Below are 43554 nucleotides of genomic sequence, written 5' to 3'. Positions count from 1 at the left end.
GACTTGCATGTGTTAGGCCTGCCGCCAGCGTTCAATCTGAGCCATGATCAAACTCTTCAATTTAAGATTTTGTGACTCAACGAATACTGACTTCAAAACTAATATTTACCGCTCTTTCGAAAAAGAACAGAAACATGTAATTCTAAAGCCATTACCATTCCAACAGAATGGTAATGAATTGACTGTGCCAAATAACCGAAGTTATTTGTATTGGTCACTCAGTTCATTGAAATCATTTTGATTCCGAAGAATCTGTTTTATCTAACGATAAAACGTTTTGATATTCATCAACGAGTGCCCACACAGATTGATAGGTTTAAATTGTTAAAGAGCTTCTCTTCGTTGTGACTTACATCACTTCGGAAGAGGCGGCCATTCTAGCGACTTAATCCTCAGTGTCAAACACTTATTTGGAATTAATTTCTACTTTCTAAAAGTAGGAGCGAATAATCACTCAAAGCTAGTTGCCTTTACTAACATTCTGCGCTGAAGCCTTGTGGCGTCTGCCGTGTCAGTGAGGCGGCATTATAGAGATGCCGCTCTTATTGGCAAGCATTAAATGCGTTTTTTATTGAAAAAAGAGGTTAAGCGAAGACATTTCAACCAAGGGCTTATTTATACCACTTTCACCCCAAGTTTCGAACAAATTACCCACAACACCTTGTGGATAACTACTCTCCGTTATCAAAAAAGTAAGATAAACGAGCTCTTGGGTTTAGATACTCTCTCACTTGTTCCGGTAATTTACTTGGATGAACGGCATTGACGATTTTTATCTCTTTAACAAAGAGGTCAATAATCGGAGCTTGGGTTCTTGGTACGCTCGGATCATAGATAAGAACATTCGGATAAAGCATATGATTGGCATTAACTGATATCACAATCCCAATCGAATCATTTGAAAGCTGCACTACCGTTCCCGGCGGGTACACCCCCATAAACTTGACCAGCAAACTCAAGTTGTCCTGACTATATAGATGCTTGCAACTCTTATATAAGTGAGACAATGCCAGATACGGGATCATTTGTTGAGATTGCGTTTTACCATGGCAAAGGTTATCAAATGCATTAGCCACTGCGATTATCTTGGCAAATTCATCTATCTCATCTTCTTTTAAGCCTTCAGGATAACCAGAACCATCATTCATCTCATGATGTTGAGCAATCACCTTTTTGGCCCTTTCAGGAAAGTCATCAATTGTTGAGACAATATCTGCACCATATTTAGTGTGAAGCTTTAAGTAGTTTTCTTCCGGTACCGTAAGCGCACTTTGTTTTCTTAATATAGCGACTGGTATTTTGATTTTGCCTACATCGTGGAACAACGCTGCGAAGGAAAGGTCTTTTAATTGCTGCGTATTGTAACCTTTCGCTTTACCTATCATCAGCGCGACGACAGAAACATTCAGTGTATGAAAGTAGATGTCTTCAAAATCAGCTTTAGCATTCATAAGGTGCAATGTGACGTTATCATCGCTTACTAATGTTTCGACAATGTCATCGACCAGAGCTTTTACCTCCCCTACTGCATCTAAAGGTCGGTTACGGATCTTGGTCATCACAGAACGCATGCGAGCAAGCGAACGTTCGAACTCTTTCTCGCAATGACTCACTCTGCGACGATAAGAGCTTAGAGTTTCGATACGTTCATGCTTATCTTTCCACATTCTTTCTGCTTCAAGGCTTACTTGTAAATCAGTATCGGCTTCTTGCTCAATCACATGGTTAGCAGGTAGAGGAGATGTATCGCTTTGATTCAAGTTTATATAGACGTGCTTAATCCCAAGATGTCGAATTACCTTTACTTGGGCGTCATCTTTGATTTTAAAACTGTTGAATAAAAATGGGTGTTCATTCCATTTTACGGGGAGTCGTATATGCAGACCGGGCTGAATGCGATCTACGGTAATCTTTATGCTGCCCATTTTTATATATAATATTGATTAATAATCTCTATTTATAATTCTAATAAAACCAAGCAGCAATTTCACTATCCAATTTCACAGGTTCAATTTAAAGAATCGCAATGCACCATCCAGCGTATCCCAAACTTATCTTCGACCTTACCAAACCTAGCCCCCCAAAAAGTATCCGCTAACGGCGTCATTACGCGACCATCTTGCTTTAGCTTTTCAAAGATTTGCTCTTGAGTTGCGGTATCTTCAGTAACAAGAGAGAGCGCAAGGTTGTTCCCTTCTAGTTCTTTTGCCTTTACACCATCAGACATCATGAGCTTCATACCAAATGCTTCGAACTCAGCATGCATAACCCAATCAGGTTGAGCTCCCTCTATTACCTGTGGTGCATCACTAAAGAGTTGCTTAGATAAAACCACACCGCCAAAACACTTATGATAAAAATCCAACGCTTCACTACAACGACCATCAAAAAACAAGTAAGGGGTTACTGTCAGCATATCTCTCTCCTCTGTTATTTATTTAAACATAGACAATAGAAGAAGGAATGACAGGTAACAGTATGATTTAAGATGATTAATTTATTAGGAAATGAAATTACGAAGGGAAACTGCGAGATTTAGGAATGAAACAATAAGATCTGACTGATTAGACAGGTACTGATCTCGTAACCACTAAGGCAACGCTTTCCGAACTCCAGATACAACAAAGCCCCGACATGAGTCGAGGCTTTATCATTTAAATATGGTACCAGTAGGCGACTTGACTGGGCTTGCATCCAAGCCGACACGCTGGGTTTCAAATTCACAAACGCCCAAAACGACGAAAGGCCGCTATAAAAGCGACCTTTCTATATATGGTACCGGTAGGCGGACTTGAACCGCCACGCCCGAAGGCAACGGATTTTGAATCCGTCGTGTATACCAATTTCACCATACCGGCATTATCTTGGGGCATTGCCCTGTCGATGTTTGGCATTATACGTATGCGAACTGATGTGGCAAGTATAAAAACTTGAATTCATGTGTGTTTGCCGATAATTTCGCCACTAAGTCATAAGCTGTGCGTCATGTCTCTTTTCAGGTCAAGCCTTAAACTATATTCTGACGCCTCAATTTTTAAAGAAGTAATAACACCATGACATCAACAAACACTCTGCCACCAGCTGGGATAATGCGCCGATTTGGTGCCTTGTTCTATGACGCTCTTATCGTAATCGCTATTGAGATGATGGCGGCTGGCGTCATTGTTGCTCTGCTACACGCACTCATGGCTCTTGGCGTTTTCAATCATAGTGGATATGCCGATGTTAGTGACTTCTTAACTAACCACCCTATTTGGAGTCCTGCTTACACTTTTTACCTAGTAGTGGTTTGGGTGTACTTCTTTGTGTTCTTCTGGACAAGAGCAGGCCAAACGTTAGGGATGAGAGCTTGGAAGCTACGAGTTCAAAACAAAGATGGCTCTGCGATTACAATCACTCAAGCACTAATTCGCTTAGGTACTTCAGGTTTTGGACTAGCAAACTTGTGTGTTCCATTCGACCCTCAAAAACGTGGCTTCCACGATATCTGGGCAAAGACGGAAGTGGTCGTGTTACCGAAAGCTCGATAACACCATTATTCGAAATCCAAACAAGATCAAAAAAGGAAGGCGTTATACCTTCCTTTTTTCTATCTACAGTTTTCGCCTCAAGAGCATAATGGCAATTCCGAGGAACACCACGCTCGGGGCTATCGCACCAAAGGCCGGTGGTATTTGATAAACCAAACTGACTGGGCCAAAGAACTCACTGGATATATAGAAGGTAAAGCCAGCGATAACACCAGACAAAATCCTAGCTCCCATGGTCACACTTCGCAGCGGACCAAAGATAAACGATAGTGCCATCAACATCATTACTGCTATCGATATAGGTTGAGTTATCTTTCTCCACAATGCCAGTTCATAGCGTGATGCATCTTGCTCTGACGCCTTCAGATAAGACACATAATCATACAACCCACTCAAAGACAGCTCTTCTGGTTTAACCGTTACTATCGCAAGCTTATCTGGAGCTAGTGATGTCTCCCATCTATAAGTGGGTAAACTTTCTTTAGTGATCTGGATTTCATTTTCGAACGACGTAATCTCCACATCGTTCATAGTCCAAACATTGTCTCCAACGTAATCCACTTCTTCAGAGTAGATAGCCGTTTTAAGTGCTTTGTTCTCATCAAAGCGCCACATGTTCATACCGTAAAGCTTCTCATCATCTATTTTAACGATAAAGATGAAGTCATTGGCGTCACGAGCCCAGACACCGCTTTGAGTCGAAATAATATTACCACCAGCAATCGAGATAGTTCTTAAGTCACGAGCCATCTTCTGAGCTTGAGGCGCGCCCCATTGACCAAGAAGAGTCACGACGATCATGAGTGGGATAGCGGTTTTGAGTACCGATAAGCCAATATCTAACTTAGAGAAACCTGCCGCCTGCATAACGACCAGCTCAGAGCTCGCAGCCAGCATACCTAAACCAATCAATGCACCAAGCAATGCCGCCATTGGGAAGAACATTTCAATATCACGAGGAATACTCAGTAAAACGAAATACAGGGCTTGCAATAGATCGTATGTGCCACGACCAACCTTTCTCAGCTGCTCTACATACTTGATGATCCCTGAAAGACCAACAAACGTCACCAAAACCAGCGACGTTGTTGCGATGATGGTTCTGCCTATATATAAATCGAGAATCTTAAACACGGCTTAAGCCAACCTCTTATTCTTGAATTTTTCTTTCAAACGCCTTACTGGCACGCTATCCATAAAGTTTGCACCAATCGCGACAAATAACAATAACGCATTAATTGGCCACATGCCGATTACCGCCGGGATACTGCCCTCTTCAATAGAAGATTTAGTCGCACTGATTGCCAAGAAGTAAGTCAGATAAATGAGAATAGCCGGACCAATCTTTGCAAAGCGCCCTTGTCGAGGGTTTACCGCAGACAGTGGCACAACAAGCATGGTCAACAACGGAATACAAAGTACCAATGAAATACGCCACTGCAATTCCGCTTTCGCACTATTGTTAGGATTACCAATCAGTTCAAGAGTTGAAATCGCTTCCCAATCTCGACCTTTTTTCTCCACTTCACGCTGACCAATCAGCCCTTCGTATTCTTCAAAGTGCGTCACCATATAATCAAGACGTGTAGGTACACCTTCATGACGCGTACCATCGTACATAACGATGACTTGGCGACCATCACTGAGCTCTTTTACATCCCCTGACTTCGAGAACATCACACTCGGCAGAACTGAATCACGTGGGCGCATTTGAGCAACGAACACGTTTTCTAGCTTGTTACCGTCGATATCATCGATGAATACTACAGACGAGCCATCTGGCGTGCCTTCAAACTTACCCTTAGGTAGCAAATCGACACTGTTCTCTGCGGCGACTTCTTCATACATTTGTTCAACTTTGTCTTGCGACCAAGGAGATAACCAAAATGAGTTAAAGGCTGCAACCGATGCAGTAATCAAAGCTAAGTAAAGCGCAGATTGGATCAGGAATTTATTACCGATACCCGTAGCGTTCATCACTACAATTTCACTTTCAGCGTAAAGGCGGCCAAAAGTGAGCAAAATACCAATATAGATACTGAGTGGCAGCATCAACAAACCCATTGCTGGCATATTTAGACCAACAATCGACAATATGAGACTCGCAGGGATATCACCATCAGAGGCGTCCGCTAAAACACTGATGAATTTTTGGCTGAGAAACACGAGAAAGAGAACAAAAAAGATCGCAAATTGGCTCTTGATTGTCTCGCGGATCAAATATCTAACAATAATCACGCTCAAATTACCTATACAAAACTTGTTTTTTTGATTGAATCACTATAATTTCCCGTTGAACCTTTTATTTTTTTAAATTTTTAGCTAAGTGTTAGCGTTCTTCTTTAAGGTTAGTTCCATTATAGGATCCAACAAGTAAGAACCCATTATCTAACATTTAGTTCGATTTGTCTTCAGGATGTAGGAGTACGCATGGAGTTCAGTGTAAAAAGTGGCAGCCCAGAGAAACAGCGCAGCGCATGTATCGTTGTCGGTGTATTCGAACCGCGCCGCCTTTCTCCAGTAGCCGAGCAATTAGATAAGATTAGCGATGGCTACATTAGTTCACTGCTTCGTCGCGGTGATCTAGAGGGTAAACCTGGCCAGATGCTACTACTGCATCAAGTACCTGGTGTACTTTCAGAACGTGTTCTACTGGTAGGCTGTGGTAAAGAACGTGAGCTAGGCGAGCGTCAATACAAAGAAATTATTCAAAAAACCATCAGCACACTAAACGAAACAGGTTCTATGGAAGCAGTATGTTTCCTTACAGAACTTCACGTTAAAGGCCGCGACACTTACTGGAAAGTTCGCCAAGCGGTAGAAGCGACTAAAGATGGTCTTTACACATTCGACCAATTCAAGAGCAACAAGCCAGAGACTCGTCGCCCACTACGTAAATTGGTATTCAACGTACCAACACGTCGCGAGCTAAGCCTTGGTGAAAAAGCGATTTCTCACGGTCTTGCTATTGCTTCTGGTGTGAAAGCGTCTAAAGACCTTGGCAACATGCCACCAAACATTGCTAACCCAGCATACCTTGCCTCTCAAGCTCGTCGCCTAGCTGACGACTTCGAAACCGTAACGACTAAGATCATCGGTGAAGAAGAGATGGAAAAACTGGGCATGACTTCTTACCTAGCGGTAGGTCGTGGCTCTAAGAACGAATCTATGATGTCTATCATGGAGTACAAAGGCGCACCTGATTCAGATGCAAAACCGATTGTACTTGTTGGTAAAGGCCTTACGTTCGATTCAGGCGGTATCTCACTTAAGCCTGGTGAAGGCATGGATGAGATGAAGTACGACATGTGTGGTGCGGCGTCTGTATTCGGTACAATGAAAGCATTGGCGAAACTTAACTTGCCAATCAACGTTGTCGGTATTCTAGCGGGTTGTGAAAACATGCCTGGTAGCAATGCTTACCGCCCAGGTGACATTCTAACGACTATGTCAGGACAAACAGTTGAAGTTCTAAACACTGATGCTGAAGGTCGCTTGGTTCTTTGTGATGCGCTAACTTACGTTGAGCGTTTCGAACCAGATTGTGTGGTTGACGTTGCAACACTAACAGGCGCATGTGTTATTGCTCTAGGTCACCACATCAGTGGCGTTCTATCGAACCACAACCCACTGTCTCACGAACTTGTGAATGCTTCTGAGCAAGCAAGTGACCGTGCATGGCGTCTACCAATGGCAGACGAGTACCATGAGCAGTTAAACAGCCCATTCGCAGATATGGCGAACATCGGCGGCCGCCCAGGCGGTACTATCACTGCTGGTTGCTTCCTGTCTAAGTTCACTAAGAAATATCACTGGGCTCACCTAGATATCGCAGGTACAGCTTGGAAATCTGGCGCAGCGAAAGGCTCGACAGGTCGTCCTGTCTCAATGCTAGTCCAATTCTTATTGAACCGCAGCGGCCATGAGACTGAAGAGCAATCTTCAAAATAATAAAAAGGGCCTACGGGCCCTTTTTTAATAAGCGCTATTTGTCAGAGTCTATTGAGCAAGTAAGATGAATAGCCACGATTTCCAGTTCGAGTATTAAGTATGCAGACAGCTACGTTTTACATAGTGTCATCAGATAGCCCGCAAGCCAGTGAAGAAGGTTTTGCTCACTATGTGCTGTTTCTTGCTCAGCACTTTGCGAAACAAGGCGCTAAACTTTACCTCAACTGTAATGACAAAGAACATGCCGAGCGTATCGCAGAGATTTTCTGGCAAGTTGAACCCAGCGAATTTATTGCGCACAACTTAGTTGGCGAAGGTCCGAAATATTCAACCAACATTGAAATTGGCTACCAAGGTGTAAAACACAATTGGAATCGTCAGCTAGTAATTAATCTGGCCGATAATCATACAACCTTTGCGAACGCCTTTGCTCAGGTGATAGACTTCGTTCCTTGCGAAGAAAAAGCTAAGCAACTCGCTCGAGAAAGGTATAAAATTTACCGCCAGGCTGGATATCAGCTACAAACTATCGAGATTCAACATCCATAGTCAAACCTCATAGTTAAAGCTATCTTTGGATTTAGATTCAAGAAGCTTCACTTATGAAGTTTGACCACGATTAACCATTCACAGTATCCGTTTAAGAGCACTATGGAAAAGACATACAACCCAACATCAATCGAACAAGCTCTGTATCAGACTTGGGAAGAGAAAGGCTACTTTAAGCCACACGGTGACACATCAAAAGAAGCTTACAGCATCATGATCCCGCCACCGAACGTCACTGGCAGCCTACACATGGGTCACGCGTTCCAAGACACGATCATGGATACGCTTATCCGTGCTCAACGTATGAAAGGCAAAAACACGCTTTGGCAAGTGGGTACTGACCACGCTGGAATCGCAACTCAAATGGTTGTTGAGCGTAAGATTGCTGCTGAAGAAGGCAAAACAAAACACGACTACGGCCGTGAAGCTTTCATCGACAAGATCTGGGAATGGAAAGGCGAATCAGGTGGCACGATCACTCAACAACTTCGTCGTCTTGGTGCATCTGTAGACTGGAATCGTGAGCGATTCACTATGGATGACGGCCTATCGGCTGCGACTCAAGAAGTATTTGTTCGTCTATACGAAGAAGACCTAATCTACCGTGGTAAGCGTCTAGTAAACTGGGATCCTAAACTGCACACTGCAATTTCTGATCTTGAAGTTGAAAACAAAGACAAAAAAGGCTTCATGTGGCACTTCCGCTACCCGCTTGCGAACGGTGTTAAAACAGCTGATGGCAAAGACTACATTGTTGTTGCTACTACGCGTCCAGAAACCATGCTTGGTGATACTGGCGTAGCCGTAAACCCAGAAGATCCACGTTACAAAGATCTTATCGGTAAAGAAATCCTGCTTCCTGTTGTGAACCGTCTTATCCCTATCGTAGGCGATGAGCACGCAGACATGGAAAAAGGTACAGGTTGTGTGAAGATCACCCCTGCTCACGACTTTAACGATTACGAAGTTGGTAAGCGCAACAACCTACCAATGATCAACATCCTAACGTTCAACGCTGATATCCGTGATGCTGCTGAAGTATTCACAACCAACGGCGAAGAGAGCGATGTTTACTCAACAGATATCCCTGCTAAATACCAAGGCATGGAGCGCTTTGCTGCTCGTAAAGCTATTGTTGCTGAATTCGAAGAACTTGGTCTTCTTGAAGAGATCAAAGATCACGACCTAACCGTACCTTACGGCGACCGTGGTGGCGTAGTTATCGAACCAATGCTGACTGACCAATGGTACGTACGTACAGCACCTCTTGCTGAGCCTGCAGTTAAAGCCGTTGAAGATGGTCAAATCCAGTTCGTGCCTAAACAGTACGAAAACATGTACTTCGCGTGGATGCGTGACGTTCAAGACTGGTGTATCTCTCGTCAACTTTGGTGGGGCCACCGCATCCCAGCATGGTATGACAACGATGGTAAAGTTTACGTAGGTCGTACTGAAGAAGAAGTTCGTGAAAAGAACAACCTAGCGCCTGTTGTTGTACTTAAGCAAGACGACGACGTACTGGATACTTGGTTCTCTTCTGCACTTTGGACGTTCGGCACACAAGGCTGGCCTGAAGATACTGAAGCACTAAAAACATTCCACCCATCTGAAGTTCTAGTATCTGGTTTTGATATTATCTTCTTCTGGGTTGCTCGTATGATCATGATGACCATGCACTTCGTGAAAGACGAAGATGGCAAGGCTCAAGTACCTTTCAAAACCGTTTACATGACAGGTCTTATCCGTGATGAAAACGGCGACAAGATGTCTAAGTCGAAAGGTAACGTACTTGACCCAATCGACATGATTGACGGCATCGGCCTTGAAGAGCTAGTAGAGAAGCGTTGTGGCAACATGATGCAACCTAAACTGGCTGCTAAGATCGAAAAAGCAACACGTAAAACTTTCGAAAACGGTATCGAACCATACGGTACTGACGCACTGCGTTTCACTCTTGCTGCTATGGCTTCAACGGGCCGTGACATCAACTGGGACATGAAGCGTCTTGAAGGTTACCGTAACTTCTGTAACAAGCTATGGAACGCAAGCCGTTACGTACTGATGAATACAGAAGAGCACGATTGTGGCATGTCACTGTCTGTTGAAGACCGTGCAAACATGGAATTCTCTCTAGCAGATAAGTGGATTGAATCTCAGTTTGAAGTTGCAGCGAAAGAGTTTAATGCTCACCTAGACAACTACCGTCTAGACATGGCAGCAAACACGCTTTACGAATTCATCTGGAACCAATTCTGTGACTGGTACCTAGAGCTAACTAAACCTGTTCTTTGGAAAGGTACTGAAGCTCAACAACAAGCGACTCGTTACACGCTTATCACGGTTCTAGAGAAGACTCTACGTCTTGCTCACCCTGTTCTTCCTTACATCACTGAATCTATCTGGCAGAGTGTTAAGCCGCTAGTAGACGGCGTTGAAGGCGAGACAATCATGACTCAAGCGCTTCCTCAGTTTAACGAAGATAACTTCAATGCTGAGATCGTTGAAGACATCGAATGGGTTAAGACTTTCATTACCGCTATCCGTAACCTACGTGCGGAATACGACATTGCACCAAGCCAAGGCTTAGAAGTAATGATCAAAGTCGCTGATGAGAAAGACGCTGCTCGTATCGAAGCGAACAAGATCGTTCTAAACTCTCTAGCTAAACTAGACGACATTAAAGTTCTAGCAGACGGCGAAGAGACTCCGGCTTGTGCAACTAAACTGGTTGGCAAATCTGAGCTGATGATCCCGATGGCGGGTCTTATCGACAAAGATGCAGAGCTTGCTCGTCTAGATAAAGAAGTCGCTAAGACTCACGGTGAGATTAAGCGTATCGAAGGTAAGCTAGGTAACGAAGGTTTCGTAGCTAAAGCACCAGAAGCGGTTATCGCGAAAGAGCGTGAGAAGCTTGAAGGTTACCAAGAGACTCTTGTTAAGCTTGAAGAGCAAAAAGCGACCATCGCTGCTCTTTAAAACTGAATGAACGAGGAGGTTTCTACCCTCTCGCTCTAGATAAAAAGGTTGGCCTTTATGGTCAGCCTTTTTTTATGCTCCAAGTTCCAGTCTAGTCAAACTCACTCTAGTTAATTGATAGCTTTTGCCTATCAAAACAATCTTAACTACCCATTAGATTTAATGATAATAATTCTCAATAATAGTTCTATCGAAACAACACAACGACTGAGCAATTATCATGAAAAAGACACTAACCTTTGCTGCATTACATTTTACTATCGCATTTAGTGTCGCTTACGTACTAACAGGCGACATCTTAATTGGTAGCTTAATCGCTATGATTGAGCCTTCTGTGAATACCGTCGCCTTCTATTTTCATGAAAAGGCGTGGGCGCAAGTTCCAGCGCTTAAGGCTCGTCAATGGATGACAAAGTTAAAAACAGCAAGCTTTGCAACCATTCACTTTAGTGTTGCCTTTACCGTCGTCTACTTGTTGACTGGCGATGCCTTCATCGGCGGCGTGATGGCTTTGCTTGAGCCAACTTTAAATACAGTTGCTTACTACTTCCATGAGAAAGTGTGGCTACGAAAAGCAGAAAGACAAACAGCCCAACCTCAGTTCTGTTTGCACCAACATGCTTAATTAAGAGAATTTACCATTGACAAAGTTGCGCACCGCAATTAAATTAATTGCGGTGCGCAACTTTACTTAAAGGTGAAAATTATGGATGCTCGAAAGCTAAGACAATACTCCCGCCAAGCCGTGCGCTTACTGGGTATGCTTGATAAACAATGTGGTGAGGTCACGCTCACTCCTGTCCAATCTCATGCATTAGGAGAGATCCAACTCCAACCTTTAACCATCAATCAATTAGCACAACAGCTCAATGTCGATAAATCTAATGCCAGTCGAACGGTGGCTGGCCTCAGCAAACTTGAGTTGGTAGAGACTATCGAAAATCCAAAAGACAAACGCAGCCAATTGGTGACACTGACGTCTCTTGGGCAAAACATGTTGAGTCAATTAGACGTGCAACAAAACACCTTTTTCGAAGACATGCTGCTGACTCTCAATGAAGATGAACAACAACAGCTGAAAGTTGGATTGGAGGCTTACTTAAAAGGGTTAGCGAATGTCTGCCAAACTGACGAATTCATACTTCGCCCACTCACTCAATCAGATAACCCGCAGTTAGCCGAGGTGATTCGTAAAGTTTCAGCGGAACATGGGCTAACCGAAGATAAAGGTTATGGCGTGGCTGATCCTACCCTTGATGACATGTACTCTGTCTATAACAAAGAGAACGCAATGTACTGGGTGATCGAATATCAAGGTGAAGTGGTAGGTGGCGGTGGTTTTGCGCCATTAGCAGGCCGAGCAGATGTGTGTGAGCTGCAGAAAATGTACTTCCTACCACAAACCCGAGGGCAAGGTTTGGCAAAGCGCATCGTAGCTCAAAGCCTAACACTGGCTAAGCAACTTGGTTACCAACACATGTACTTAGAAACAACGGAATGCTTGGGTGCTGCAGTAAAACTCTATGAAAAACTGGAGTTTGAACACCTTGATTCAGCTTGGGGAGAAACAGGCCATGATGCTTGTGAAGTTGTCATGGCCAAAGCGTTATAAGTATCAGACGCTAGTTGCTAGCTTTTAACGTAAAAAGTTACTCACACAAGACGCTGGATTTAAGGCAACGAAAGAGCTCTCTTTTTGCCCATCGAGTTCAACTTCTAACTGGTATAAGTGCTTAGGGTTAGGCTTCTCAAGGTTAAATACCATAGGAGCCTCCACCTGAAACACAACGCCAGTATGCTCAGCTCGCACATCTATCGGCATCACGAGTGTCATGCCGTTGAACTTAATTGATGCAGATACCAAACCTGCTTTTAGCGTCTGATAAATCACATCCACTTTAAACTCACAGCCACCACCGTGGTGCCAGATCTGCTCTGTGACGACTTGTTCTAGTTTGACGTTTCGAACGAACTGTAGGTACGGTGCTTGCCAAATCCCGATGCGTGAATCAGATTTAGCGATAGCCTGCGAAGATATAGACTCATCCATATCTTCCTCGAGTAACAGGCTCTCCTCTTCTTCAAGGAAAAGGATCTCAAAACGGTTTCGGCCAGACTGCATATAAGGGCGGATATCTTTGCGATATTCAGCTTGGCTACCATCGCAATCAAACACAGCCACACCATTAAGTCGTACTTCAGCAAAGTAATCGACACCCGCTACGACTAACTCAACGAATGGGCAGGCCAACATAGCATCATCAACTTCGATGTCATGCATCAGGTGCCACTCTTGCTCTGCGATTTCATCTTCACTTAAGCTATCAGGGAGCTTTGAGCTTAATGGAGCAGGAAAGGTAATGTCATCTTGTGGGATAGAGAGATCCGTCAGTGGCGAAATTTGCCAAAGACCATCGAGAAGTAACCGCATATCATTCCTTGAGCCAGATCAATTTTGACCGCATTATAATGAATGAATGCATTTAAAGACATTTATTTTTCTGAGGATAAAAAAATGCCAACTCTAGGCTGGCATTCTTTCAAACTGGGAAGAAATTACTCTTCGCCTTCATCATCTTCGTCAGGGTAGATAGCATCTTCACCTTCGTAGTAAGTGCCCCAACCGTCGTAGATAATGTCGAATTTCTCTGCAAGGTTCACAAGCTTCTCAACTTGCGCATCGATCGCCTCTGCATCTAAAGCTGACTGCATGGTTGCATCACAACAAAGTAGCTTGTTGCCATCTTCGTCTTCTGTCTCTTCAGCTTCAAGCACTTCAAAGCCCATTTTGAATGCTTCAACAACTGCTTTCTCAAGCACTTCGAAATCTTCAGCAAATAGGTGATGCTCGATATCGTATAGAGCTTCAGGATCGCTACCATCTTCAATTAGTGCTGCAATGATGTCGCGAGTCTCTTCCTTTTGAAATTCAATTAATTCCGCTACTGATAGATATTCATCTTCGTGAGACATGTGTCTGCTCCAGAGTGTTGACTATGAAAAGATCAAATTTGATTGCCACGAAATATGGCACGGATCGTCCAGAAAAGCCACCCAGATCAGGCTTAGAAAGGTAAGTTTATCGCCAGATAGCGGGAGCAATATCAATTCAAAAGTGAAATCAAAATCACAGAAACAAATTTTCAACATTTTATTAACTGACGTCTGTTTTAGCATTTCATCTTTATTGTCGCTTCAAGCGTATTTGAATAGAAATTGCGTGCTTAGTCACCACAGATGCATACGCTCAACCCGTTTCAAGGTGCATAAAATCCCAGCTTGCTATCAAAAAGTGAATAATAGTGAATAAAAAGTCACGAATAATAAGCAAAATAGATTTCTCGCACATGGAAAATTGAGCATAGATCCTCAAAACAGTTGTTCCATGAGATATACGCTCAATTAGTGCTTAACCCCAAAAAACCAAATTAATCCGGTTTTTAATACCGTAAATTCAAAAAATACTTTGTATTTACGCAACCTCCAAAACTTGCATATTACGGCCAAGCTTGTCATAAATAGACGCTGGATTAATAGTAAGGATGCAAAATGAGTAAGCTGTACGTTGGCTCCGAAGTCGGTCAATTAAGACGAGTTCTCCTAAATAGACCTGAAAGAGCACTCACCCACCTCACCCCTTCAAACTGTCATGATCTTCTATTTGATGATGTGCTTGCTGTTGAAGCTGCTGGTGAAGAACATGATGCTTTTGCAGAGACACTGCGTAGTCAAGACGTAGAAGTACTACTGCTACACGACTTGCTTGTCGAAACGCTTGCCGTACCTCAGGCTCGTGAATGGCTGCTGAATACTCAAATCTCAGATTTCCGTTATGGGCCGACTTTTGCCCGTGACTTAAGAAGCTACCTTGCTCAAATGGATAATGAGCATCTAGCAACGATCTTACTCGGTGGCTTGGCTTATTCTGAGCTCCCAATCAAATCGTCGTCGATGCTACCTAAAATGCATCGTCCACTCGATTTCGTTATCGAACCACTGCCGAACCACCTATTTACGCGTGATACCTCGTGCTGGGTTTATGGCGGTGTATCGCTGAACCCTATGATGAAACCAGCTCGTCAACGTGAAACAAACCACTTGCGTGCTATCTACCGCTGGCACCCTGTGTTTGCCAGACAAGACTTCATCAAGTACTTCGGTGATGAAGATCTACACTACGACAACGCCAATATTGAAGGCGGTGACGTACTGGTTATCGGTAAAGGCGCGGTACTGGTTGGTATCTCTGAGCGTACTAAACCACAAGGTGTTGAAAACCTAGCAGCGAGTTTGTTCCGTTCGGGTCAAGCAACCGAAGTGATTGCTATCGATTTACCAAAACACCGCTCTTGTATGCACCTTGATACGGTGATGACCCACATGGATATCGACACTTTCTCAGTCTACCCAGAGATTGTTCGCAAAGATCTAGATACTTGGCGCCTAACACCAAAAGAAAATGGTGAGATGCGTGTAGAGAAAGCGGAAAACTACCTGTCAGCAATTGAAGGGGCTCTAGGCCTTGATCAGCTGAAGATCATCACAACTGGCGGTGACAACTATGAAGCTGAACGCGAGCAGTGGAATGACGCTAACAACGTACTGACAGTGAAACCGGGTACTGTTATCGGCTATGAACGCAATGTTTACACCAACGAGAAGTACGACAAAGCGGGCATCGAAGTTCTGACAATTCCAGGCAACGAGTTAGGTCGTGGCCGTGGTGGCGCTCGTTGTATGAGCTGTCCTATCGAAAGAGACGGCATCTAAGCTGATAGTTCAATAGAGCAAGCACAATAACTTATCTAGGCCAGTACCATCGTACTGGCCTTTTTCATTAAATAAATAAAATAAATATTCACAAATATAGCATTTTTATGTTTAACTGAATTCTTCATTGATTCTATATACACAAGGAGCGAGAGATGGCCTTTAATCTTCGCAATCGTAACTTTCTAAAACTTCTCGACTTTACTCCTAAAGAGATTCAGTTTTTACTCGATCTGTCTGCTGACCTGAAAAAAGCTAAGTATGCAGGTACAGAGCAGAAAAAGCTTAACGGTAAAAACATCGCTTTGATCTTTGAAAAAGCATCAACTCGAACTCGATGTGCTTTTGAGGTAGCGGCCTTTGATCAAGGCGCTCAAGTCTCTTATTTAGGCCCCTCTGGTTCTCAGATTGGTCAGAAAGAATCAATGAAAGATACAGCTCGAGTATTAGGTCGTATGTACGACGGCATTGAATACCGTGGTTTTGGCCAAAGCATTGTCGAAGATCTTGGCGCATACGCTGGTGTGCCGGTTTGGAACGGCTTAACCGATGAATTCCATCCGACTCAGATCTTGGCTGACTTCCTCACCATGATCGAACATGGTCGTGGTAAACACCTACACCAAATCAGCTTTGCTTATCTAGGCGATGCGCGTAACAACATGGGTAACTCACTGTTAGTTGGTGCTGCGAAAATGGGCATGGATATTCGCCTTGTCGCGCCAAAAGCCTTTTGGCCAGAAGAACAACTTGTCGAAGAGTGCCAAGCCATTGCACAAAACACTGGTGCCAAAATCACGCTAACCGAAGACGTTGCTGAAGGCGTGAAAGGTTGTGATTTCCTTTACACCGATGTTTGGGTCTCGATGGGCGAGGCGCCAGAAGCTTGGGACGAACGTGTTGCTGTTATGACGCCTTACCAAGTGAATATGGAAGTTATTAAGCTCACTGGTAACCCTCAAGTGAAATTCATGCACTGCTTACCCGCTTTCCACAACAATGACACTGTGATTGGTCAGCAAGTCGCTGACAAGTATGGAATGAACGGCTTGGAAGTGACGGACGAAGTGTTTGAATCTGACTACTCAATTGTATTTGATGAAGCAGAAAATCGCATGCACACCATCAAGGCGGTTATGGTCGCAACGCTTGGTCAATAGACAATAATGAAAGTAAACAAAAGCTTGATGTAATCGCTTGCGCTCACAAATTGAAAGCGTATAATTCTCGGCAATTTGTCTGAGAGTAGTGAAAATGACGCCAAGCAATGTTGTGATAAAACATAATAAAATTGTGAAAACACCTAATATTGCTCGCAAGCTAGCATGCTTGCCAGGCCGTCTATTCTGCTTTTCAGCACTTTTTTAAAGCCTCCCATTATGGGGGGCTTTTTTATGGCTAATACATTATTGTGGGGAAGAAGATCATGGCGAATTCGCTCTATCAAAAGCACATCATCTCAATTCCAGAGCTTTCTCGTGAAGAGCTAGAATTAATTGTTCAAACGGCAGGTCAACTTAAAGCTGAACCAAACCCAGAACTCATCAAGAACAAAGTTGTTGCCAGCTGCTTCTTCGAACCTTCAACACGAACTCGTCTCTCTTTTGAAACTGCGATTCAACGCATCGGTGGTGATGTGATTGGTTTCGACAGTGGCGGTAATACTTCACTGGCGAAGAAAGGTGAAACGCTAGCAGACTCAGTGCAGGTTATCTCTTCATACGTTGATGCTTACGTAATGCGCCACCCTCAAGAAGGTGCTGCACGCCTAGCTTCTGAATTCTCTAACGGCGTACCTGTGATTAATGCAGGTGACGGTGCAAACCAACACCCGACACAAACACTATTAGACTTGTTCTCTATCGCTGAAACACAAGGCCGCCTAGATAACCTAAACGTGGCATTCGTTGGTGACCTTAAGTACGGTCGTACGGTTCACTCTCTGACTCAAGCACTCGCGAAATTCGACAACATCTGTTTCTACTTTGTAGCCCCAGAAGCGTTGGCGATGCCTGACTACATTTGTGAAGAGCTTGATGAAGCGGGCATCAAGTACCAACTACTAACTGACATGGAAGATGTGATTCCTGAACTGGATGTTCTGTACATGACGCGAGTTCAAAAAGAGCGCTTTGATGAGTCGGAATACGCGCACATCAAATCAGCGTACATCCTAACGGCTGCACTTCTAGAAAACGCACGCGATAACCTGAAGGTTCTACACCCTCTTCCTCGTGTTGACGAAATTACTATCGATGTCGATAAAACACCTTACGCTTACTACTTCCAGCAAGCCGAGAACGGTGTTTACGCACGTGAAGCATTGCTAGCCCTTGTTCTTAACGAAACGCTGTAGAGGAGAGATATCATGTCTAAAGAGACTCAATTAAAAGTTGAAGCAATCAGAAACGGTACTGTTATCGACCATATCCCAGCGAACATCGGGATCAAGGTGCTAAAACTGTTCGACATGCACAACTCTCACCAGCGTGTGACCATTGGCCTAAATCTGCCGTCATCTGCACTAGGTGGAAAAGACCTGCTCAAGATTGAGAATGTGTTTATTACAGAAGAACAGGCAAGCAAGCTAGCGCTTTACGCACCTCACGCAACAGTGAACCAAATCGAAGATTACGAAGTGGTTAAGAAGTTAGCCTTAGAACTTCCAGAGCAAATCAACGATGTGTTCGAGTGTCCAAACACTAACTGCATTACACACAACGAGCCTGTTGAAAGCAGCTTTAAGATCTTTGAAAAGAAAGAAGATATTCGATTGAAGTGTAAGTACTGCGAAAAAGTTTTCTCTCGCGAAATCGTGACAGAAAGATAACATCATACGGCAACCCGTTTGAACGCAAAAACTATCAAATACCTCGCCTGTGCGGGGTATTTTGCGCTTTACCTAGCCTAAGTTTGAAGGCACACTGAAAAACGATTTTTATCTAATAACTGATGGAATAAACCAATGACTAAAGTACTTCACACAGAATCTGCTCCAGCTGCAATCGGCCCATACGTACAAGGTGTTGACCTTGGCAACATGGTACTGACTTCTGGTCAAATCCCAGTAAACCCAGCAACTGGTGAAGTATCTGCGGATATCGCAGTGCAAGCTCGCCAATCTCTAGACAACGTTCAAGCGGTTGTTGAAGCTTCAGGCCTGACTGTAAAAGACATCGTAAAACTAACGGTATTCGTTAAAGACCTAAACGACTTCGGCACAGTAAACGAAGTTTACGGCAAATTCTTTGATGAGCACGGCGTTGCAAACTACCCTGCGCGTTCATGTGTTGAAGTAGCTCGTCTGCCAAAGGATGTCGGTATCGAGATCGAAGCTATTGCGGTTCGTAAATAGTCTTTCTAAATCTAAAATAAACGTCTGAGCATAAAGCTGAGCGTTTAGCAGATACAAAAAAGGTTGCCCTATTGGCAACCTTTTTTATTGTTCAGCGTTTTGCTCAATTACTTCTTGTTGAGCTCAACCACTTCTTTGTCTAATTCTTCAAGTTTCGCAGCCATTTGCTCACGAGCTAAGTTAGCCAGTTCACGAACGTTAGACTTATCAAAACCTTCAGTGCTGATTGGTGGCAGCATCTCAACAATCACATGACCATTGTTCCAACGGTTTAGCTTCACGCCACCGGTTGAGCTACACACGATAGGGATAATCGGTAAACCAGCGCCAATTGCAGCGTGGAAAGCACCCGTTTTGAATGGCAGCAAACCACGGCCACGAGAACGAGTTCCTTCAGGGAACATCCATACAGAAACATCGCTCTCTTTTAGGCTAGTCACTACCTGATCAATGGTACCTACTGCTTTGCTGCGGTTAGCACGGTCAATAAGAATGTTACCCGTCAGCCAGTAAAGCTGACCAAATAGCGGCATCCACACTAGGCTCTTCTTACCAACCGTCACAACTTTAGGCGTTACCGCTGATGAAATCGTGAATAGATCCCAGCTGTTCTGGTGGTTCGCCACATAAACATGTTGGCCGCGAGAGTATGCATCTTCTGGGATACGAAGTTCTAACTTCATACCGAAAATTTTCGACATACGGCCGAAGTAACGGCCAAAGGTAAATACGTGTTTCGGGTTACGTGGGCTCAGTAAACAGTAACCACACCCAAACACAAACATAAGAACCGCAAATATCGCCACTGCGAAAATACGTAATATTGCTATCATTTTGTTCCTCACCAACCGCTAAGCGGATTCATCTATTCGCACAAACACTGGCAATAGATTCACTTGCGGTAAATACAACTATAAAAAAGCCGAAACCAAGGTTCCGACTTTTGTGTTTTCATTTTACTGATTCATGAACTCACTAACCTAAGTTAGCTAGACTCACGAAATCGTGTAATGTTTGCGCCTAGGGCTGACAGTTTATCTTCAATCTTATCGTAGCCACGATCGATGTGATAAATACGGTCAACAATAGTTTCACCTTGAGCGATACAGCCAGCAATAACAAGGCTCGCTGATGCACGAAGATCCGTTGCCATTACTTGAGCGCCGCTCAATTTTTCCGTTTCGCCACAGATAGCCGTGTTGCCTTCGATTTCTGCTTTTGCACCCATTCGCTGTAATTCAGGAATGTGCATGAAGCGGTTTTCAAAGATAGTCTCAGTGATAACACCACTGCCCTTCGCCATCATGTTAAGCAAAGTAAACTGGGCTTGCATGTCGGTTGGGAAACCAGGGTGAGGTGCTGTTACGATTTTCACCGCTTTCAGCTCACGACCTGTCATATCAAGGCTGATCCAGTCTTCGCCCGTTTCAACCTTCGCACCCGCTTCTTCAAGCTTCGCTAATGCAGCTTCAAGAAGATGAGCGTTAGTGTTACGACAAACGACTTTACCGCCAGATACTGCTGCTGCAACAAGGAACGTACCCGTTTCAATACGGTCTGCAACCACAGAGTGTTGACCACCACCAAGGCGTTCAACCCCTTCGATAGTAATCGTGTCTGTACCTGCGCCAGAGATCTTAGCACCTAGCTTGTTTAGGAAGTCTGCGGTATCAACAATCTCAGGCTCACGCGCAGAGTTGTCTAATACTGTTGTACCTTCCGCTAGTGTTGCTGCACACATGATAGTAATCGTAGCGCCAACGCTTACTTTATCCATCACGATGTGCGCGCCTTTCAGACGGCCATCAACGCTTGCTTTAACATAACCATCTTCCAACCTAATCGTTGCACCTAGCTGCTCTAGGCCATGGATATGCAGATCAACTGGACGAGCACCAATCGCACAACCACCAGGAAGTGACACTTGGCCTTCACCAAAACGAGCTACCAGTGGACCTAAAGCCCAGATAGAAGCACGCATTGTTTTTACTAAATCGTAAGGCGCACAAAATTCATTAATTTCGCTGCCATCAACATGAACACTACCGTTACGTGATACTTTAGCGCCAAGACGCTTTAGTAGTTCCATCGTAGTATCGATGTCACGTAGGTGAGGAACATTACTCACTTCCACTGGCTCTTCAGCAAGAATTGAAGCAAATAAGATAGGTAGCGCTGCATTTTTTGCGCCTGAGATCGTCACTTCACCGCTTAGCGGCTTGTCCGATCCAATAACTCGAAACTTTTCCATCATAAACCTTAAAGTGACATCAGTTTCTTATCACGTTCCCACTCTTCTGGCGTGAAAGCCTTAATAGAAAGAGCATGGATGTCATTGCGTTGAATGTATTCCATTAGTGGGCCGTAGATTAGTTGCTGCTTCTTAACTCGATTCATGCCGTCAAAACATGGATCAACTGCAACAACTTCGTAATGACTGCCTTCACCCTTCACGAAAATCTCTTGAAGGTTCAGTGCCTCTGCTAATAATTCTTGTACTTTTGTGCTGTCCACAAATAGCTCCTGCCTAATTTTTTATGTGTTCTGCCATCATTGGCTGGATATTGCTCAATTGGAACAACGTTCGTAATTGTTCTGGCACGAAACTGAGCATTATATGACAGTTTTGATTTTTTGCATGCTCTAATAAGTGAATTAGCATCACCATTCCTGCTGAATCGACTCGATTTATATGGCTAAGGTCAATTTCAACGCTCGATTCCGTTGTTTGCCACTTTTCCAATATACGCCAGATTGCAGGGACACTGTCTCGGTCGATATCACCGAGCAGCTGATACTCTTTAGAGCTTAGTGCTTGCCATTGAGAATGGCTCATTATTTGTTACTCTCAAAACGAATCGGTTGTGCGGCCAGTTTCTCTAGTTCGTCGGCAACTTGTAAGATGCCTTCCTGACGAATCTTAGTATTCCACTCTGACTGCTTGCTCGATAACAGGCTAATACCTTCGGCAACCATATCAAATGCCTTCCACTCGCCCGACTTTTTGTCTTTGCGAAGCTTAAATTCAAGCTTGATGTTTGGTCGCGGCGAATCGATGATGTCTACCTTGATACTGGTAATACGACTATCCGCTTTGATTTTTGGTTCAGGACCAAATTCAATTGTCTGATCGGTATATTGAGTCAGTACCTGAGCGTAAGAAGAAACCAGGTATTTACGGAATGAATCGATAAATACACGCACGTCTTTTCTATCCGCGCCTTTCAGGTTTGGCCCTAGTAACTTAAGTGCTGCATATTGCGCATTCACATAAGGCATCAACTCTTCTTCCACAATGACCTTCAATAATTCTGGGTCTTGGTGGATGTTGTCTTGTTCGCTCTTCAGACGATCAAATGCAACTTCTGCTACTTGAGTCATCATCTGGTACGGCTGAGTACGATCAATCGCTTCTGCAGCAAAAGCTTGAGCCGACACCAGAAAAGCGACGGCTGTCAGAAACCATATCTTCAATAATTTATTCATCTTTAACATATGCCTACTCCTTAGCTTCGCTATCATCAGAACCACCAACGCTATACAGCACTTGGCCAATCAAATCTTCTAGTACCAATGCCGACTTAGTGTCTTCAATCGAGTCACCATCAACCAACATCTCTTCATCATCAAAAATGAAACCCGGCACCAAGCTGATGTACTGCTCACCGATTAAGCCAGATGTTAAGATTTGAGCACTAGAGGTATCTGGAAATTGTGAGTACTTCGAATCAATAGACAATTGAACCACTGGAAGGTAGCTCTCGGTATCAAGTTCAATGCTTTGAACTCGGCCAACAACCACACCACCCACTTTCACAGGAGAACGAACCTTTAGGCTACCAATGTTGTCAAAGGTCGCTTTTAGGTTGTAAGTATGGTTCGAACCTATACCTTTTACGTCAGCGACTTGAAAGATCATGATTAAGATTGCGCAAATTCCGGCAATAACAAAGGTGCCGACCCATAATTCTAATTTTCGAGTTTGTTGCATGATTAATTCCCAAACATCAATGCGGTAAGAACAAAATCTAGCCCTAATACCGCTAGAGAAGAGTGCACTACTGTGCGTGTGGTTGCCTGACTGATACCTTCAGAGGTCGGTACCGCATCATAACCATTGAAAAGTGCGATCCAAGTGACGGTGATAGCGAAGACCATACACTTGATCATGCTGTTACCAATATCTCGGCCTAGCTCAACAGAAGACTGCATCGCAGACCAGAAACTACCGTGGTCAATACCTTTCCAATCAACACCCACTAACTGACCGCCCCAAATACCTACCGCCATAAAGATCATAGCAAGCAATGGCATTGAGATAAGCCCGGCCCAAAGTCGTGGTGCAATAATGCGTTTTAGAGGATCAACGGCCATCATCTCAAGACTTGAGATCTGCTCCGTAGCCTTCATTAGGCCGATCTCAGCCGTTAACGCCGAACCTGCGCGACCTGCAAACAGCAGTGCAGTCACCACAGGGCCAAGCTCACGTAGTAATGAGAGCGCGACCATTTGACCAAGGTTGCCCTCAGCACCGTAGTCAATTAACACAACATAACCCTGCAGGCTAAGTACCATGCCAATGAACAGACCCGAAACTAAAATAATAGCCAATGACTGAACGCCAACGCTATAGAGTTGTTTTACTAATAAAGGGAAGTTTTTTAGTCGCGGGATGCCAAACAAAGCCCCGAATAACATCAGGCTTGCTCGACCAAATGACTCGCAAATCGCAAGTGTGCGTTTACCGACACCCGCAATACTTTTAGCAATCATATTAAAACAAATCCTTTTCTAGACTTTGTGCTGGGAATCTAAACGGCACCGGGCCATCAGCTTCACCTTGCAAGAATTGCTGCACTCTCGGATCGTCGTTGTTGTGCAACTCTTCCGGCGTTCCCGCAGCAATGATTTTGCTATCGGCCATAAGGTAAACCCAATCCGCAATACTCATTACTTCTGGAACATCGTGAGAAACGACAATCGAGGTTAAGCCCAACGCTTGATTGAGGTTACGAATAAGCTCAACCAAAACACCCATAGTGATTGGGTCTTGGCCAACAAACGGTTCATCGTACATGATGAGTTCTGGATCCAAGGCAATAGCACGTGCCAACGCCGCTCTTCTCGCCATGCCACCAGACAATTCACTCGGCATTAACTGTGCCGCCCCTCGTAACCCTACCGCCTCAAGCTTAAGTAATACGATGGTACGAATAAACTTTTCATTCAGTTCAGTGTGTTCACGTAGTGGAAACGCCACATTATCAAAGACATTGAGATCCGTAAAAAGTGCACCCGACTGGAAAAGCATGCTCATTTTTTTTCGTGCTTGATACAGCTTTCGACGTGATAATGCAGGGATATTGTCGCCATCAAACCAGATTTCGCCTTCATCTGGCGGCAATTGACCACCAATCAAACGCAGCAAGGTCGTTTTACCGATCCCTGACGGCCCCATGATTGCGGTTATCTTGCCTTGAGGTACCTCTAAACTTATATCATCAAAGATAACGCGATCACCGCGTGAAAAGCTGAGGTTCTTAACTTTCACAAGCTCAGTGTTCAACATATTTTTGTTGTTTCCTTGCTTTAAAAAACGCCATTTATGGCTGCAATAATAATGAGTCTACTTTAGAATTAAAAGCACTGTTCGATTAATTCATATTAAACAGAAAAGTATGGCAGGGATTTGAAAGCATTGAGAAATTATCCATTCGATTCTATTTCTTTACTACTAACTGGTAATTAATTTGTCGAGTGACTTCCCTTTTAACTAGCAACAAGTCAAAATTAGCGGTTAATTCTCCGTTTTTTATTAATTTTTAGGAATCATCATGCTTGAAGCGATTGCGTTTCTTATTATCGGTCTAGGTTTTTTGGTGTGGAGTGCAGATAAGCTGGTTTACGGTGCCGCTGCTCTTGCTCGAAACTTCGGTATTTCACCACTAGTTATCGGTATGACGATCTTAGCAATGGGGTCTTCGGCTCCTGAAATGATGGTTTCTGCAACTGCAGCCCTTGATGGCAAAACAGATACAGCCGTTGGTAACGTTTTAGGTTCAAACATCGCCAACATCGCCCTGATTTTAGGTATTACAGCGCTGATTAAGCCATTATCTATTAGCTCAGGCGTGATTCGTCGTGAACTCCCATTAATGATCGGTGTCACTCTATTAGCGGGCGCCCTATTGTGGGACAACCACCTAGGCTTCTATGAAGGCGTGTTGTTGTTTGTTCTTTTTGCCGCGTTTCTGTTTGCTATGTTGCAAATCAGTCGCAGCGAGAAAAAGAACGGCGATGCTTTCCTTGATGAACAAGAATCAGAGATCCCTGAAGGCGTAAGTAACCCTAAAGCCGCAATGTGGGTGGTGATTGGTCTAATCGTCTTACCTTTAGCTGCTGATATGCTAGTAGATAACGCTGTGATCATCGCGAAATTCTTCGGCATGAGCGACCTTGTGATTGGTTTAACCATCATTGCCGTTGGTACAAGCCTTCCTGAACTTGCTGCATCACTGGCTGGTGTAATGAAAGGTGAAGATGATATGGCCGTGGGTAATATCATCGGTTCAAACGTATTCAACATCCTTGCCGTTATGGGTATCCCAGGCATCTTGAACCCTTCAATCTTAAGCGAGTTTGCAATGGGCCGTGACTTCTGGGTAATGCTAGGTGTATCACTATTGCTTGTTGTGATGGCGCTAGGAAAATCACGCAGTGTGAATCGTATTGAAGGCGGCGTGTTAATCGTGACGTTCGTGGCCTACCAGAGCTACCTATTAATGAACATGTCAGCTTAATTGTTGATTTAACTTCCCGTACTTGGAGTATTTGATGTCTCAGCCATTTGATTATCGCAGTGTTGCCAAACAAGTTTTGGAAACCGAAGTTGCAGGTCTTACTCAATTAGACCAATATTTTAATGATGATTTTTGCAAGGCTTGTGACCTTATCTTGAACAACAAAGGCAAAGTTGTTGTGATGGGTATGGGCAAATCAGGCCACATTGGCAACAAAATCGCGGCAACTCTGGCAAGTACCGGAACATCGGCTTTCTTCGTACACCCAGGCGAAGCGGCACATGGCGACCTAGGCATGATTGAACCTGGCGATATTGTGATTGCGATATCCAACTCAGGTGAATCAGGAGAGATCCTCAGCCTATTCCCAGTATTAAAGCGCCTGAACATCAAGATTATCAGCATGACAGGTAAGCCAGCATCGAACATGGCGACCTTATCTGATATCCATTTACAAATATCAGTACCAGAAGAAGCGTGTCCTCTGGGCTTAGCACCAACGACTAGTACCACAGCAACGTTGGTTATGGGTGATGCATTAGCCGTTGCACTTTTACAAGCGCGAGGCTTCACCGCTCAAGATTTTGCACTGTCTCACCCAGGTGGCGCTTTAGGTCGTCAATTGTTGTTGAAACTCGACGACATCATGCACACCGGTGATGCTCTTCCTGTTGTAGCACCCGATGCGCTAGTAAGAGACGCTCTACTAGAGATATCTCAGAAAGGCTTGGGCATGACAGCCATCGTTGGTGAAGACGGTCAAATGGCCGGTATTTTTACTGATGGTGATTTACGCCGTATCTTAGATAAACGCGTTGATATTCATAACACTCAGATCGGCGATGTGATGACGCTAAACCCGACGGTAGCAGAACCCAACATGCTTGCGGTTGAGGGCCTTAACTTGATGCAAGCGAAGAGCATCAACGGCTTGATGTTGTGCCAAGAAGGCAAACTGGTTGGAGCGCTAAACATGCATGACTTACTGAAAGCAGGAGTAGTGTAATGACACAGACAGTCGAAACTCTATACGGCACGGTCGATGCTGATGTATTTGCAGTAGCAAAAGAGATCAAACTCCTAATTTGCGATGTCGATGGAGTCTTCTCTGATGGTCGCATCTACATGGGCAACAACGGTGAAGAGCTAAAAACCTTCCACACTCGTGACGGTTATGGCATCAAATCACTGATGAATGCAGGCATTGAAATCGCAATCATCACTGGCCGTAAATCTCAGATTGTTGAAAATAGAATGACGGCGTTGGGCATTAAGCTGATTTACCAAGGTCAAGACGATAAAGTTAAGGCATACAAAGATATTTGCGATAAGCTTTCTGTAAGCCCTGAAAATACAGGTTACATCGGAGACGATCTGATCGACTGGCCTGTAATGGAAAAAGTTGGCTTGAAGGTATGTGTAGCAGATGGTCACCCGCTACTTGCAAAGCGTGCAAACTACGTGACAACCATTAACGGTGGTCATGGTGCGGTACGTGAAGTCTGCGACCTTATTTTACAAGCAAGAAATGAACTCGACGTGCATAAAGGTTTAAGCATATGAGTTTTACTCGTATTATCTATTTAATACTGATATTTATTGCCTCTTGGTCGACCTATTATCTGTACGACAAAGAGCAAACATCGACGATACAAGTGGCTCCAAATTTGGAGCTGCCCGCGTTTAGTGGCAAAAGTCTGAACAACATTAGCTATGACCAATCTGGTATCCGTAGTTATCAAGTTGAATCGACCTATTTAGAACACTACTCAGTGGTTGGCGACACGCACTTTCAAAACCCAGTCCTTTCGGTATTTCGTGAAGGACACACGATTGAATGGCAAGTCACTGCTGATCGCGCGATTATGGATGAGAATCAAGTTGTCACTTTTTATGACAACGTAGTGGCAAAGAACCTGCTGCCAGAAGCGAGCTTCGATACGATGACCACAGATAAAATGGTTGTTGAACTGACTAGCCGAGATTTTTATTCAGAGACTCCGGTCCATATGATCGGTACATTTTTTGAAACTGAGGGACAAGCAATGAAGGGTAACTTCGGTACCAACAATGCAACCCTCTTTAATTCTGTTCAAGGTAGATATGAAACTCTTACACCTTAGTTTATTCGCTTTGACCCTTGCGGCGCCTAATGTCTATGCTCTTTCTTCGGATAGCGAGCAGCCTGTCTACATTGACTCAGACAGCCAGCAATTGGATATGAAAAGTAACCAAGTGACTTTCCTTGGTGATGTAAACCTTAAGCAAGGTAGCATCAACATCAATGCCGATAAGGTTATTGTTACTCGTAACGCAGTAAATGGTGAGATTGAAGAAATTCAAGGCTTTGGTAAGCCAGCAACCTTCTCTCAGCTGACTGACGACGGGAAGACACTCTACGGTGAAGCTGACGACCTGCATTACCAGCTTGTTGCTGACCGATTGATCATGACTAAGAATGCGATGCTATCTCAAGATGGCAGCATCATTCGTGGCTCTAAGATCACTTACCAGATCGGCTCTCAGAAATTAGTCGCTGACAGTGGTGAGAACAAACGTGTGTCAACGGTTTTACAACCAACGGAAGTGAATAAGTAACGATGGCTGTCTTAAAAGCAAAAAACCTAGCGAAAACATACAGCAAGCGTAAGGTAGTAACCGACGTTAGCTTGCAGGTGGAGTCAGGTCAGATTGTTGGCCTGCTTGGACCAAACGGTGCAGGTAAAACCACATCGTTCTACATGATTGTTGGCCTGGTTGCGCGTGATGAAGGCACCATCAGCATTGATGACCGAGACATCAGTATCTTACCAATGCACAGTCGTTCACGTCTTGGCATCGGTTACCTGCCTCAAGAAGCGTCTATTTTCCGTAAGCTGTCTGTAGAGAACAACATCATGGCGGTTTTACAAACCCGTGATGAGATGACCAACGAACAGCGTCAAGATAAGCTAGAAGACCTTCTAGAAGAGTTCCACATCCAACATATCCGCACCAGTAATGGTATGGCTCTTTCGGGTGGTGAGCGTCGTCGTGTTGAGATTGCTCGTGCACTAGCAGCAAACCCTCAGTTTATCTTGTTGGATGAACCGTTTGCCGGTGTTGACCCGATCTCAGTAATCGATATCAAAAAAATCATTGTTCACCTACGCGATCGCGGCTTAGGCGTTTTGATTACCGACCACAACGTTCGTGAAACTTTAGACGTGTGTGAAAAAGCTTACATCGTAAGCCAAGGACACCTGATCGCTGAGGGTACTCCTGAAGATGTTCTCAATAACGAACAAGTTAAACAAGTTTATCTAGGCGAACAATTCCGTCTATGATTATATAGAGAGTATCGAGAGTTCTAAGAATAATAACTAGGTAAGTAACACTGAATGAAACCCTCATTACAACTTAAGCTAGGCCAACAGTTAGCAATGACTCCTCAATTGCAGCAAGCGATTCGTTTGTTGCAATTGTCTACTTTAGATTTGCAACAAGAGATCCAAGAAGCACTTGAATCTAACCCACTACTCGATGTCGAAGAAGGCAATGAAGACACGCCAACATCGGAAGAAAAACCTAGCAGTGACGAGAAAGAAACAGTTGAAGCCACAGAGCAAGACTTACCTGATAGCTCAGACTTAATCGAAAAATCAGAGATTGGCAACGAACTCGAAATCGACACAACTTGGGAAGATGTCTACAGCGCAAACACGGGTAACACTGGCATTGCGATTGATGACGACATGCCTGTTTATCAAGGCGAAACCACACAAAGCCTGCACGATTACCTACTTTGGCAGCTCGATCTAACACCCTTCACTGATACTGACCGAAGCATTGCTTTCGCGCTCATTGACGCCATTGATGACTATGGCTACCTCACCGTGTCTTGTGAAGACATCCTTGAAAACTTCGATAACGAAGAGATTGAGCTTGATGAGATTGAAGCTGTTCGCAAACGAATTCAGCAATTTGATCCGTTAGGCGTTGGTTCCGTGAACCTTCAAGATTGCTTGTTACTGCAACTAGCAACCTTCCCACAAGATACACCTTGGCTTGAAGAAGCTAAGTTAGTGCTTACTAGCCATATCGACCAACTCGGTAATCGTGATTACAAACTCGTTATCAAAGAGACCAAGTTGAAAGAAGCAGAACTGCGTGAGGTTCTGCAGCTTATTCAACAACTGGACCCACGACCTGGCAGTAAGATTACGCCAGATGAAACCGAATATGTGGTTCCGGATGTATCTGTATTCAAAGACCTTGGCAAATGGTTAGTGACCATTAACCCTGATAGCGTGCCTAAGCTGAAAGTGAATCAGCAGTACGCCGATCTAGGTAGCAAGGGCAACAGCGCTGACAACCAATACATCCGTTCAAACTTGCAAGAAGCAAAGTGGCTAATCAAAAGCTTAGAAAGCCGAAATGAGACGCTACTCAAAGTTGCGCGATGCATTGTTGAACATCAGCGTGATTTCTTCGAACATGGCGAAGAAGCGATGAAGCCAATGGTGCTTAACGACGTTGCGTTAGCCGTTGATATGCATGAATCCACAATCTCTCGTGTGACGACTCAAAAATTCATGCATACGCCTCGTGGCATCTTCGAACTGAAATACTTTTTCTCAAGCCATGTCAGTACTGACAATGGCGGTGAATGTTCATCTACAGCAATTCGCGCGCTCATTAAGAAGCTCGTCGCGGCAGAAAATACCGCGAAACCTCTAAGTGATAGCAAGATTGCTGCTTTACTGGCTGACCAAGGAATTCAGGTAGCTAGACGTACGATAGCGAAATACCGTGAGTCTCTGGGCATTGCCCCATCGAGTCAGCGTAAACGCCTGTTATAAATAATTTAGCCCGCAGTTTCGTTAAGCTATTTATAACTAGGTAACCAACTGAAAAGGAAAGTCTATGCAAATCAATATTCAAGGCCATCACGTTGATCTTACCGATTCAATGCAAGACTATGTTCACACCAAATTCGACAAACTTGAGCGCTTCTTTGATCATATCAATAGCGTTCAGGTTGTTTTAAAAGTTGAGAAAATCAATCAAATCGCAGAAGCTACCCTGCATATAAATCAGGGGGAAATCCATGCGACAGCAACAGATGAAAGCATGTATGCCGCGATTGATTCATTGGTTGATAAACTCGTTCGCCAACTCAACAAGCACAAAGAAAAGCTAAGTAGTCACTAACATGCAATTAAGCGAAGTACTTTCATTGGACTGCACCAAAAGTGCAGTCCAATGCACAAGCAAAAAAAGAGCCCTTGAGCTCATCAGTCAGATAGCAGCAGAAAGCTGTGGTCAAGATTCAACAGAACTGTTTGAGTGCATGTTGAGCCGTGAGAAAATGGGCAGTACAGGTATTGGTAATGGCATTGCTATTCCCCATGCTCGTATGAATGTCAGTGATAAAGCGATTGCTGTATTACTGCAATGCCAAGATCCAATCGAATTTGATGCTATTGATAATCGTCCTGTCGACCTACTATTTGCTCTGCTTGTTCCAAGTGAACAGTGTAAGGAGCATCTAAAAACCCTTTCATGTATGGCAGAACGACTTAACGACAAGCAAACTCTTAAACAGCTGCGTAATGCTCAAAGCGATCAAGAGCTTTACGACATTATGATTCAAGTGCCAACTTGCGAGCAATAACATGCGATTAATCGTGGTTAGTGGCCAATCCGGGGCCGGTAAAAGTGTTGCGCTACGAGTCCTTGAAGACTTGGGGTATTACTGTGTTGATAACCTACCCGTAAACCTGCTCAACGACTTCGTCGAGTCGGTACGCGAAATCAATCAAAACGTTGCCGTGAGCATTGATATTCGTAACCTACCGAAAGAGCCTCAGCTAGTCACAGACACGTTAGAGCAACTTAAAGCTGCCACTGATATTGACGTGAACGTCTTGTTCCTCGATGCAAGCAAGCAGACGTTACTCAAGCGCTACAGCGAAACACGCAGAATCCACCCTCTATCAATCGGCCAAGAAAAGCTCTCTCTTGAACAAGCGATTGATTTAGAAAAGACACTCCTGACACCTCTTGCTGAGCAAGCCAGCATTGTGATTGACAGTAGTGACTGCAACCTCTACGAATTGAGTGAAAAGGTTCGCTTTAAAGTTGAAGGCAAAGAGAAGCAAGAACTGATCATTGTCTTTCAATCGTTCGGTTTTAAATATGGCCTGCCAAGTGACGCTGACTATGTGTTTGATGTTCGCTTCTTGCCTAACCCTCATTGGGAACCAGATTTACGACCATTAACGGGCCTCGATGCCCCGATTCACTCTTTCCTAGAAAAACACCCAGAAGTAATTGAACTCAAGCAACAGATCCAAGGCTTTGTTGAGCAGTGGCTGCCAATGTTAGAGAAGAATAATCGCAGCTACCTAACAGTTGCGATTGGTTGTACTGGCGGTAAGCATCGCTCGGTTTATCTAACTCAGAAAATTGGTGAGTACTTCGAACAACTTGGCCATCAAGTTCAAATCAGACACGCCTCCCTAGAGAAGCACCAACAGGGCTAACCATGGAATTAACTCGAACTGTACTGATCCAAAACCGCTTGGGTCTTCACGCTAGAGCAGCCGTAAAGTTGGTTGAGCTTGCACAAAGCTTTGATGCGACCATCACTATCCATAGCGAAGAAGATAAAAGCGCGACAGCAGACAGCGTGATGGGTCTGCTTATGCTGGAATCAGCGCAAGGGCAACACATTACCATTCAAGCAGCTGGCACCGATTCACAGCAAGCACTGGATGCTGTCTGTCATCTAATTGAAGACAAGTTTGATGAAGGTGAGTAGCGAAAGCGCTTCATTTGCAACACCCAAGACTCAAACAGCGAATCAACCAATATTAAATCTTAGTTCTACCTAAGTTTATGATTTAAATAAGCCCCAGAATTAAGTTACTATTCCAAGCATTGTTAGAATAATGAGATAGGAGGAAAATATGGCAGAGCAATTAGAATTCGACCAAGCTCACCAAACCCTCCAAGAAGTCAGCGAAGCCCTAGAAAACGGCCGATTTGTTCACGTACGCCGACAACTTCAGGACATGGAGCCTGAGGATATTGCACACCTTTTAGAAGCCTCTCCTCGCAAAAGTCGTGACGTACTCTGGCAACTCACCGATCCAGAAGACTACGGTGAAATTCTTGATGAACTAAACGAAGACGTCAAAGATGCTCTTGTGTCGAAAATGGCACCCGAAACCTTGGCAGAAGCAACAGAAGGCATGGAAACCGATGACGTCGCGTACGTACTTCGAAGCCTACCCGACGATGTTTCTCGCGAAGTCCTTTCTCAAATGGACTCCGTCGATCGTGCTCTAGTTGAAACCGCCCTGTCGTATCCTGAAGATTCAGCGGGTGCGATCATGAATACCGACGTAATCACGATTCGTGGTGATGTCGATGTCGACGTTGTACTGCGCTACATGCGAATGCGTGGCGAACTGCCCGATGCAACCGATGCGCTGTATGTTATCGATGAAGAAGAACGTCTTATCGGTAACCTATCGCTTACTACGCTAGTCACAACTCAGCCTGATGTTCCAGTATCAGAAGTGATGGATGATGCCGACGAAGCGATCGCGGTTGAAACCAGTGCTTCAGATATCGCGAGCCTGTTTGAACGTCGTAACTGGGTTTCTGCACCTGTCGTCGATAGTAACCAGCACCTTGTGGGTCGTATCACCATCGATGATGTGGTTGATGTTATCCGTGAAGATGCTGAACACTCCATGATGAGTATGGCGGGTATGGACGATGACGAAGATACCTTCGCTCCGGTCGTAAAATCCGCTCGTCGTCGTAGCGTCTGGCTTGGTGCTAATGTACTCGCGGCATTGGCGGCGGCATCTGTTTCCAATATGTTTGAAGCAACGCTCGACCAAATGGCAGCGATTGCAGTTCTGATGACTATCGTACCTTCTATGGGCGGGGTTGCCGGTAACCAAACCGTTGCACTGGTGATTCGTGGTTTAGCGCTCGGTCATATCGGTGACAGTAACAAACGCGAACTACTACTAAAAGAAGCAGCAATAGGCTTCCTCAACGGCGTTCTATGGGCCGTTATCATTGGTGGTATCGTGGTAGCTTGGAAAGGTAACTGGATACTGGGAGGCATCATCTCAGCAGCGATGATGACCAACTTGATTGTCGCTGGTATCGCTGGTGTAACCATCCCTGTGATGCTGAAGAAGATGAATATCGACCCGGCATTGGCAGGTGGTATGGCACTCACAACAGTTACTGATGTTATTGGCCTATCGGTGTTCCTAGGCTTAGCAACCATACTGATCTAGTTAGCATAAGCAGCTAGCCAATTTTTGGCGAAATACAGAAAACAAAAAGGGAGCCATCGGCTCCCTTTTTTTAATTCATCAGGCTAGTGTTAATTGAATCACTCGCCCGCGACTTTCATCGACTCAAGCAAGATAGAACCCGTTTGAATCTGTGAACGCGTTTCAACATCGCTGCCGACTGCAACGATCTGATTAAACATATCTTTTAGGTTACCCGCAATCGTCACTTCTGATACTGGGTATTGGATCTCTCCGTTCTCAACCCAGAAACCTGCAGCGCCACGAGAGTAATCACCCGTTACTGTGTTTACGCCTTGCCCCATCACTTCAGTGACTAGGAAGCCAGTCCCCAACTCTTTTAGCATCTGCTCAAAGTTCTGACCGGTCGATTTAACGAACCAGTTATGAATGCCACCAGCATGACCGGTTGGTGTCATATCCATTTTACGTGCGGCATAGCTTGTTAGTAGGTAAGTCGCTAGCACACCGTCAGTGATGATTTCACGATCTTGAGTGAACACACCTTCGCTATCAAATGGGCTTGAAGCCAAACCACGTAGGATATGAGGACGCTCAGAGATATTGAACCAATCAGGTAGGATTTTCTGACCTAAATGATCCAATAAGAACGACGACTTGCGGTAAAGATTACCACCACTGATCGCCATCACTAGGTGGCCGATAAGACCTGTCGCAACATCATTTGCGAACATGATTGGGTATTGGCCTGTTGGTAGCTTTTTCGCATCCAAACGGCTAATCGTCTTTTCTGCAGCTTCCTGACCAACACGCTCAGGCGTCCACAGCTCGTCACGGTGACGTGCAACGGTGTAGCTGTAGTCACGCTCCATTTCACCATTAGCGCCTTGTCCAATCACACAGCAGCTCGTGCTATGACGGCTTGAAGCGTAACTTGCTAGTAAGCCATGGCTGTTACCGTAAACCTTAACGCCATAGTGGCTGTCGTAGCTTGCGCCATCACTCTGTTTGATCTTGTCGCTGTAAGCTAACGCTTGCTTCTCAGCAGCAATCGCAATCTCAGCGGCATAGTCAGGATTAGGTTCATCAGGGTGGAAAAGATCCAAGTCTGGAATTTCTTTTACCATGTATTCTTTTGCTGCTGGACCTGCAAAAGGGTCTTCAGACGTGTACTGAGCGATATCAAGTGCGGCTGCTACCGTTTGAGCAATCGCCTTCTCACTCAGATCAGATGTAGATGCGCTGCCTTTTTTCTGGCCGCGATAAACAGTAATACCAAGTGCACCATCACTATTAAATTCAACGTTTTCCACTTCACACATACGTGTTGAAACACTTAAACCCGTTGACTTAGTAATAGCAACTTCAGCTGCGTCGGCACTCACAGAGGCCATGTCCAACGCTTTTGCTACTGCGGCTTCTAGCTCAACTCTTTGCTGGGCGACTTGCTGTTTTACATCCATATCTATTCTAATTTTGTAGGTCAATATTACGTAGGATAACAAGAATTTCGCTTTCTCCCCAAGATTCTTGCTAAAATAGGCAATATATTCGTTTGAGATAGTGACATAGGCAGAAAAGATGGCTCGCAAAAACCAAAAAGCCCCATGGGAACCAGAAGAAGAAATCATCTGGGTAAGTAAGACAGAAATGAAAACCGACATGGAAGCGCTACAAAAACTGGGGGAAGAACTTGTTTCCCTTAAGCCTTCTGTATTAGACAAGTTTCCTCTGTCTGAAGATTTGGCACAAGCGATTAAAGATGCACAACGCTTTAAAAATGAAGCGAAGCGCCGTCAACTTCAATACATTGGTAAAGTAATGCGCAATGTTGATCCTGAGCCAATTCAAGCGGCTTTGGATAAAGTACGTAACAAGCACTCGCAAGCAACCGCTGAGCTGCACAAGCTTGAGCAACTGCGTGATCGTGTTGTTGCTGAAGGCGATGCTGCCATTTCAGAGGTCATGGACATGTACCCTGAAGCAGACCGTCAGCGTCTTCGTCAGCTAGCTCGCCAAGCTAACAAAGAGAAATCAGCGAACAAGCCAGCAAAGGCTTCTCGTGAGATCTTCCAAATCTTAAAAGAGCTAAAGCTAGAAGACTAATCTTTGTCGCTTTACTCTGTAAGATAAGAAAAGACCTAGCGCATGCTAGGTCTTTTTGTTTTCGGCGTACTCAGTAGCAAACCATATTAACTATCAAAACTAAGCGATCACTCACCCGCTTTCACAAACGAGCTGAGTTCTGGTTGTGGGTGGTCAGCGGTAAGCTCGGCTATCGAGTCTTCAACCAACACCTTACCTAATGCGACAAACACAAACTTGTTCGCAATGCTGCGCGCATCACCTAAGTGGTGTGTCACCATCAAGACAGTAATGTTGCGCTCGGCTGCTAATCGTTTTACCAAGCTCAACATCTCTTCGCGTAGCAAAGGGTCAAGCGCAGAGAAAGGTTCATCCAGCAGCCAAATATCGTGTGGTTGAACAAAGCAACGCGCCAGTGCGACACGTTGACGTTGCCCACCAGATAATTGTTCAGGCAGCCTATCCAAGTATTCAGCAACACCCACTTGTGCAGCGGCTTGCTCAACGTCGAGCTTTTGGGTTGCGGTAAGCTTTAAACCTGGATGCAGACCTAATCCGATATTTTCACGCACCGTGAGGTGAGCAAATAGGTTGTGTTCTTGGAACAACATCGCCAGCGGACGTTGGTGTGCTTCTTTGCCAATCAATGATTGTCCTGCCACCGAGATCTCACCCGATGTTGGCTCAATAAAGCCAGCAACCAATGCAAGTAGCGTCGATTTACCTGCACCACTTGGTCCCATCAGAGCAACAATGTCGCCCTGCTCTGCTTGGAAATCAAAACTAAACAACTCTTGGTGATAGTGGTAATCCACATCTTTCATCACTAACATCATCGGTTCCTTAACTCTTTAGCTTTGAGCTTCGAGTAAACAAAAATTCAATCAGGCTAAAACTGCCCACACTCAGTAACAGCAAACTCACTGACACCACAGCCGCCGCTTCCATTTGATAGCTGCCTAACAGTTGGAATAGATACAAAGGCAGAGTTCTAAAGTCTTGGCTACCAAATAAGGCAATCGCACTTAAGTCGCCCATCGCCAGCATAAAGCTGATTGAGAATGCTTGCGCCATCGGTTTACGTAGCGCACGCCACTCCACCAGCCTAAAGCGAGTGAACCCTGTCATTCCTAAACTTGCACACACATACTGATACTGTTGAGAAAGATGCAGCATAGGTTGAGCTAAGGTTTTAATCACGTAAGGCAGCGCCATCAAACTGTTTACGGCGATCACAATAAAGAAAGCCAAGCTGAACACATCAGTAAATGAACGCAGTAATAAGAACAGGCCTGTACTTATCACCAAGCCCGGCGTCACCAAAATAATAGTGCCAATCAGCTCAATCTTATCCGCTCGAAAGTTCTTGTTCTGCAAACGCCATGCGCGACTGGTGAGCAGGATCGCAATACCAATACCAACGGCGATAATACTTGCGAGGGAAGCAACACGAACCGAGGTCATTAGTGCAGCCCAAAATGGTTCACTGCTCAGTACAGTGAGGGCCTGAGAGTTAATACCACTTAGAATAACCATGGCTAATGGCGGCAATACCAGCATTGAGACTATGATGATCCAAAAGCTATCCCAGGCTTTTGACCACCAGCTGTCCTTAACCAAATACTTATCTTCCGACAGCTGGCTAGCCGTCACAGATATAGGCTTAGACAAACGCTGAATACTCACCGCTAATACGCCACACAGTAGCATTTGCCATATCGCGAGTAACGCGCCAGCCTGCAGATCAAAGTCGAATTTGATTGCTTGATAGATGGCTAGCTCAATGGTGGTTGATTTTGGACCACCACCCAACGCCATCACGGTAGCAAAGCTGGTGAAGCACAACATGAAGACCAAGCCACACACATGCGGCAATTGCTGTCTTAGCCTCGGCCATTCAACCCATTTAAATTTGTTCCAATGACTCATGCCTAAGTGAGCACAGAGTTTATGCTGCTCGGCAGGCACAGTATCTAACGCTTGCAAAAGTAAACGGCTGGCATAAGGCAGGTTGAAGAAAACGTGCGCCAACAAAATACCATTCAAGCCATAAATCGAGAATGGTGGCTCAATGTCGAAGTTCGCCAAGAATTTAGCTAACCAACCACTGTTGCCGTAAATCGCTAGCAAACCAAACACGCCGACTAATACGGGCAGAACCAAGGTCGACGCGAACAACCTTAATAACAAGGCTCGTCCAAAAAACTGTCTGCGACACAGAGCGTGTGCAATAGGTATAGCAAAGCCTACACTCAGCACCGTTGAGAGTGTCGCTTGATAAAAGCTGAATTTCGTTACATGCCAATAGTAAGGATCTGACCATACTTGGCTGATATCAAGAGAAGGGGCATTGCTAAGCAATGCCCCAACTGCTGAAACCACGAAGGCGGTAATGAGTATCGCAACCCAGATCCCTACCTTAGGTGTTTTCTTTATCATAAATTGATTTTTTTACCGTAAATGCTTCATTCCAAACATCACGAATGAACCTTTAAATACAGAAAGCTAGTTTTTTAAAAGTACGTTAAAAAGTAAGTGCACTCTGCCATTCACGAATCCAAGGCTTGCGCTTCTCGGCGATTTCTGCAGAGCTAAAGCTCAGTGCTTTCTGTGGAACTGTTAACTGCTCGAAGCCTTTTGGTAGCTCAACATCTGTTACTGGGTACATCCAGTTACCTGTAGGCATCGCCGATTGGAACTCATCACTTAGGATAAACGCCATAAACTCATCCGCAAGCTTTTCGTTCTTACTGCCTTTAACCTTAGCGGCCACTTCCACCTGAGTGTAATGCCCTTCTTCGAAGCTCGCTGCTGCGTACTTAGAATCGCTCTCTGCAATGATATGGTAAGCCGGAGAAGTCGTGTAAGACAGAACCAAGTCAGACTCACCTTCTAGGAACATAGAGTAAGCTTCAGACCAACCTTTGGTTACCGTCACGGTTTTCTGAGCCAGCTTCTTCCAAGCAGCCGTTGCTTCATCACCGTAAACCGATTTCATCCATAACATCATGCCTTGGCCAGGTGTTGATGTACGTGGATCTTGATAGATAACTTTCAGATCATCACGCTGCTCAACCAGCTCTTTCAGGCTCTTAGGCGGGTTTGCGAGCTTCTCTGTGTTATATACAAAAGCAAAGTAACCAAAGTCATAAGGTACAAAGGTCTTATCATCCCAACCATTAGGCAGTGTTACTGATGAGGTATCAACCTTGTGCTCAGCTAGTAAACCCGTCGCCTTCGCTTCAGCCATTAGGTTGTTGTCTAGGCCTAATACGATGTCAGCCTTGCTGTTGCCGCCTTCAAGACGCAAGCGGTTAAGGATAGACACGCCATCTTCAAGCGCGACAAAGTTCACATCACAACCACACTTATCTTCAAATGCTTTTTCAACGGCAGGACGAGGGCCCCAATCCGCAGCAAAAGAGTCATAGGTGTATACAGTCAAAGTGTTGTCTGCAGCGAGGGCAGAAAAAGAGATCGCTGTAGTAACAGCAAGGGTAGTTAATGTGAATTTCACTGGACGCTCTCCATGGTCTGAGCGGCACAGGTTTGAGGGAGGAGAACGGTAGAGGTTGTTCCTAACTCAATTCCTACGCCAGCATTATCTGGTTCAGGTTTACGGGTCCCAAGCCTGTGCTTGATCTCAGCTCGCATTCATTATTTGAATGGTTCGCTCCCCGATGAGTGTTCAGAATTGTAATTCGAATTTTAACAATAAGCTATCAAGTTTGGATCAATTACGTTGATCGTAACCCCAACGTGGCACTAAACCTTGCTCGATACCAAGATGATCCAGAATGCGCGCCACCATAAAATCAACCAGGTCTTCAATCGATTTAGGTTGGTGATAAAAGCCCGGAGCCGCAGGCATGATTGTCACGCCCATGGTTGAGAGTTTGTGCATGTTCTCTAAGTGCAGCGTAGAAAATGGCGTTTCACGAACCACCAATAGCAACTGGCCTCGCTCTTTCATGACTACGTCTGCTGCTCGCTCAATCAGGTTATCCGATAAGCCATGAGCGATCGAAGCCAAGCTGCCCGCAGAACACGGACACACTACCATCTGCTTCGGCGCAGCTGAACCAGAGGCAACCGGTGAGAACCAATCATCCTTGCCACACACCACTAGCTTTTCTGGGTCGCAGCCGAGATGCTTAACCAAAGCCTGTTTCGCAGCTTCCGGCCCGGCAGGTAACTTAAGTTCATGCTCTGTCGCTAAGACTACTCGCGCAGCCGACGATATCAGTAAATACACCTGATAATCGGCTGCTAATAAGCATTCGAGTAAACGCAGTCCATAAGGCGCACCAGATGCGCCAGTGAAAGCAAGAGTTATCGCTTTATCGTGTTTTGTCATGTTCTCAGTTACTTCAAATTATAAGGTCTTGGGTTAACCTTTAAGGGCTAACGCATCCAACAATTTCTGGTGAATGCCACCAAAGCCACCATTACTCATTACCAAGATTTGGTCACCCGCTTGTGCCTCTGAGACAATTTTAGCAACGAATGCATCCATGTCATCACTGACGTGTGCAGGTTGATGACAAGCATCCGCGACATCCTGTACAGACCAATCAATGTTATCTGGTTGGAATAAGTAAGTGGAATCCGCTTGTTTAAGCGAATCAGCCAAGGTTTCTTTGTGCACACCACGCTTCATGGTGGCCGAACGAGGCTCTAAAACGGCAATAATTTTTTTCGTGTCGACCTTATTACGCAAACCACCGAGCGTAAGTTCAATCGCGGTTGGGTGATGTGCAAAATCATCATAAACAGACACACCTGCCACCTCACCTTTAAACTCCAAACGACGCTTGGTGTTAATGAACTTCGCCAACGATTCACACCCTAAGTCAGGCGTCACACCCACGTGTCTTGCCGCTGCAATCGCCATTAAGGCATTGTTCACGTTGTGGTCGCCGACTAAATCCCAATCTACTGTTCCAACACATTCGCCTTGGAAATAAACCTCAAATTTAGAACCGTCTTTAACCAGCTTCTTGGCATCCCAATCACCGAGTTCACCACTCGATTCAGTCTCACTCCAGCAACCGCGAGATAGAACGTCTTGAATAGCCGTATCTTGCTTCGGTGAGAAAATGCGGCCATTGCTTGGTACGGTACGCACTAAGTGATGGAACTGACGCTTGATCGCTTCAAGATCATCGAAGATGTCAGCATGATCGAATTCAAGGTTATTCATGACCAAGGTTCTTGGATGGTAATGAACGAACTTAGAGCGTTTATCGAAAAAAGCACTGTCGTATTCGTCAGCTTCGACCACGAAGAACATGCTTTCGCCCAGACGAGCTGAGATACCAAAGTTACCTAATACACCACCCACTAAGAAGCCCGGCGCATAGCCACAGTCTTCTAATATCCAAGCCAGCATGCTAGACGTTGTGGTCTTGCCATGCGTGCCTGATACAGCCAGCACCCAACGGTCGTGCAGCAAGAACTCTTGCAACCACTGCGGGCCAGATGTGTATCTAAGGTTGTTATCCAATACATACTCAACACACGGATTACCACGGCTCATCGCATTACCGATAACCACAAGGTCAGGCCTTGGCTCTAATTGGCTAGGGTCGAACCCTTCAATAATTTCAATTCCTTGAGACTCCAACAAGGTGCTCATTGGAGGATAAACATTCGCGTCACTACCGGTAACCTTGTGACCTAATTGACGAGCCAATACCGCAGCACCACCCATGAAGGTGCCACAAATTCCTAAGATATGAATATGCATAAATTGCTTCCAAACGCTTGGCTAAATGAACCATGTCTAAATCAAACTACTTGCACTCATTATCATTAAATGACGATTAAAAGCGAGCGGCAATGCAAAACAAATTGAGTCGACATAGTAAGTGAGATCTGTGTCGCTTAGTTCATTACCATTAAAAAGATCTAACCTTTAGAATTTAGGTAAGCGTCTAGATGAATAAAGCCCACTCAAGAGGCCGAATCTACAGTGCTCAAATCCCCCCTAATATTGAGAGAAGTTTAAGGAAATAACATGTCTGAGATGCGCACCCTTGGTGAGTTCATTGTTGAGAAACAGAGTGACTTCCCCCATGCAAGCGGTGATCTATCATCCCTTTTGTCGTCTATTCGACTTGCTGCAAAAATTGTTAACCGTGAGATCAACAAGGCCGGCCTAGTCGACATCACTGGCGCTGTTGGTACAGACAACGTGCAAGGTGAAGAACAGCAAAAGCTAGACCTTTACGCGAACGACAAATTTAAAGCGGCTCTAGAAGCCCGTGACCAAGTTTGTGGTGTAGCGAGTGAAGAGGAAGACGAAGCAGTCGCGTTCAACAAAGAGCTCAACAAAAACGCTAAATACGTTGTTCTGATGGATCCATTGGATGGTTCTTCAAACATCGATGTGAATGTATCGGTTGGTACAATTTTCTCTATCTACCGTCGTGTGTCTCCTATCGGAACGCCACCGACACAAGAAGATTTTCTACAGCCAGGACACAAGCAAGTAGCCGCGGGTTACGTGATTTACGGTTCTTCAACCATGCTTGTATACACAACAGGTGCTGGCGTAAATGGCTTCACCTACGACCCATCATTGGGCACCTTCTGTCTATCTCATGAAAACATGATGATTCCAGATGAAGGCAAGATTTACTCAATCAACGAAGGCAACTACATCCGCTTCCCTACGGGTGTGAAAAAGTACATCAAGTACTGCCAAGAGAATGAGCCAAGCGACAACCGTCCTTACACATCACGTTACATCGGTTCTCTAGTATCAGATTTCCACCGTAACCTGCTGAAAGGCGGCATCTACTTGTACCCAAGTACACAAAGCCACCCGCAAGGTAAACTGCGTCTGCTTTACGAATGCAACCCAATTGCTTTCCTTATGGAGCAAGCAGGCGGTATCGCTTCAGATGGTGCTCAACGTATCATGGACATCAAACCAACTGAGCTGCACCAACGTGTACCTTTCTTTGTTGGTTCAACAAACATGGTTCGTAAAGTAGAAGAGTTTCTTGAGCTGAACCCAGAATAACCCTCTCGCTTCATTCTCAAATTAACACCATTAAAAAAGCCAGCATCTACATGCTGGCTTTTTATTATTCAATGTCCCGTCCTGAAATGTGTTTACACATTGAGGACGAATTATGACTACTTCAAATAATACCTACGTTAAGCGCACTCAGCGTGATTACACACTAGGCTTTAAATTACAGGTCGTCGCCGCTGTAGAAAGAGGCGATATGACATATAAA

45 protein-coding genes, 1 tRNA gene, 1 rRNA gene and 1 riboswitch are annotated in these 43554 nt (G+C 44.7%); of the genes, 25 read left to right on the top strand and 22 right to left on the bottom strand.

Annotated features, from left to right (window positions below):
* The 4 genes from L1D37_RS22930 to L1D37_RS22915 all read right to left on the bottom strand — a co-directional run.
* Positions 1-63: ribosomal RNA gene (locus L1D37_RS22930) — 16S ribosomal RNA — on the bottom strand; the annotation flags it as partial.
* 608 nt (positions 64-671) lie between these two features.
* On the bottom strand, positions 672-1925 hold the full coding sequence (locus tag L1D37_RS22925; protein ID WP_239849247.1) for an HD-GYP domain-containing protein: 1254 nt from the start codon (positions 1923-1925) through the stop codon (positions 672-674).
* Positions 1926-2008: 83 nt separating this feature from the next.
* Positions 2009-2416 carry a VOC family protein gene (locus L1D37_RS22920; protein WP_176680474.1) on the bottom strand — a complete coding sequence of 136 codons (408 nt, stop codon included), beginning with the start codon at positions 2414-2416 and terminating at the stop codon, positions 2009-2011.
* A 357-nt stretch (positions 2417-2773) separates the two neighbouring features.
* Positions 2774-2858 (bottom strand) — tRNA-Leu (locus L1D37_RS22915).
* 195 nt (positions 2859-3053) lie between these two features.
* Between L1D37_RS22915 and L1D37_RS22910 the strand changes: the two genes are divergently transcribed.
* Complete coding sequence (locus tag L1D37_RS22910) at positions 3054-3530, top strand: RDD family protein (RefSeq protein ID WP_239849246.1); 477 nt, start codon at positions 3054-3056, stop codon at positions 3528-3530.
* A gap of 63 nt (positions 3531-3593) precedes the next feature.
* On the opposite strand, the gene lptG is transcribed toward L1D37_RS22910, so the two are convergent.
* Together lptG and lptF are read right to left on the bottom strand one after the other, a co-directional pair.
* Entirely contained in the window at positions 3594-4664 is a 1071-nt protein-coding gene (lptG, locus tag L1D37_RS22905) for an LPS export ABC transporter permease LptG (RefSeq protein ID WP_017633035.1), read from the bottom strand.
* Positions 4665-4667: 3 nt separating this feature from the next.
* Positions 4668-5768, bottom strand: a complete 1101-nt coding sequence (gene lptF, locus L1D37_RS22900; RefSeq protein WP_017633034.1) for an LPS export ABC transporter permease LptF — start codon at positions 5766-5768, stop codon at positions 4668-4670.
* A 192-nt stretch (positions 5769-5960) separates the two neighbouring features.
* On the opposite strand from lptF, the gene pepA reads away from it, so the two are divergent.
* The 5 genes from pepA to L1D37_RS22875 all read left to right on the top strand — a co-directional run bounded on the left by pepA (position 5961) and on the right by L1D37_RS22875 (position 12618).
* On the top strand, positions 5961-7481 hold the full coding sequence (gene pepA, locus L1D37_RS22895) for a leucyl aminopeptidase (protein WP_017633033.1): 1521 nt from the start codon (positions 5961-5963) through the stop codon (positions 7479-7481).
* A gap of 99 nt (positions 7482-7580) precedes the next feature.
* Positions 7581-8030, top strand: coding sequence for a DNA polymerase III subunit chi (locus L1D37_RS22890; protein WP_017055302.1), 450 nt, complete (start codon positions 7581-7583; stop codon positions 8028-8030).
* 102 nt (positions 8031-8132) lie between these two features.
* Positions 8133-11006, top strand: coding sequence for a valine--tRNA ligase (locus L1D37_RS22885; RefSeq protein ID WP_239849245.1), 2874 nt, complete (start codon positions 8133-8135; stop codon positions 11004-11006).
* Positions 11007-11226: 220 nt separating this feature from the next.
* Entirely contained in the window at positions 11227-11631 is a 405-nt protein-coding gene (locus tag L1D37_RS22880) for a DUF2061 domain-containing protein (protein WP_086715536.1), read from the top strand.
* Positions 11632-11712: 81 nt separating this feature from the next.
* Positions 11713-12618: a bifunctional helix-turn-helix transcriptional regulator/GNAT family N-acetyltransferase gene (locus tag L1D37_RS22875; protein WP_239849244.1), complete on the top strand. Its 906-nt coding sequence runs from the start codon at positions 11713-11715 to the stop codon at positions 12616-12618.
* A gap of 24 nt (positions 12619-12642) precedes the next feature.
* Here the strand turns inward: L1D37_RS22875 and L1D37_RS22870 are convergent, their stop codons facing one another.
* Positions 12643-13437 carry a hypothetical protein gene (locus L1D37_RS22870; protein ID WP_239830684.1) on the bottom strand — a complete coding sequence of 265 codons (795 nt, stop codon included), beginning with the start codon at positions 13435-13437 and terminating at the stop codon, positions 12643-12645.
* A 125-nt stretch (positions 13438-13562) separates the two neighbouring features.
* Positions 13563-13979, bottom strand: coding sequence for a ribonuclease E inhibitor RraB (gene rraB, locus L1D37_RS22865; RefSeq protein ID WP_017633027.1), 417 nt, complete (start codon positions 13977-13979; stop codon positions 13563-13565).
* A 576-nt stretch (positions 13980-14555) separates the two neighbouring features.
* On the opposite strand from rraB, the gene arcA reads away from it, so the two are divergent.
* The 5 genes from arcA (at position 14556) to L1D37_RS22840 (ending at position 19131) form a co-directional block, all read left to right on the top strand.
* Positions 14556-15776, top strand: coding sequence for an arginine deiminase (gene arcA / locus L1D37_RS22860; RefSeq protein WP_239849243.1), 1221 nt, complete (start codon positions 14556-14558; stop codon positions 15774-15776).
* Between the two features lie 155 nt (positions 15777-15931).
* The gene (locus L1D37_RS22855; RefSeq protein ID WP_239849242.1) at positions 15932-16936 is read left to right on the top strand and encodes an ornithine carbamoyltransferase; all 1005 of its coding nucleotides are present in this window, start codon (positions 15932-15934) and stop codon (positions 16934-16936) included.
* A 266-nt stretch (positions 16937-17202) separates the two neighbouring features.
* Positions 17203-18132 (top strand): aspartate carbamoyltransferase, encoded by a 930-nt coding sequence (pyrB, locus tag L1D37_RS22850; protein ID WP_132764310.1) that lies wholly within the window; start codon positions 17203-17205, stop codon positions 18130-18132.
* 12 nt (positions 18133-18144) lie between these two features.
* A complete protein-coding gene (pyrI, locus tag L1D37_RS22845) occupies positions 18145-18606 on the top strand; it encodes an aspartate carbamoyltransferase regulatory subunit (RefSeq protein WP_017632290.1) in 462 nt (153 codons plus the stop codon).
* 135 nt (positions 18607-18741) lie between these two features.
* Positions 18742-19131 (top strand): RidA family protein, encoded by a 390-nt coding sequence (locus L1D37_RS22840; protein ID WP_009847729.1) that lies wholly within the window; start codon positions 18742-18744, stop codon positions 19129-19131.
* A gap of 107 nt (positions 19132-19238) precedes the next feature.
* Here the strand turns inward: L1D37_RS22840 and L1D37_RS22835 are convergent, their stop codons facing one another.
* The 8 genes from L1D37_RS22835 to mlaF all read right to left on the bottom strand — a co-directional run bounded on the left by L1D37_RS22835 (position 19239) and on the right by mlaF (position 24700).
* On the bottom strand, positions 19239-19964 hold the full coding sequence (locus tag L1D37_RS22835; RefSeq protein ID WP_239849241.1) for a 1-acylglycerol-3-phosphate O-acyltransferase: 726 nt from the start codon (positions 19962-19964) through the stop codon (positions 19239-19241).
* A gap of 152 nt (positions 19965-20116) precedes the next feature.
* A complete protein-coding gene (gene murA / locus L1D37_RS22830; RefSeq protein ID WP_239849240.1) occupies positions 20117-21382 on the bottom strand; it encodes a UDP-N-acetylglucosamine 1-carboxyvinyltransferase in 1266 nt (421 codons plus the stop codon).
* A gap of 8 nt (positions 21383-21390) precedes the next feature.
* The gene (gene ibaG, locus L1D37_RS22825; RefSeq protein WP_017058924.1) at positions 21391-21645 is read right to left on the bottom strand and encodes a BolA family iron metabolism protein IbaG; all 255 of its coding nucleotides are present in this window, start codon (positions 21643-21645) and stop codon (positions 21391-21393) included.
* A 13-nt stretch (positions 21646-21658) separates the two neighbouring features.
* Positions 21659-21967, bottom strand: a complete 309-nt coding sequence (locus L1D37_RS22820; protein ID WP_004735315.1) for a lipid asymmetry maintenance protein MlaB — start codon at positions 21965-21967, stop codon at positions 21659-21661.
* The gene (locus L1D37_RS22815) at positions 21967-22617 is read right to left on the bottom strand and encodes a phospholipid-binding protein MlaC (RefSeq protein WP_239849248.1); all 651 of its coding nucleotides are present in this window, start codon (positions 22615-22617) and stop codon (positions 21967-21969) included. The genes L1D37_RS22820 and L1D37_RS22815 overlap by 1 nt, the downstream gene beginning before the upstream one ends.
* Before the next feature lie 13 nt (positions 22618-22630).
* Positions 22631-23122: an outer membrane lipid asymmetry maintenance protein MlaD gene (gene mlaD / locus L1D37_RS22810; protein WP_017632287.1), complete on the bottom strand. Its 492-nt coding sequence runs from the start codon at positions 23120-23122 to the stop codon at positions 22631-22633.
* A 2-nt stretch (positions 23123-23124) separates the two neighbouring features.
* Positions 23125-23904: a lipid asymmetry maintenance ABC transporter permease subunit MlaE gene (gene mlaE, locus L1D37_RS22805; protein ID WP_239849239.1), complete on the bottom strand. Its 780-nt coding sequence runs from the start codon at positions 23902-23904 to the stop codon at positions 23125-23127.
* 1 nt (position 23905) lies between these two features.
* The gene (gene mlaF, locus L1D37_RS22800; RefSeq protein ID WP_239849238.1) at positions 23906-24700 is read right to left on the bottom strand and encodes a phospholipid ABC transporter ATP-binding protein MlaF; all 795 of its coding nucleotides are present in this window, start codon (positions 24698-24700) and stop codon (positions 23906-23908) included.
* Between the two features lie 265 nt (positions 24701-24965).
* Here mlaF and L1D37_RS22795 point away from each other — a divergent pair, with 265 nt between their 5' ends.
* The 12 genes from L1D37_RS22795 (at position 24966) to mgtE (ending at position 34240) form a co-directional block, all read left to right on the top strand.
* Positions 24966-25931 (top strand): calcium/sodium antiporter, encoded by a 966-nt coding sequence (locus tag L1D37_RS22795; protein ID WP_017063737.1) that lies wholly within the window; start codon positions 24966-24968, stop codon positions 25929-25931.
* Between the two features lie 34 nt (positions 25932-25965).
* Positions 25966-26937 carry an arabinose-5-phosphate isomerase KdsD gene (kdsD, locus tag L1D37_RS22790; protein WP_239849237.1) on the top strand — a complete coding sequence of 324 codons (972 nt, stop codon included), beginning with the start codon at positions 25966-25968 and terminating at the stop codon, positions 26935-26937.
* Positions 26937-27494 carry a 3-deoxy-manno-octulosonate-8-phosphatase KdsC gene (gene kdsC, locus L1D37_RS22785; RefSeq protein ID WP_239849236.1) on the top strand — a complete coding sequence of 186 codons (558 nt, stop codon included), beginning with the start codon at positions 26937-26939 and terminating at the stop codon, positions 27492-27494. Before kdsD ends, kdsC begins: the two co-directional genes overlap by 1 nt.
* Positions 27491-28054, top strand: a complete 564-nt coding sequence (gene lptC, locus L1D37_RS22780) for an LPS export ABC transporter periplasmic protein LptC (protein ID WP_017632282.1) — start codon at positions 27491-27493, stop codon at positions 28052-28054. Before kdsC ends, lptC begins: the two co-directional genes overlap by 4 nt.
* The gene (lptA, locus tag L1D37_RS22775) at positions 28035-28529 is read left to right on the top strand and encodes a lipopolysaccharide transport periplasmic protein LptA (RefSeq protein WP_017058914.1); all 495 of its coding nucleotides are present in this window, start codon (positions 28035-28037) and stop codon (positions 28527-28529) included. Before lptC ends, lptA begins: the two co-directional genes overlap by 20 nt.
* Before the next feature lie 2 nt (positions 28530-28531).
* Complete coding sequence (gene lptB / locus L1D37_RS22770) at positions 28532-29257, top strand: LPS export ABC transporter ATP-binding protein (RefSeq protein ID WP_004735304.1); 726 nt, start codon at positions 28532-28534, stop codon at positions 29255-29257.
* A 54-nt stretch (positions 29258-29311) separates the two neighbouring features.
* Entirely contained in the window at positions 29312-30772 is a 1461-nt protein-coding gene (locus L1D37_RS22765) for an RNA polymerase factor sigma-54 (RefSeq protein WP_017632280.1), read from the top strand.
* A 64-nt stretch (positions 30773-30836) separates the two neighbouring features.
* A complete protein-coding gene (gene hpf, locus L1D37_RS22760; RefSeq protein WP_009847742.1) occupies positions 30837-31124 on the top strand; it encodes a ribosome hibernation promoting factor in 288 nt (95 codons plus the stop codon).
* 1 nt (position 31125) lies between these two features.
* The gene (gene ptsN, locus L1D37_RS22755) at positions 31126-31587 is read left to right on the top strand and encodes a PTS IIA-like nitrogen regulatory protein PtsN (protein WP_004738707.1); all 462 of its coding nucleotides are present in this window, start codon (positions 31126-31128) and stop codon (positions 31585-31587) included.
* Position 31588: 1 nt separating this feature from the next.
* A complete protein-coding gene (gene rapZ / locus L1D37_RS22750) occupies positions 31589-32458 on the top strand; it encodes an RNase adapter RapZ (protein ID WP_239849235.1) in 870 nt (289 codons plus the stop codon).
* A gap of 2 nt (positions 32459-32460) precedes the next feature.
* A complete protein-coding gene (locus tag L1D37_RS22745; RefSeq protein WP_017063734.1) occupies positions 32461-32736 on the top strand; it encodes an HPr family phosphocarrier protein in 276 nt (91 codons plus the stop codon).
* Between the two features lie 148 nt (positions 32737-32884).
* Positions 32885-34240: a magnesium transporter gene (gene mgtE / locus L1D37_RS22740; RefSeq protein ID WP_017632278.1), complete on the top strand. Its 1356-nt coding sequence runs from the start codon at positions 32885-32887 to the stop codon at positions 34238-34240.
* 98 nt (positions 34241-34338) lie between these two features.
* On the opposite strand, the gene pmbA is transcribed toward mgtE, so the two are convergent.
* Positions 34339-35682: a metalloprotease PmbA gene (gene pmbA, locus L1D37_RS22735; protein ID WP_239849234.1), complete on the bottom strand. Its 1344-nt coding sequence runs from the start codon at positions 35680-35682 to the stop codon at positions 34339-34341.
* A 118-nt stretch (positions 35683-35800) separates the two neighbouring features.
* On the opposite strand from pmbA, the gene yjgA reads away from it, so the two are divergent.
* Positions 35801-36325 (top strand): ribosome biogenesis factor YjgA, encoded by a 525-nt coding sequence (gene yjgA, locus L1D37_RS22730; protein WP_017069408.1) that lies wholly within the window; start codon positions 35801-35803, stop codon positions 36323-36325.
* 107 nt (positions 36326-36432) lie between these two features.
* Here yjgA and thiQ read toward each other — a convergent pair whose 3' ends face one another.
* The 5 genes from thiQ to mpl form a co-directional block, all read right to left on the bottom strand.
* The gene (gene thiQ, locus L1D37_RS22725) at positions 36433-37137 is read right to left on the bottom strand and encodes a thiamine ABC transporter ATP-binding protein (protein ID WP_210446773.1); all 705 of its coding nucleotides are present in this window, start codon (positions 37135-37137) and stop codon (positions 36433-36435) included.
* A 10-nt stretch (positions 37138-37147) separates the two neighbouring features.
* Positions 37148-38743, bottom strand: a complete 1596-nt coding sequence (gene thiP / locus L1D37_RS22720; RefSeq protein WP_239849233.1) for a thiamine/thiamine pyrophosphate ABC transporter permease ThiP — start codon at positions 38741-38743, stop codon at positions 37148-37150.
* 85 nt (positions 38744-38828) lie between these two features.
* Positions 38829-39821, bottom strand: a complete 993-nt coding sequence (gene thiB / locus L1D37_RS22715) for a thiamine ABC transporter substrate binding subunit (RefSeq protein ID WP_239849232.1) — start codon at positions 39819-39821, stop codon at positions 38829-38831.
* A 53-nt stretch (positions 39822-39874) separates the two neighbouring features.
* Positions 39875-39994: riboswitch (TPP riboswitch) on the bottom strand.
* Positions 39995-40037: 43 nt separating this feature from the next.
* On the bottom strand, positions 40038-40661 hold the full coding sequence (locus L1D37_RS22710) for a flavin prenyltransferase UbiX (protein WP_017633406.1): 624 nt from the start codon (positions 40659-40661) through the stop codon (positions 40038-40040).
* Positions 40662-40694: 33 nt separating this feature from the next.
* A complete protein-coding gene (gene mpl / locus L1D37_RS22705; protein WP_239849231.1) occupies positions 40695-42053 on the bottom strand; it encodes a UDP-N-acetylmuramate:L-alanyl-gamma-D-glutamyl-meso-diaminopimelate ligase in 1359 nt (452 codons plus the stop codon).
* Between the two features lie 270 nt (positions 42054-42323).
* Between mpl and fbp the strand changes: the two genes are divergently transcribed.
* Entirely contained in the window at positions 42324-43334 is a 1011-nt protein-coding gene (gene fbp, locus L1D37_RS22700) for a class 1 fructose-bisphosphatase (protein WP_017633404.1), read from the top strand.
* The last annotated feature ends 220 nt before the right edge of the window (positions 43335-43554 follow it).

This window comes from Vibrio sp. Isolate33 (assembly GCF_022397895.1).
Classification (GTDB): domain Bacteria; phylum Pseudomonadota; class Gammaproteobacteria; order Enterobacterales; family Vibrionaceae; genus Vibrio; species Vibrio pomeroyi.
The sequence above is the reverse complement of the archived record's forward strand: the minus strand, read 5'-3'. Positions and strand labels throughout refer to the sequence as shown.

Excerpts from the sequence above, each read along its gene's own strand:
- L1D37_RS22885 (WP_239849245.1), top strand. The coding sequence starts at position 8,133 with ATGGAAAAGACATACAACCCAACATCAATCGAACAAGCTCTGTATCAG.
- L1D37_RS22910 (WP_239849246.1), top strand. The coding sequence starts at position 3,054 with ATGACATCAACAAACACTCTGCCACCAGCTGGGATAATGCGCCGATTT.
- pyrB (WP_132764310.1), top strand. The coding sequence starts at position 17,203 with ATGGCGAATTCGCTCTATCAAAAGCACATCATCTCAATTCCAGAGCTT.
- yjgA (WP_017069408.1), top strand. The coding sequence starts at position 35,801 with ATGGCTCGCAAAAACCAAAAAGCCCCATGGGAACCAGAAGAAGAAATC.
- mlaE (WP_239849239.1), bottom strand. The coding sequence starts at position 23,904 with ATGATTGCTAAAAGTATTGCGGGTGTCGGTAAACGCACACTTGCGATT.
- thiQ (WP_210446773.1), bottom strand. The coding sequence starts at position 37,137 with ATGTTAGTGATGAAAGATGTGGATTACCACTATCACCAAGAGTTGTTT.
- L1D37_RS22890 (WP_017055302.1), top strand. The coding sequence starts at position 7,581 with ATGCAGACAGCTACGTTTTACATAGTGTCATCAGATAGCCCGCAAGCC.
- L1D37_RS22875 (WP_239849244.1), top strand. The coding sequence starts at position 11,713 with ATGGATGCTCGAAAGCTAAGACAATACTCCCGCCAAGCCGTGCGCTTA.
- rapZ (WP_239849235.1), top strand. The coding sequence starts at position 31,589 with ATGCGATTAATCGTGGTTAGTGGCCAATCCGGGGCCGGTAAAAGTGTT.
- thiP (WP_239849233.1), bottom strand. The coding sequence starts at position 38,743 with ATGATAAAGAAAACACCTAAGGTAGGGATCTGGGTTGCGATACTCATT.
- mpl (WP_239849231.1), bottom strand. The coding sequence starts at position 42,053 with ATGCATATTCATATCTTAGGAATTTGTGGCACCTTCATGGGTGGTGCT.
- L1D37_RS22745 (WP_017063734.1), top strand. The coding sequence starts at position 32,461 with ATGGAATTAACTCGAACTGTACTGATCCAAAACCGCTTGGGTCTTCAC.
- ptsN (WP_004738707.1), top strand. The coding sequence starts at position 31,126 with ATGCAATTAAGCGAAGTACTTTCATTGGACTGCACCAAAAGTGCAGTC.
- murA (WP_239849240.1), bottom strand. The coding sequence starts at position 21,382 with ATGGAAAAGTTTCGAGTTATTGGATCGGACAAGCCGCTAAGCGGTGAA.
- L1D37_RS22920 (WP_176680474.1), bottom strand. The coding sequence starts at position 2,416 with ATGCTGACAGTAACCCCTTACTTGTTTTTTGATGGTCGTTGTAGTGAA.
- L1D37_RS22710 (WP_017633406.1), bottom strand. The coding sequence starts at position 40,661 with ATGACAAAACACGATAAAGCGATAACTCTTGCTTTCACTGGCGCATCT.
- mlaD (WP_017632287.1), bottom strand. The coding sequence starts at position 23,122 with ATGCAACAAACTCGAAAATTAGAATTATGGGTCGGCACCTTTGTTATT.
- lptC (WP_017632282.1), top strand. The coding sequence starts at position 27,491 with ATGAGTTTTACTCGTATTATCTATTTAATACTGATATTTATTGCCTCT.
- L1D37_RS22795 (WP_017063737.1), top strand. The coding sequence starts at position 24,966 with ATGCTTGAAGCGATTGCGTTTCTTATTATCGGTCTAGGTTTTTTGGTG.
- L1D37_RS22765 (WP_017632280.1), top strand. The coding sequence starts at position 29,312 with ATGAAACCCTCATTACAACTTAAGCTAGGCCAACAGTTAGCAATGACT.
- L1D37_RS22820 (WP_004735315.1), bottom strand. The coding sequence starts at position 21,967 with ATGAGCCATTCTCAATGGCAAGCACTAAGCTCTAAAGAGTATCAGCTG.
- lptB (WP_004735304.1), top strand. The coding sequence starts at position 28,532 with ATGGCTGTCTTAAAAGCAAAAAACCTAGCGAAAACATACAGCAAGCGT.
- L1D37_RS22880 (WP_086715536.1), top strand. The coding sequence starts at position 11,227 with ATGAAAAAGACACTAACCTTTGCTGCATTACATTTTACTATCGCATTT.
- pepA (WP_017633033.1), top strand. The coding sequence starts at position 5,961 with ATGGAGTTCAGTGTAAAAAGTGGCAGCCCAGAGAAACAGCGCAGCGCA.
- hpf (WP_009847742.1), top strand. The coding sequence starts at position 30,837 with ATGCAAATCAATATTCAAGGCCATCACGTTGATCTTACCGATTCAATG.
- mlaF (WP_239849238.1), bottom strand. The coding sequence starts at position 24,700 with ATGTTGAACACTGAGCTTGTGAAAGTTAAGAACCTCAGCTTTTCACGC.
- L1D37_RS22855 (WP_239849242.1), top strand. The coding sequence starts at position 15,932 with ATGGCCTTTAATCTTCGCAATCGTAACTTTCTAAAACTTCTCGACTTT.
- rraB (WP_017633027.1), bottom strand. The coding sequence starts at position 13,979 with ATGTCTCACGAAGATGAATATCTATCAGTAGCGGAATTAATTGAATTT.
- kdsC (WP_239849236.1), top strand. The coding sequence starts at position 26,937 with ATGACACAGACAGTCGAAACTCTATACGGCACGGTCGATGCTGATGTA.
- L1D37_RS22925 (WP_239849247.1), bottom strand. The coding sequence starts at position 1,925 with ATGGGCAGCATAAAGATTACCGTAGATCGCATTCAGCCCGGTCTGCAT.
- L1D37_RS22815 (WP_239849248.1), bottom strand. The coding sequence starts at position 22,617 with ATGAATAAATTATTGAAGATATGGTTTCTGACAGCCGTCGCTTTTCTG.
- arcA (WP_239849243.1), top strand. The coding sequence starts at position 14,556 with ATGAGTAAGCTGTACGTTGGCTCCGAAGTCGGTCAATTAAGACGAGTT.
- fbp (WP_017633404.1), top strand. The coding sequence starts at position 42,324 with ATGTCTGAGATGCGCACCCTTGGTGAGTTCATTGTTGAGAAACAGAGT.
- L1D37_RS22840 (WP_009847729.1), top strand. The coding sequence starts at position 18,742 with ATGACTAAAGTACTTCACACAGAATCTGCTCCAGCTGCAATCGGCCCA.
- mgtE (WP_017632278.1), top strand. The coding sequence starts at position 32,885 with ATGGCAGAGCAATTAGAATTCGACCAAGCTCACCAAACCCTCCAAGAA.
- L1D37_RS22870 (WP_239830684.1), bottom strand. The coding sequence starts at position 13,437 with ATGCGGTTACTTCTCGATGGTCTTTGGCAAATTTCGCCACTGACGGAT.
- L1D37_RS22835 (WP_239849241.1), bottom strand. The coding sequence starts at position 19,964 with ATGATAGCAATATTACGTATTTTCGCAGTGGCGATATTTGCGGTTCTT.
- kdsD (WP_239849237.1), top strand. The coding sequence starts at position 25,966 with ATGTCTCAGCCATTTGATTATCGCAGTGTTGCCAAACAAGTTTTGGAA.
- pmbA (WP_239849234.1), bottom strand. The coding sequence starts at position 35,682 with ATGGATGTAAAACAGCAAGTCGCCCAGCAAAGAGTTGAGCTAGAAGCC.
- lptA (WP_017058914.1), top strand. The coding sequence starts at position 28,035 with ATGAAACTCTTACACCTTAGTTTATTCGCTTTGACCCTTGCGGCGCCT.
- pyrI (WP_017632290.1), top strand. The coding sequence starts at position 18,145 with ATGTCTAAAGAGACTCAATTAAAAGTTGAAGCAATCAGAAACGGTACT.